Origin of the sequence: Paenarthrobacter nitroguajacolicus (assembly GCF_029952445.1) — a bacterium.
Lineage (GTDB): Bacteria > Actinomycetota > Actinomycetes > Actinomycetales > Micrococcaceae > Arthrobacter > Arthrobacter nitroguajacolicus_B.
This window is the reverse complement of record NZ_JAQPPK010000002.1, coordinates 115344-173014: the sequence shown is the minus strand read 5'-3', so window position 1 is coordinate 173014 and position 57671 is coordinate 115344. Positions and strand designations below refer to the sequence as shown.

47 protein-coding genes (1 of these 47 only partly in view) are annotated in these 57671 nt (G+C 63.8%); 15 read left to right on the top strand and 32 right to left on the bottom strand.

Annotation, left to right across the window (positions count from 1 at the left end):
- The 5 genes from PJL15_RS02135 to PJL15_RS02115 form a co-directional block, all read right to left on the bottom strand.
- Nucleotides 1-590: the 5' portion of a response regulator transcription factor gene (locus PJL15_RS02135; protein WP_281449560.1), read on the bottom strand. Its footprint begins 73 nt before the window's first position; the window shows 590 of its 663 coding nt (coding positions 1-590); it begins with the start codon at nt 588-590; its stop codon lies off the left edge, out of view.
- A gap of 153 nt (nt 591-743) precedes the next feature.
- Nucleotides 744-2165 carry an MFS transporter gene (locus tag PJL15_RS02130; protein WP_281449559.1) on the bottom strand — a complete coding sequence of 474 codons (1422 nt, stop codon included), beginning with the start codon at nt 2163-2165 and terminating at the stop codon, nt 744-746.
- 386 nt (nt 2166-2551) lie between these two features.
- Nucleotides 2552-3019: a hypothetical protein gene (locus tag PJL15_RS02125; RefSeq protein ID WP_281449558.1), complete on the bottom strand. Its 468-nt coding sequence runs from the start codon at nt 3017-3019 to the stop codon at nt 2552-2554.
- A 73-nt stretch (nt 3020-3092) separates the two neighbouring features.
- Nucleotides 3093-4013 (bottom strand): TIGR01777 family oxidoreductase, encoded by a 921-nt coding sequence (locus tag PJL15_RS02120; protein WP_281449557.1) that lies wholly within the window; start codon nt 4011-4013, stop codon nt 3093-3095.
- Complete coding sequence (locus PJL15_RS02115; RefSeq protein WP_281449556.1) at nt 4010-4672, bottom strand: TetR/AcrR family transcriptional regulator; 663 nt, start codon at nt 4670-4672, stop codon at nt 4010-4012. Before PJL15_RS02115 ends, PJL15_RS02120 begins: the two co-directional genes overlap by 4 nt.
- A gap of 321 nt (nt 4673-4993) precedes the next feature.
- On the opposite strand from PJL15_RS02115, the gene PJL15_RS02110 reads away from it, so the two are divergent.
- Nucleotides 4994-5704, top strand: coding sequence for a queuosine precursor transporter (locus tag PJL15_RS02110; protein ID WP_281449555.1), 711 nt, complete (start codon nt 4994-4996; stop codon nt 5702-5704).
- Nucleotides 5705-5788: 84 nt separating this feature from the next.
- Here PJL15_RS02110 and tgt read toward each other — a convergent pair whose 3' ends face one another.
- From tgt to PJL15_RS02085, 5 genes are all read right to left on the bottom strand, one after another.
- Complete coding sequence (gene tgt / locus PJL15_RS02105) at nt 5789-7099, bottom strand: tRNA guanosine(34) transglycosylase Tgt (protein ID WP_281449554.1); 1311 nt, start codon at nt 7097-7099, stop codon at nt 5789-5791.
- Nucleotides 7100-7146: 47 nt separating this feature from the next.
- Nucleotides 7147-7857: an SRPBCC family protein gene (locus PJL15_RS02100; protein ID WP_281449553.1), complete on the bottom strand. Its 711-nt coding sequence runs from the start codon at nt 7855-7857 to the stop codon at nt 7147-7149.
- Nucleotides 7858-7929: 72 nt separating this feature from the next.
- Nucleotides 7930-8955 (bottom strand): DUF6707 family protein, encoded by a 1026-nt coding sequence (locus tag PJL15_RS02095; RefSeq protein WP_281449552.1) that lies wholly within the window; start codon nt 8953-8955, stop codon nt 7930-7932.
- A 73-nt stretch (nt 8956-9028) separates the two neighbouring features.
- On the bottom strand, nt 9029-9568 hold the full coding sequence (locus tag PJL15_RS02090; RefSeq protein WP_281449551.1) for an NUDIX hydrolase family protein: 540 nt from the start codon (nt 9566-9568) through the stop codon (nt 9029-9031).
- A gap of 78 nt (nt 9569-9646) precedes the next feature.
- The gene (locus tag PJL15_RS02085; RefSeq protein ID WP_281449550.1) at nt 9647-10369 is read right to left on the bottom strand and encodes a hypothetical protein; all 723 of its coding nucleotides are present in this window, start codon (nt 10367-10369) and stop codon (nt 9647-9649) included.
- A 116-nt stretch (nt 10370-10485) separates the two neighbouring features.
- Between PJL15_RS02085 and PJL15_RS02080 the strand changes: the two genes are divergently transcribed.
- Nucleotides 10486-11106, top strand: coding sequence for a YdeI/OmpD-associated family protein (locus tag PJL15_RS02080; protein ID WP_281449549.1), 621 nt, complete (start codon nt 10486-10488; stop codon nt 11104-11106).
- Here the strand turns inward: PJL15_RS02080 and PJL15_RS02075 are convergent.
- Nucleotides 11103-12263 carry a glycoside hydrolase family 76 protein gene (locus PJL15_RS02075; protein WP_281449548.1) on the bottom strand — a complete coding sequence of 387 codons (1161 nt, stop codon included), beginning with the start codon at nt 12261-12263 and terminating at the stop codon, nt 11103-11105. The two genes, PJL15_RS02080 and PJL15_RS02075, sit on opposite strands and share 4 nt — an antisense overlap.
- A gap of 92 nt (nt 12264-12355) precedes the next feature.
- Here PJL15_RS02075 and PJL15_RS02070 point away from each other — a divergent pair, with 92 nt between their 5' ends.
- Both PJL15_RS02070 and PJL15_RS02065 read left to right on the top strand, forming a co-directional pair.
- Nucleotides 12356-13147, top strand: coding sequence for an SDR family NAD(P)-dependent oxidoreductase (locus PJL15_RS02070; RefSeq protein ID WP_281449547.1), 792 nt, complete (start codon nt 12356-12358; stop codon nt 13145-13147).
- The gene (locus tag PJL15_RS02065; protein WP_281449632.1) at nt 13147-14418 is read left to right on the top strand and encodes an acyl-CoA dehydrogenase family protein; all 1272 of its coding nucleotides are present in this window, start codon (nt 13147-13149) and stop codon (nt 14416-14418) included. Before PJL15_RS02070 ends, PJL15_RS02065 begins: the two co-directional genes overlap by 1 nt.
- On the opposite strand, the gene PJL15_RS02060 is transcribed toward PJL15_RS02065, so the two are convergent.
- Together PJL15_RS02060 and PJL15_RS02055 are read right to left on the bottom strand one after the other, a co-directional pair.
- On the bottom strand, nt 14415-15239 hold the full coding sequence (locus PJL15_RS02060) for a DUF1684 domain-containing protein (RefSeq protein WP_281449546.1): 825 nt from the start codon (nt 15237-15239) through the stop codon (nt 14415-14417). The two genes, PJL15_RS02065 and PJL15_RS02060, sit on opposite strands and share 4 nt — an antisense overlap.
- A gap of 273 nt (nt 15240-15512) precedes the next feature.
- Nucleotides 15513-16229: a hypothetical protein gene (locus tag PJL15_RS02055; protein ID WP_281449545.1), complete on the bottom strand. Its 717-nt coding sequence runs from the start codon at nt 16227-16229 to the stop codon at nt 15513-15515.
- Nucleotides 16230-16435: 206 nt separating this feature from the next.
- Between PJL15_RS02055 and PJL15_RS02050 the strand changes: the two genes are divergently transcribed.
- The 3 genes from PJL15_RS02050 to PJL15_RS02040 all read left to right on the top strand — a co-directional run bounded on the left by PJL15_RS02050 (nt 16436) and on the right by PJL15_RS02040 (nt 21398).
- Nucleotides 16436-18004, top strand: a complete 1569-nt coding sequence (locus tag PJL15_RS02050; RefSeq protein ID WP_281449544.1) for a sigma-70 family RNA polymerase sigma factor — start codon at nt 16436-16438, stop codon at nt 18002-18004.
- Nucleotides 18005-18188: 184 nt separating this feature from the next.
- Nucleotides 18189-20987 (top strand): phosphoenolpyruvate carboxylase, encoded by a 2799-nt coding sequence (gene ppc, locus PJL15_RS02045; RefSeq protein ID WP_281449543.1) that lies wholly within the window; start codon nt 18189-18191, stop codon nt 20985-20987.
- Nucleotides 20988-21092: 105 nt separating this feature from the next.
- Entirely contained in the window at nt 21093-21398 is a 306-nt protein-coding gene (locus PJL15_RS02040) for a hypothetical protein (protein WP_281449542.1), read from the top strand.
- Nucleotides 21399-21400: 2 nt separating this feature from the next.
- Here PJL15_RS02040 and PJL15_RS02035 read toward each other — a convergent pair whose 3' ends face one another.
- Nucleotides 21401-22042, bottom strand: coding sequence for a DedA family protein (locus PJL15_RS02035; protein ID WP_281449541.1), 642 nt, complete (start codon nt 22040-22042; stop codon nt 21401-21403).
- A 54-nt stretch (nt 22043-22096) separates the two neighbouring features.
- Between PJL15_RS02035 and PJL15_RS02030 the strand changes: the two genes are divergently transcribed.
- On the top strand, nt 22097-22636 hold the full coding sequence (locus PJL15_RS02030) for an O-acetyl-ADP-ribose deacetylase (RefSeq protein ID WP_281449540.1): 540 nt from the start codon (nt 22097-22099) through the stop codon (nt 22634-22636).
- A 67-nt stretch (nt 22637-22703) separates the two neighbouring features.
- On the opposite strand, the gene PJL15_RS02025 is transcribed toward PJL15_RS02030, so the two are convergent.
- Nucleotides 22704-23636: an RluA family pseudouridine synthase gene (locus tag PJL15_RS02025; protein WP_281449631.1), complete on the bottom strand. Its 933-nt coding sequence runs from the start codon at nt 23634-23636 to the stop codon at nt 22704-22706.
- 153 nt (nt 23637-23789) lie between these two features.
- On the opposite strand from PJL15_RS02025, the gene PJL15_RS02020 reads away from it, so the two are divergent.
- Together PJL15_RS02020 and PJL15_RS02015 are read left to right on the top strand one after the other, a co-directional pair.
- Entirely contained in the window at nt 23790-24440 is a 651-nt protein-coding gene (locus PJL15_RS02020) for a winged helix-turn-helix domain-containing protein (RefSeq protein WP_281449539.1), read from the top strand.
- Nucleotides 24433-25125 (top strand): SRPBCC family protein, encoded by a 693-nt coding sequence (locus PJL15_RS02015; RefSeq protein ID WP_281449538.1) that lies wholly within the window; start codon nt 24433-24435, stop codon nt 25123-25125. Before PJL15_RS02020 ends, PJL15_RS02015 begins: the two co-directional genes overlap by 8 nt.
- 1 nt (nt 25126) lies before the next feature.
- Here the strand turns inward: PJL15_RS02015 and PJL15_RS02010 are convergent, their stop codons facing one another.
- Nucleotides 25127-25714: a TetR-like C-terminal domain-containing protein gene (locus PJL15_RS02010; RefSeq protein WP_281449537.1), complete on the bottom strand. Its 588-nt coding sequence runs from the start codon at nt 25712-25714 to the stop codon at nt 25127-25129.
- 61 nt (nt 25715-25775) lie between these two features.
- Here PJL15_RS02010 and PJL15_RS02005 point away from each other — a divergent pair, with 61 nt between their 5' ends.
- The gene (locus tag PJL15_RS02005; protein WP_281449536.1) at nt 25776-26276 is read left to right on the top strand and encodes a DUF4188 domain-containing protein; all 501 of its coding nucleotides are present in this window, start codon (nt 25776-25778) and stop codon (nt 26274-26276) included.
- A gap of 67 nt (nt 26277-26343) precedes the next feature.
- On the opposite strand, the gene PJL15_RS02000 is transcribed toward PJL15_RS02005, so the two are convergent.
- Nucleotides 26344-27792, bottom strand: coding sequence for a PLP-dependent aminotransferase family protein (locus tag PJL15_RS02000; protein WP_281449535.1), 1449 nt, complete (start codon nt 27790-27792; stop codon nt 26344-26346).
- Nucleotides 27793-27853: 61 nt separating this feature from the next.
- On the opposite strand from PJL15_RS02000, the gene PJL15_RS01995 reads away from it, so the two are divergent.
- Entirely contained in the window at nt 27854-28483 is a 630-nt protein-coding gene (locus tag PJL15_RS01995) for a YczE/YyaS/YitT family protein (protein WP_281449534.1), read from the top strand.
- Between the two features lie 21 nt (nt 28484-28504).
- On the opposite strand, the gene PJL15_RS01990 is transcribed toward PJL15_RS01995, so the two are convergent.
- From PJL15_RS01990 to PJL15_RS01980, 3 genes are read right to left on the bottom strand one after another with little or no spacing between them, the layout of a single operon-like run.
- The gene (locus tag PJL15_RS01990) at nt 28505-29764 is read right to left on the bottom strand and encodes a glycoside hydrolase family 26 protein (protein WP_281449533.1); all 1260 of its coding nucleotides are present in this window, start codon (nt 29762-29764) and stop codon (nt 28505-28507) included.
- Between the two features lies 1 nt (nt 29765).
- A complete protein-coding gene (locus tag PJL15_RS01985) occupies nt 29766-30203 on the bottom strand; it encodes an STAS domain-containing protein (RefSeq protein ID WP_281449532.1) in 438 nt (145 codons plus the stop codon).
- A gap of 55 nt (nt 30204-30258) precedes the next feature.
- Nucleotides 30259-32154 (bottom strand): glycosyltransferase family 2 protein, encoded by a 1896-nt coding sequence (locus tag PJL15_RS01980; RefSeq protein ID WP_281449531.1) that lies wholly within the window; start codon nt 32152-32154, stop codon nt 30259-30261.
- Nucleotides 32155-32459: 305 nt separating this feature from the next.
- On the opposite strand from PJL15_RS01980, the gene PJL15_RS01975 reads away from it, so the two are divergent.
- Nucleotides 32460-33722 (top strand): ricin-type beta-trefoil lectin domain protein, encoded by a 1263-nt coding sequence (locus PJL15_RS01975; RefSeq protein WP_281449530.1) that lies wholly within the window; start codon nt 32460-32462, stop codon nt 33720-33722.
- A gap of 244 nt (nt 33723-33966) precedes the next feature.
- On the opposite strand, the gene PJL15_RS01970 is transcribed toward PJL15_RS01975, so the two are convergent.
- From PJL15_RS01970 to PJL15_RS01935, 8 genes are all read right to left on the bottom strand, one after another.
- Entirely contained in the window at nt 33967-34797 is an 831-nt protein-coding gene (locus tag PJL15_RS01970; protein ID WP_281449529.1) for a DNA-formamidopyrimidine glycosylase family protein, read from the bottom strand.
- Nucleotides 34790-39757 (bottom strand): Lhr family ATP-dependent helicase, encoded by a 4968-nt coding sequence (locus PJL15_RS01965; RefSeq protein WP_281449528.1) that lies wholly within the window; start codon nt 39755-39757, stop codon nt 34790-34792. Before PJL15_RS01965 ends, PJL15_RS01970 begins: the two co-directional genes overlap by 8 nt.
- A gap of 55 nt (nt 39758-39812) precedes the next feature.
- The gene (locus PJL15_RS01960; protein ID WP_281449630.1) at nt 39813-40460 is read right to left on the bottom strand and encodes a DUF4232 domain-containing protein; all 648 of its coding nucleotides are present in this window, start codon (nt 40458-40460) and stop codon (nt 39813-39815) included.
- Between the two features lie 113 nt (nt 40461-40573).
- Nucleotides 40574-41311 carry a YcnI family copper-binding membrane protein gene (locus PJL15_RS01955; protein ID WP_281449527.1) on the bottom strand — a complete coding sequence of 246 codons (738 nt, stop codon included), beginning with the start codon at nt 41309-41311 and terminating at the stop codon, nt 40574-40576.
- Nucleotides 41312-41450: 139 nt separating this feature from the next.
- Nucleotides 41451-42065, bottom strand: coding sequence for a hypothetical protein (locus PJL15_RS01950; RefSeq protein ID WP_281449526.1), 615 nt, complete (start codon nt 42063-42065; stop codon nt 41451-41453).
- Nucleotides 42066-42109: 44 nt separating this feature from the next.
- The gene (locus PJL15_RS01945; protein WP_281449525.1) at nt 42110-43282 is read right to left on the bottom strand and encodes a cation:proton antiporter; all 1173 of its coding nucleotides are present in this window, start codon (nt 43280-43282) and stop codon (nt 42110-42112) included.
- Nucleotides 43279-43845 carry an SRPBCC family protein gene (locus PJL15_RS01940; protein WP_281449524.1) on the bottom strand — a complete coding sequence of 189 codons (567 nt, stop codon included), beginning with the start codon at nt 43843-43845 and terminating at the stop codon, nt 43279-43281. The genes PJL15_RS01945 and PJL15_RS01940 overlap by 4 nt, the downstream gene beginning before the upstream one ends.
- 117 nt (nt 43846-43962) lie before the next feature.
- Nucleotides 43963-44517: an NAD(P)H-dependent oxidoreductase gene (locus PJL15_RS01935; RefSeq protein ID WP_281449523.1), complete on the bottom strand. Its 555-nt coding sequence runs from the start codon at nt 44515-44517 to the stop codon at nt 43963-43965.
- 345 nt (nt 44518-44862) lie between these two features.
- Between PJL15_RS01935 and PJL15_RS01930 the strand changes: the two genes are divergently transcribed.
- Nucleotides 44863-45972, top strand: a complete 1110-nt coding sequence (locus tag PJL15_RS01930) for an Lrp/AsnC family transcriptional regulator (RefSeq protein ID WP_281449522.1) — start codon at nt 44863-44865, stop codon at nt 45970-45972.
- Nucleotides 45973-45983: 11 nt separating this feature from the next.
- Nucleotides 45984-46622 carry a hypothetical protein gene (locus PJL15_RS01925; protein ID WP_281449521.1) on the top strand — a complete coding sequence of 213 codons (639 nt, stop codon included), beginning with the start codon at nt 45984-45986 and terminating at the stop codon, nt 46620-46622.
- A gap of 247 nt (nt 46623-46869) precedes the next feature.
- On the opposite strand, the gene PJL15_RS01920 is transcribed toward PJL15_RS01925, so the two are convergent.
- From PJL15_RS01920 to PJL15_RS01905, 4 genes are all read right to left on the bottom strand, one after another.
- Nucleotides 46870-48858, bottom strand: coding sequence for a serine/threonine-protein kinase (locus PJL15_RS01920; RefSeq protein ID WP_281449520.1), 1989 nt, complete (start codon nt 48856-48858; stop codon nt 46870-46872).
- Between the two features lie 73 nt (nt 48859-48931).
- Nucleotides 48932-53221: an FtsK/SpoIIIE domain-containing protein gene (locus PJL15_RS01915; protein WP_281449519.1), complete on the bottom strand. Its 4290-nt coding sequence runs from the start codon at nt 53219-53221 to the stop codon at nt 48932-48934.
- Nucleotides 53222-53281: 60 nt separating this feature from the next.
- Nucleotides 53282-54625, bottom strand: a complete 1344-nt coding sequence (locus PJL15_RS01910) for a hypothetical protein (protein ID WP_281449518.1) — start codon at nt 54623-54625, stop codon at nt 53282-53284.
- Nucleotides 54622-57474, bottom strand: a complete 2853-nt coding sequence (locus PJL15_RS01905; protein WP_281449517.1) for a hypothetical protein — start codon at nt 57472-57474, stop codon at nt 54622-54624. Before PJL15_RS01905 ends, PJL15_RS01910 begins: the two co-directional genes overlap by 4 nt.
- Between the last annotated feature and the right edge of the window lie 197 nt (nt 57475-57671).

The window sequence follows — 57671 nt, the reverse complement described above, 5'->3', positions numbered from 1 at the left end:
AGTCCTGTGAGGTGCACGTCCAGGGAACGGGAGTGCGCCAGGAATGCGTCGCCCCAGAGTGCGTCCAGGATCTGTTCACGGGTGACGACCGAGCCTGCATTCCTGACCAGGAGGCCCAGAAGGTCGAATTCTGTTGCCGTCAGCGCCAGCTCTTTGTTGTTGACGGAGGCGACGCGACGATCGAGATCTACTTCCAGACCACCCAGGACGACGGTGTGTGGTGCTTCGGGGCCGGAGCGGTTGGTCCGCCTGGTGACGGCCTCGATGCGGGCCAGTAGCTCCACCAGTTTTACAGGTTTCACCAGGTAGTCATCTGCTCCTGAGCGAAGGCCGAGGACCACGCTGCGTTCATCGTCGCGGGCCGTCAGGATCAAGATGGGGATCTGCGTGACTTGGCGGAGCTTCCTGAGGACATCCAGGCCATCCAGGTCCGGCAGGCCCAGGTCGAGCAGGATGACCTCGTGCTGCCGGTGGGCCAGGAGCGCGTCCTCACCCCGGGAAACCCGGGTGTGTTTGTGCCCGGCGGAGGCGACGGCGGCACTCAAGGCTGAGGCCATGGCGTCGTCATCCTCGACGATGAGCACGTGCACGGTGGGGATCCTTCGGTTTGCTGGGGTGGGTTGGGTTGCTTGGCGGGGTTGGGTTGGGTTCGGGGTTGCTACTAGAGCTTAACGTTGTGAGGCCCGCTCTGCGCCCCTCGGAGTGTCCAAGGTGCGCAGAACGGGCCTCACAAGGCACCAAAGTCAGGCGTTGACGCGGTCCTTCTTGTCGCCGTCGCCCGTTTCTCCGGCGGTGCCGGTTTCTCCGGCGGCGCCTTTCGCGGCGAACGCGTTGCCCTGCTCCGCATCAAGGTGCGTGGACTTCTTGTTCTTGAGGGCGAAGATGTACACCAGCAGCGAGACGAAGATCGCGGCGGTGACGTAGGTGAAGAACAGGTCCACCTGGCCCGACTTCTGCAGCGCCGCCCCGATCAGCGGAACCGTGCCGCCGAACAGCGAGTTGGCGATCGCGTAGCCCAGCCCAACGCCAAGCGCACGGATCGAGGCCGGGAAGAGCTCAGCCTTCACCAGTGCGTTGATGGACGTGTAACCGCCAACCATCAGCAGGCCACCGAACATCAGCAGGAAGGCCACGAACGGATCCTTGGTCCCAGCCAGCGTGGAAAGCAAGGGCCAGGTGAACAGGACACCGGTTACGCCGAACCAGATCAACAGGGGCTTCCGGCCGATCTTGTCCGAAAGCATGCCGTAAACAGGCTGGAGCAGCATGAAGATGAACAGCGCCCAGAAGTTGATCACCGAGGTGTCGGTCTTGGCGATGCCGGAAGTATCGTTCATGAACTTCAGGATGAAGTTGGTGTACGTGTAGAAGGCGACGGTGCCGCCGAGCGTGATGCCGATGCAGATCAGCAGCGGCTTCCAGTGCTTTGTGAACAGGAGCTTCATGGTGCCCGGCTGGGCTTCGCCGGCGACCTTGACGTGTGCCGCACGGAGTTGGTCGGCAGAGAGGGTTTCCTCCATGGAGCGGCGAAGCCAGAGCACGACGAGTGCAGCAACACCACCGATGGCGAACGGAATCCGCCAGCCCCACGCGGTCAGGTCTTCCTTGCTCATGGTGTTCTGCAGGACCACGAGCACCAGGAGCGCCAGCATCTGGCCGCCGATCAGGGTCACGTACTGGAAGCTGGAGAAGAATCCGCGGCGTTTCGCCGTGGCAGCCTCGGACATATAGGTGGCGCTCGTACCGTATTCGCCACCCACCGAGAAGCCTTGGACCATGCGGATGAACACCAGCAGGATCATGGCCCAAAGACCGATGACATCCTGCGTCGGCATGATGGCGATGGCGAACGATCCCGCCGACATCATGGTCACGCTCAGCGTCAGCGCAGCCTTGCGGCCCTTGCGGTCGGCATAGCGTCCGAAGAACCAGCTGCCGATCGGCCGCATGAGGAACGACGTCGAGAAGACGGCCATTGCTTCAAGGCCGGCTTGGAGGTCGTCCGAGGAGTTGAAGAAGTGCGACTGGAAATACGCCGCAAAAGCGGTGTAAACGTAGACGTCGAACCACTCCACGAGGTTGCCCGCGGAGCCCTTGAGGATGTTGCTCACTGCCTTGCGTGTCTGTGCGGCTTCGCTCAGAGGTGCAGCTTGTTGGGTGCTCATCAATGAACCTTCCTGGACGGCAGCGTTTTGCGGCGGCCGTGTCTTGCATGAGTTCGTTCTGTCCATGAAGCTCGTGCTCATGGCGTCCTTGCGCATGGCTCTTCGTTGACTAAGAAAGGCCCTCTTGGGGTGAAGAGGACATGTTCCAAACTATGGGTGATGCACGGCACAACCAACGTTGGAGCGGATTTCCTAACACTTCCTTAGGTTTCGGGTGGCGTCCGGTAACTGTCCGACAGCGGCCCGGTCGAATACTCGACGGCGGCGCCTTGCCTTAGGCCTCGGGCGGCACCTTCCGCCGGCCCCACCCCCTCAAGCTCTCTCACGAAATCCCCCTTTCGCGCGGATCCTCTCTCACATCCCGACGGCTTCCCGCCGTCGCTCTCTCACTTGCCATCCCTGCTGGGTCCGGCTGGGCCGTAAATGCGAACGATCTTCCAGATCGAGAGCCGGCCGACACCTGCCGCAAATGCGATAGACAGCGAGAACAGAATCGGACCATTTCCGGATAACCCGCCAAATGGTGCACATATAAGCACCGGCCCCGCGAAAAAAGCGGCAACATGAATCCACTGGTTGGGGATACGCCGCAGCGCCAGGCCCAGAAGAGATCCCACGGCAGCACCGACGGCCCAGACGGGTAGAAAGCTGTAAATAAAGAAGACGATTGTCCCAGCACCGTGTGATTGCACAGTCAGCAAAAGGCAAAAGGCCAGGTGGGCAACCGTTATGCCAACCGCAAGTCCCTTTCCACCAATCACCACGCGGTCTTTCGACCCATATCGCCACGAGTTGCGCGTCTCCGGGGTCATCAGCCCGTACTCCGACTCGTCTATCCAGCTGTCATCGTTCATGGTCACCTTGGGCTAGTGAGGGATGGGTGGGAAGGGGTGGTTACGTGAGTGAGGGATGGGTGGGAAGGGGCGGTTACGTGAGTGAGGGATGGGTGGGCTTTCCCTTGGCGAGCCCGTTGAGCGCGCCGGCGAGTGAGGGGTATTCAAACGTAAATCCCGCATCGATCAACTTCCGTGGTTCAACCCAACGGCTCTTCAACACCAGCTCCGTCTGGGTTCGAATCAGAACAGCTCCCGCCTCGAGAAGCCACGCCGGCGTCGGGATGCCGAAGGGGACACCCATGCTTTGGCGGACCAGTGACATCAGTTCGCGATTGTCCACGGCGTAGGGAGAGGCCGCGTTTACCGGACCTGTCAGTGACTGCTGCGCGCTGATAAACACCACCGAACGGAACAAGTCCTCCACGTGGATCCAGCTGAACTTTTGCGTCCCGGGACCCATATGGCCACCCAGTCCCAGGCGGGCAAGGTTCCGGAAGGGATTCATGACGCCGCCGTCCTGCCCCAGCACTATCGCAATACGAAGAGGAACTTTCCGCGTATTTGGAGCCACGGCCGCCGCCAACTCGTCCTCCCACGCGCGGGCAACGTCCACGGAGAAACCGCTGCCCAATTCGCCGGAAATCTCGGACTGCGGACCGTCTTCCGCGTGTCGGTAGATGGTGCCGGTGCTCGCGTTGATCCATGTGCGGGGTGGTTCAGCGCACGCCGCCACGGCCCGACCCAAGGCACGGGTCGTGAGAACCCGGGAGTCCAGAATTTCCCGTCGGTGCTTTTCGTTATACCGGCAATTCACGGAACGTCCGGCGAGGTTCACCAGGAGTTCGGCGCCGTTCAGCACTTTGGTGATGCCGCCGTCGTCGTTCCATTGCGCGTCTGCCGGAGCGGCCCGCCCAATCGTCCGCACCTGCCAGCCCTCTTCAAGAAACCGCCGCTGGAAGTAGCTGCCGATGAAGCCGGTAGCCCCAGCGATAACCACCACCCGCCGGCTCATGCGTCCTCCTTGACCGTGCGGACGAGTCCCAGGACGTCGTCGAACACCTTGCTCACGCCCGGAATTTTGGCCAGCGACAGACCGCGCGCTACCAGCGGAGCAGCGCCGTCGATCAGCTTGCGTGTGCGGCGCTGGCCCTCGGACTTGTCATAAACCCAGAACAGCGCCACGCCCATATACGCAAGCCAAAGCAGCTCCGGCAGATCGGCACGCAGTTTCTTCGCGACGGCGGGAGAGGCGCCGTCGACGGCGGATCGAAAGATTGCGAGCGAAGCGTCCCTGGCGGCGGTGGACGCCTCGCCGAACGGATTGACGGGCGACGTCGGCCGGATCGCCGTTGAGATGAAGTCGGAACCGAACTGATGGTACGGGGTCATAACGTCTATGCCCGTGTGGAGGACAGTTTTGAGTCGGCCGGCAAGATCCTGGACACCTTCGAGGGCCTTCGTCGCTGCCACCGCGTGCTCGTCCTGCACCTGGATGTAGAGCTCCTGGACCAGCTCATCCTTGGATGCGAAGTAGTAGTAGGCGTTGCCAACGGAGACGCCGGCCTCTTGGGCAATGGCGCGCATGGTGGTCTTCTCGAAGCCGATCTCGCGGAACATCTTGAGGGCAACGTCGGCCACCAATTGTCTGGTCTGTTCACTTTTCGCGGCCATGCGGTGCTCCTCGCGTTGCACTTTTGAACGTGTTCAAGAATGAGTATGCCACAAGTTTGAACGCGTTCAAAAGCGGCTTGAGGGGTGGGATGTGAGTGAGGGTTGGCCGGAAGGGGGGATGTGAGTGAGGGTTGGTGGGAAGGGGGTGGGAGGTGAGTGAGGGTTGGTGGGAAGGGGGTGGGATGTGAGTGAGCGATGGGTGGGAAGGGGTGGGAGAATGGAACCGGTGCCGGGCGAACGCCCCACCACCCACAGTGCTAATACAGCGGGGCTCCCCTCGGAACCGGGTGCCTGCGCGAACCACTACGAAATGGATGACCCATGCCCTCGCCCTCCGGCTCCAGCACGCTCAGCAAGCCTGCACCCCGCTTCGCCTCGATCGGATCCCCGTATTTCGGCATCATGTTGGCCGTGATGGCCGTGGTGCTGATCCTGTCCAACATTGGCGCCTCAAAGGGCGTGGTGCTGGGCCCCATCATCACTGACGGCGGATTCTTCCTCTTCCCGCTGGCCTACATCCTGGGCGACGTCATGAGTGAGGTGTACGGCTTCAAGGTGGCGCGCAAGGCCATCATCACCTCCTTCGCGCTCTCGGTGTTCGCATCGCTGTGCTACTGGGTGATCATCATCCTTCCCGGTTTCAACGACGACTACGGGACTGCCAAACAAGCAGCCATCGAGGGCGCACTCGGACCCGTACCGCAGATCGTCCTGGCATCGCTCCTCGCCTTCCTGGCAGGCCAGACCATCAACTCCTGGATCCTGGTGAAGATGAAGGCGCGAACGGGCGAAAAGAGCCTGTGGGCGCGCCTCATGGGCTCCTCAGTGGTGGGCGAATTCGTGGACACACTGATCTTCTGCAGCATCGCGGCGTCGGTCATCGGCATCACGGACTTCGGTATGTTCGCGAACTACGTCTTGGTGGGCTTCGTGTACAAGACCGGGGTCGAGTTCATCTTTGTCCCGATCACCGTGCTGGTTGTCGGCTGGATCAAGAAGCGCGAGCCAAGCTATGGAGTAGTCGCAGCCTAGCCTCTCGCCGAGGTCGCTGGAACGGTGCCGGACCGCCCCAAGGTTCCGGACGCCGTCGAACGTTTCCCGCGAACTCGGCGATCCCTACGAGTAGTACCGCCCCAGCGTCTCCGCCTTGAACTCGAAAAAGTCCCCGGATTCGATGGCCAGCCGGGCGTCGTCCACCATTTTCACCACGAAGCGCTCGTTGTGGATGGAGATAAGCGTGGCCGAGACCATTTCCTTGGCCTTGAACAGGTGGTGGATGTAGGCACGCGAGTAATTCACGCACGTGTAGCAGTCGCAGCCCTCCTGCAGGGGCCCAAAGTCGGTCTTGTACTTCGCCCCGGACAAGTTGAAGCGTCCGAACGGTGTGTAGAACGCTGAGTTCCTGGCAACCCGCGTGGGGGAGACGCAGTCGAACGTGTCGGCACCGTTTTCGATCGCGGTGAAGATGTCATCCGGCTCGGAGATGCCCAGCAGGTGCCGGGGCTTGTCCTCGGGCAGTTCTTCGTTGCACCAGCGCACAATCGTGCCCAGGTTTTCCTTCTCCAAGGCTCCGCCGATCCCGTACCCGTCAAAGGGCATGGCCCCAAGGTCGCGGCAGGCCTTGCGGCGAAGGTCCTCGTACTGGGCGCCTTGGATGACTCCGAACAAGGCCTGGTACGGCTTGTCTACGCGCGAGGAAGTCAACGCAGCATGCTCCTCCAGGCACCGCAACGCCCACAACCGTGTCCGCTCCAGCGACTCTTCCTGGTAGGCCCGGGAGTTCTGCAGCGTGGTGAGCTCATCGAAGGCGAACATGATGTCCGCGCCGATCTGGTGCTGGACCTGCATGGAGATTTCGGGGGAGAAGCGGTGCCGGTCACCGTTCAGGTGCGACTTGAACCAAACACCGTCATCGTCAATGTGCGCCAGCCGTTCCTTGCCGGGTGCGACGGCATCATCGGGTCCGGACGAATCCACGTTCTTCATGTCGATGACCTTCTTGAACCCGGAGCCCAGGCTCATCACCTGGAATCCGCCGGAGTCCGTGAAAGTGGGTCCGGACCAGTTCATGAACGCACCCAGCCCACCTGCGGCGTCGAGGATCTCCGGCCCCGGCTGAAGGTAGAGGTGGTAGGCATTGGCCAGGACGGCCTGCGCGCCGAGGTCCGCAATGGACTCGGGCAGCACGGCCTTGACTGTGGCTTTGGTTCCGACGGCGATGAACGCGGGCGTCTGGATGGTTCCGTGCGGGGTGGTGATGGTTCCGGTGCGGCCCAGGAACTCCCCGCCGTTGGCCTCCACCAAAGCGTCCGACGGCGGGCACGTTTCAGTCAGGCGCTTGCCCACCGAGAACGAGAACTCGGATTGCCGATCAGACAAACCGGGCAGGGCAGGGGAGGATGCAGGAACGGAAGAGGAAGCTGGCACGCTATCAAGTGTGCCAGCTTTACCGTGGGTAACCTGCGGAGGGAGCCCTACGACCCGTAGTTTTCAGCTTTCCAGTTGTCCCACGAGGACCGGATGTCCGCCAAGGTGTGGGCGCCCAGATCGTAAGTGGAGGCAATTACCATGGACCCGCCGTCGGGCCTTTTCTCCGGAATCGGCAACTGTTCGGCGACGATCAGCAGGCCGTCCCCGTGCTCGGCGTAGCTGTGGACCGTGAGGCCCACCTGATGCCTGCTCTTGAACCAGACCTTGCCGGAGATCTTCTCACCCGTAGCGAGCGTGAGCGAGTATTCCTCCCCAACGGGAGGCAGATCCCCGAGCCCGAGCTTTTCAATCGCGGGACCGCCCTTGCCCGGGAGGGAGACGAAATGGGTCCGTCGATGCCCGTGCGGGTGCCGTTCCAACGCGAAACGCAGCTGGTGCAGGAACGTGAGCCAGCCCTGGGTGATGTCCTCGTCCCAGTCCGCCCACTCGGAATCGTGGTCCAGGGCAACCCTGGTGATCCTCACTTCAGTGCCACCGGAGACAGGGTGGAGCTCGAACACATCCCCGCCGTTGACGGTCAGGCTCGTATGCTCGGGTCCTTCCACGACGTCCGTGTTGAAGTAGATCTGTTTGATTTCGTCGGTGAGATCGTCGGCTTCCCAGCCATGCCATTGAGCAACCAGCGACGGTTCGCGCAGCATTGTCCAAACCTGCTGCGCGTCGGCATTAATAACAACGCTCAGATTGTTCGTCATGGCCCCGAATCTACCGCCGTTCGCGTCCACATAACAGGGCTTGAAATTCCCCGTTTCAGGGAGCCGGAAAAGCTAGGCGCGCACGGATTCCAGTTCGTTGCCGATCCGCCTGGCCAACTCTTCCTCGTTGATGGTTTTCGAGCCGCCGTGGGCGCGGAGGAACATCAGCGCTTCAAGGCGCAGGAACCGCCATTCGCGCTCGGCCTCGTGGTTGCCGTTGTCGATGGCGCGGAAGATTTCCTTGTCGTACAGATTGGGTTCGTTCAGCGAGCGCTGCCGCACCCGGGCGTTGATCCGGGCCTTGAACGGGTCCTCTTCCTGGGATTCGGGGGCGCGCAGCAGTTTCTCGTACACCGCGGCACGTTCGGACTGCCCCGCTTCGCGGCAGATGAAACTGGACAGTGCCAGGGCCCGTTCGATCGATGCCCACCGGTCCAGGTTTCCGTCGAACGGCAGCACGTTCAGCAGGTCCGCCACGGCCAGGGCATTGTCAGGATCGCGCAGCACGATGCAAAGATCGAACGCCAGGTTGCTGAGGTCCCGGAGGCAGCTTCCGGACTTGGTGTTGATGCCTTTCGCCAGCCGGTCCGCAAGCACCTGGACACCGTTTTTGCCCTTGTGGTTGGCCACCGCGGCACGAACCACGGCTTCCGGCGTTCCGTCGGGCTCCGGGATCAGCGCGAGTTCCTCCGCGCTGGGGCCCGTGTAGGTGGGCGGCGTGTCGGGGCGTGGAGGCACGACGACGGCGGGTGCGGCCGGAGCGTCGATGTCGCCTTCCGCCGGGCTGCTGGAGTCGGGGTTGCTGGAGCCGGCGGGAGCAGGCTCACTGGTTGCCGGCGCGTCATCGGCAACATGGTCGGAAACCTGATCCGGAACCCCGTCGCCCACGGGAACGCTGGACCCAACCGCGATCCGCACCGTACCGCCGTCGTCCATGGTTACGCGCAGCAAAGCGGCGACGCCGTAGTCATCGTTTTCTGCGTCAATGCTGACGATTTCCCGGGCGGGCCCGTCGCCGGGTGGGAACACAAAATCCCCGGGCCGCAGGTCCCCAGCCTGCTTTTCCCTGTACTGCTGTGTGGCTGGGCTGTGAGTCATCGGAAGTCCTTTGGTTCTCTTGGGGTCCGCCGTCCAGTCTACAAAGACCAGCTGATAGAGGGGCCGGGACCCGCTAGAGAACGATGCCCGAGAAAGCCAGCGCCTGCCGCACGAGATTTCCGCGTCCGCCGTCGAATTCCTGCTGGACGTTCTCGCTGAGCACCTCCTGCGGCGTCATCCACGTCAGTTCAAGGGCGTCCTGGCGGGGTTCGCATTCACCGGTGACCGGGATGACGTAGGCCAGTGACACGGCGTGTTGGCGGTCGTCCGTGAAGCCCGTCTGCGAGGGCGCCGGGAAATATTCGGCCACCGTGAAGGGGACAGGGCTGATGGGCAGCTGCGGGAAAGCCAGGGGGCCGAGGTCCTTTTCCATGTGCCGCAGGAGCGCCGCGCGGATGGTCTCGCGGTACAGGACGCGGCCGGAGACGAGGTAGCGCACCATGTTGCCGTCGGCGTCGCCCTGCAGCAGGGTACCGACCTCGTTGACATACCCGAGCGGATCCAACCTGACCGGAACAGCCTCCACGTAGACCATGGGGAGACGGCCGCGGGCTTCGAAGAGGTCTTCATCGGAAAGCCAGCCTGGAAACGGGTCGGGTGTACGTACGCTCATGGTTAAGTTCTACCGCATCCCCGGCCGAAGTTCCGTGGAGGCGTCCCGCATGCCACGGCCGTTACGCTCTCGGCGGCATTAGGGCGCAGGGGTGGTTACAGGGCGCGGTGTCTCCACTACGATCGATGCCGACGTCGAACCGCCCACGGCATCGGGGTTGGCTACGTAGAGGACGTCTTCGCTGATCCGCGCCTCGATGTCCGCCGCCTTCAGCCTTCCCAGCAGAGGCTCCAGGCCGCCGTCGTACTCGAACGCGAGGTCGCCGTTGGTGCTGTCCGCACCGTGGACAACCCGCAGGATTCCGCCGTTCTTAGTGGTGAACGTGGTCGATTCGTCGTCCCCCGTGCGGGGTCGCGCGCCGATGTTCCGGAGATCATTTGCCGCGATGCCCACCAATGGACTGATCCAGGTTGCCACGACTGTGAGGGCAGGATCGGCGTCGGTCGACGTGGCCCAGGTGCCGTCGGCTGCGCGCTGCGCGGGGAAGGCGAAGAACTCGAAACCGTCATCGGCCGAAATCCGCACCGTGTTCCCGTCCGGTGTCTGGTGGACTTCCGCCTGGGTGCCGTCATCCTCGGTACGCCTGGCGAACTCCTCCAGGTTCCCCACTTCGACGCTGAAGATGGTGGAGCCGTCCAAGGGATGTCCGTGATCCACGCGGCCCACCGCGAGGCGACCCGAACCGGCGTCGAACTCCTGCCAGTCACGGTCCTCAACGGTCACCACCAAACCCAGCGCCTGCAGCAGGGCGGACCACTGTTCCGGTCGGGAGGTGTAGTGGATGGGGCGGGCTCGCAACATTGGTCCTCCAGGTTCTGGGCTTCACTTCACAGCCTATTCCGCGTGGCCGTGTCCGGACCCGTCCGCTTCCATGCCGTCCGCTTCCATGCCGTCCGCTTCCACAGCAGAATGGGACCATGCCCCTGGAGCTCGAGGAATTGATCGTCACAGACGGATCCGCTTGGCGCGCGTGGCTGGCCGATCATGCTGCGGACAGCCCGGGCGTGTGGCTCGTCCTGCACAAAAAGGGCGGAAACGTGACCGAGCTGGACTACGACGCCGCACTGGACGAGGCACTCTGCTTTGGCTGGATCGACGGCCAGTCCAGGAGCCGCGACGCCGAAAGCTACTTCCAGCGCATGACCCCGCGCGGCCGCCGCAGCATCTGGTCCGCGCGAAACGTAGGGCATATTGCCCGGCTTGAAGCCGAAGGCAAGATGACCGACGCCGGTCATGCCGCCGTCGAGGCCGCCAAAGCCGACGGCCGTTGGGAAGCGGCCTACGCCGGCCCCGCTGACTCCGTTGTTCCGGACGACCTCGCCGCTGCCATCGCTGAAGTTCCCGAAGCGCAGGCCATGTTCGATGTCCTCACGTCCCAGAACCGCTTCGCCTTGATCCACCGGACCAATCTGGTCAAGCGCGCGGACACCCGCGCCCGCAAAATCGCCGGCTTCGTGGAGATGCTGGCCCGCCACGAGACCCCTTATCCGCAAAAGAAACAGCCGGCCACGGCTCCGAAACCAGCAGGCTCCAGCTAGAGCGTTGCAGCGGCCTCGAGGGTCATCCACGCCTGCAGCTGGGTGGAAAGTTCGACGCCGGCACCCGCCGGATACGTTTCGCCCGCCGGCCGCAGGGGGCTGGGGGAGAAGATGAGCGGAGGGGTTCCCGTGCCGCGAGCCAGATCCGGTGCTTCACGGCGGCTCGCCCAAAAGGCCTCGGCCGTTGAGAAGACCATCTTCCTGGCCGTGTTGCGCGCGTCCAGCGGAAGCCGGTGGTCCCGTCCGGCCAACGCGAGGTAACGGACCAGGATGCCGGTGAAGAGGCCGCCGTCGCCGGTTCCATCTCCACGAATCACGCGCGTGCCGGGAACCGTCAACTCACGGGCAACGGCCTCGAGCAAATGCGCGGCCCGGTCCAGGTTCTCCTGGCCGCCAAGTTCCAGCAAAGCGCCAAGAACGGGTCCCTGGTTGTAGGTGTACACGGCGTCCTCCAGCACAGGTTCGCCGTTCCTGATTCGGATCCCGTCCTGGTAAACGCCGCGTTCGGGGTGAAGGAGCCTGGAGTTGAGCCAATTCACCAGTGACTGCGCCCGTTCACGGCGGCCCGTCCTCGCGAAATAGAGGGCTACGGGAGCGGTGGCAGGGGTGTTCTTGAAGTCCCTCTTGGTGCTCCAGAACGTGCCACCGCCCAGATCGTCAGTGGAGGCTGAATCGAACTGCAGGGTTAGCCGTTTCCGGATGTACGCGTTGCGCCGGCGGCCAGGTTTCCTGGTTTCTTCCGCAAGCCTTTCGAGCCTGAGGGTTGAGAGGGCCAGCCAGGCCATGTCGTCGTAGTAGTGGTTCTCGAACCGGAGCAGGTTCCGGAGCCGGATGGTGGTGACCAGCCGGGAAGCGAGCCTTCCCGCGCTCGGGCGGGAGTCGCCGTCGAACCTTGTTTTGGTGGCGAGTTCCCGGCGGCCGGCGTCCACCAGGCAGTCCACGTAGTGAGCCTGCCACCAGTAGTGCCACGGACCCACCAGACTGCGGACGGTGTTGCCGGGGATCCTGATGGCACCGATGTGAGTGCCTGGAAGGAACAGCAGACGCCTGCCGAAGCTGCGGGTCACGGAACGGGCGGCCTGGTTGGCGCGGCCGGCCCAATCGGCGGCATCAGGAGTGGGCGACGATTCATGGTGGAGGGCATCGTGCACAGGCATGGGAACAGCCTAGCGGGGGAGCCGGGGTGCGCTGGCTCACAATTCCAGTTAACATGCATTAACGGATTTGGGTTCTGCATCAAGGAGGATGGATGGACATCAACGGCACGGTGGCACTGGTCACTGGCGGCGCTTCAGGTTTGGGGGCCGCCACGGCCAAGCGACTTTTCGACGCCGGGGCCTCGGTGGTGCTGGTCGACTTGCCACAGTCCGCGGGCGAGGCCTACGCGGCGGAACTCAACGCAGGGAGCAGCGGAAGCAAGGCGGTCTTTGCCCCTGCCGATGTCACCAACGAAGCGCAGATCCAAGCAGCTGTGGATACAGCATCCTCGCTGGGACCACTGAGAATCGTGGTCAACTGCGCCGGTATCGCAACACCGGGAAAGGTTCTTGGCCGTGACGGCGTCCTGCCGCTGGAAACCTTCAACAGGGTCATCCAGATCAACCTCATTGGCACCTTCAACGTGATCCGCCTGGCTGCCGCGGCCATGGTGGAAACCGAACCAGTGACTACTGAACTTGGCGGACCCGAACGCGGGGTCATCATCAACACCGCCTCCGTGGCTGCCTTCGAGGGCCAGATCGGCCAGCCCGCCTACGCCGCGTCCAAAGGCGCGGTTGCCGCCATGACGCTTCCGCTGGCGCGCGAGCTCGCGCGGTCGCTGATCCGGGTGGCCACCATCGCCCCGGGCATCTTCGAAACACCCATGATGGCCGGACTTCCGCAGGCAGCCCAGGATTCGCTGGGGCAGCAGGTCCCGCACCCGGCGCGCCTGGGCCGGGCCGCGGAATACGCCAACCTGGCCGCCCACATTGTGGAAAATGCCATGTTGAACGGTGAGACCATCCGGCTGGATGGCGCCATCCGGATGGGAATCAAATGATGGGCGATTACAGCGGTGCGCCCGTAACGACGGGCTCGTCCGGTCCCGTCCCGGGTTCAGTGGCGGACCTTCCGAGCGCGGATTTCTTCGACTTCGAATCCCTGCTGAGCGTCCAGGAACAGCGAAAACTCAACGAACTCCGGGCATTTCTCGCCTCCGAGATCGCGCCCTACGCCGGGCAATGGTGGGAGAAGGCCGAATTTCCGGAGCATATCCTGCCCAAACTCGCCGCACTCCGGCTCAGTGCTCCGGCGCAACGCGGGTACACGCATCTTTTCGCCGGACTGGTCATTGCCGAGATGACGCGCGTCGACACTTCGATCGCCACCTTCTTCATGGTCCACCACGACCTCTTCGTGGAGTCACTCTACGACTTTGGCAGTGACTCCCAACAGGACCGCTACCTCGACGACGCCTCGAACCTCCGCACCACCGGCGCCTTCGCGCTCACCGAACCCGAGCACGGTTCCGACGTCGCAGGCGGGATGGAAACCACCGCGCGCAGGGTGGAGAGGCCAGCGTCCGACGGCGGCGACTACTGGGTCATCAACGGTGCCAAACGCTGGATCGGCAACGGGACGTTCTGCGATTACATGCTGGTGTGGGCCAAGGACGAAGCCGACGGGGCCGTACGGGCGTTCATCGTGGACGCTTCGTTGCCGGGCGTCACCCGGAGCCGGATCGAGAACAAGATCGCCCTGCGGACAGTGCAGAATGCCGACATCGTCTTCCAGGACGTGGAAGTCGCAGAAGCCGACCGGTTCACAGGCATCAGCAGTTTCGCCGACACCAACCATCTACTGCGCGGATCCCGCATCATGGTGGCCTGGCAGGCTGTAGGCCAGCAACTGGCCGCGTTCGACGTCGCCCGGCAGTACGCCGTCGAACGCTTGCAGTTCGGAAGGCCGCTGGCCAGGTTCCAGCTCATCCAGCAGCACCTGGTGGAAATGCTCGGAAACGCCGTGGCCAGCATGGGGATGATGGTCCGGATCGCCCAGCTGCAGGAAGACATCTTTACCGACGCCAAAGGTGTCCGGCACGGCGGCGCGGACATGGCCCAGGTGGCGCTCGCAAAGGCCTACTGCACCGCCAGGATGCGAGAAACCGTGGCCCGTGGACGATCAATCCTTGGCGGGAACGGGATCGTCACCGATTACCGGATGGCCAAGATTTTCGCCGATGCCGAAGCCATCTACACCTATGAAGGCTCCTATGAGATCAACTCGCTGATCGTCGGCAGGGCAGTGACGGGCGTTTCCGCCATCGCCTAGCCGGGGATCTTCTCCCCGGCTTCCACCCGCACATCGATCGAATTGCCGCGGACAGGCATGGGGCAGGTGCCATAGGGGGTAAAGGCGCTGGGGTAGTTGATGGCGCGGTTGAAATCGATCACCACGGAGCCATCGGGCCGGGGCCGTGGAATGAAGACCTTGCGCCACTCATCCGTTGTGTCGCCATTGGTTTCATCGTGGAACGTGACATTGAGTGCGCCCAGCTTTTCCGCCTCGGCATGGAGCCGGATCTCGTGCCCGATGCCCGGGACGCGGAACACGACCTCGCCCACGGAACGATGAACCCCGTCAACCAGGGGGTTGGCCGTGCCGATGGGGACGTCCTGGGGTTCGGCGTACGGCTCGAAGAGGCCGTTGATCACCCAATCCGGGTTGTAGTCATAGGTCGGCACTGCCGTGAACTCCGTGAGGACCGGAGATGCGTCATCTCGGGTGCGGATTGCGTACTTGTCGGCACGCATGGCCAGTTCCACCACTACCTGCTTGCCGTCCGCACCGCCGTACTGGACCCACATGAGGGACTCTTCGTCCTCCAGAACCGCGCTGATGGTTCCATCCACGGCCTCTCCGCTGCCCACCACAGTGATGCCGTCTGCGGGGCCGGCCGTCAGGAAAGCCGTTGTCCCGTCCGTGGACCAGAGGCCCGGTGCCAGCTCAAGGTGGGACGGTTCCGGGCCAAGCCACTGAAACGAAGTCAGCGTCAACCAGCCGTGCTCGGTGGCGAGCGCTGAATTCCGGCCCTCACGGAACCGCTCCCATCGGGCGATCCGGGGGTCGGTTGCTGTGGTAGGCGAACTCATGGGTCTCCTTGGCTGAGGGTCGCGCGCTGTTTGCACTCCTGTCAACCATGCACCGTGCTGCTGAATTCCCTGAATTCGTGGTGTTGCCTGTGTTGCCTGCGCCGCCTGTGCCGCCCGACGTGCGGTGGGCAGTGTGGGACGGCTCGCGCTGGCCCCCAACCCATGCCAGCGCGAGCCGCGTGTGATGGTTCGTCCCCGGAGAGCCCCGGGATTATCCATCAGAGAATGAGTGTCGGAAAGTCCCAATATATGACGGGATGGGCTGGGATCCCTTTAGTTCGAATCGCAGGAAGAGTCCAGCCTGGTTCGGGCCGTAGTAGCCGCCGATAAGGCCGTGGCAGCGGAGGCCAGCGGGTAGAACTTGATGCGGGCCGGCCTGAGGGCGCCGTCCCCCACGGCTTCAATGGCCGCTTTGCACTGCACCATCCTGGACAGGTTGCCCTCGCTGATGGGAAACAGGATGTGGACGGCGGAGTCCTGATACATGGCAGTAGCTCCGGTTCCGCCCAGTTGTCCTTTGACGGCGTCACCCAACTGGGCGAGCAGCGTCCAGCAATGGCTGCGGCTCTCCTGGGGACCAGGCACCGAGATGACCGCCAGCGCATGTGCACCCTGGTATCCTGCAGCGAACCCGGATACTTCGTGGATCCGGCGTTGGAAATGAGCTTGGGTGGCCAGACCTGTGTAAACATCCGTGCACGAGATCGGCGGGGCGGTCTCGGCCACCTCGGCCCAGCCCTCAGCCAATGATTGAAGGGCGTCGACGTCCAGGGATTGTTTTGCGGCGATGAAGAGGGCCCGGAAATCCGTCATGGTCTCGCTGATGCTGACACCGTTTCTTGCGCGGGCAGCGCCCAGGGATTTGGCGGTGATTGCCGGAACCACGGCGCTCCTGGCCAGGGATGTCACCACTGTCCGGACCTCGGGTTGGAACCAATCCGAGTGGAACCGCCACCCGGCTTGATAGCTGGTGGTCTGCCATCTACGCAACAGAAGATGTCGCGAAAAGGTGCATTCTGCGAGTGATTTTGTCCGGAACGATGTCATATCCGAACAGTGCGCGGAAGGGCCGTTTCGTGACGAAGCGGCCCTGACAAACGTTGGTAAAGACTCTGTACAAAGTGGCGTCACGACTGGCCGGTTGCCCCCACTCCATATATATGGGCAGGGTTCAGTACGTTTTGGGGGCGCCGTAGATGGCGCGGCGGTCACGCTCGGGCAACAAATCCGACGTCAAGGTCGACGATGATGGGCACCTCATTGCGTTGGTCCGCAGCGGAGACATGTCCGCGTTCGACCATCTGTACCAGCGCCACCTTTCCATCGCCTCCACTGTCGCCAGACGGAACGTAGATAACCCCAGTGACGCTGAAGACGTAGTAGCCGAAGCCTTTCAATCGGTACTGCAGAGCCTGGTTGCAGGCAAAGGGCCGGACATGTTCTTCCGTGCATATCTGTTGTCCACGGTGACCCGGTTGTCCCACCAACAGAATCGAAAGAGCGGCAAAGTATTGCCCAGCGGCGACGAAGCCGTACTGGACCAAACGGTTGCCGAGCCCGACGCTGCCGTCAGTGCTTTCGAGTCGAGCACAGTGGCCCAGGCGTTCCGGGCCTTGCCGGAAAGGTGGCAGGCCGTCCTGTGGTACCTGGACGTTGAACGGATGAAACCGGCGGTCGTCGCACCCATCTTGGGCCTCTCCGCCAATGCCGTTTCGGCACTGGCTGTCCGCGCCCGGGAGGGATTGAGGAGGCAATACCTCCAGTTCCACCTTTCCGAAAGCGCGGCTGACGCCTGCACGGAGTTCGCCTCGAAACTCGGCTATTTCATCCGGGGCGGGCTCTCCAGTGCAGCTGAGCTCCGGGTCCGTCGGCATCTTGAAGGCTGTGCCAAGTGCACGGCGGCGTTGGCAGAGCTCAAAGACGTCCAAGGGACCATGCGGACCGTGCTTCTCCCCTTGGTGACGGGTATCCCACTGGCGGTATGGGTTGGAAAAAGTGCCGGACTTGGCGTACTGGGCGGCATTCTGCCGGTGAAGGGATTCCTTGCCCTACCCGTCCTGGCAAAGCCTGCGGTCATGGCCATCAGCATGGCCGCCGCTGTTGGGCTGGCATTGGGGGCGTTAGGAATCGTGGATCTCATTTCCCCCGATTCTTCCTCGGAGCCCAGGGCCCTTGAAACCGGCGCTGTGCATGAGCAGCCCAATCCAACGCCTCCTGCGCCGCCGCCCACCAGTGAGCCCGCCGCTGTGCCTGTCCCGGCGGTGCCGTTTCCCGCGGAACAACAGCCACTGAGCGCAGCTCCTCCGGAGCCTGAGCCCGTTACCGTCCCCACGCCCGCACCGTCACCGTCCAAAGCTCCACCGCCCCAAGCTCCAGCGCCAAGGCCCGCTACTGTCTTGGCCGCCGTCGGCGGTTCAGCGAAATGGGTCACTACGACGGACCGTAACGGTACACAGACTTCCAGCGTTTCTCGCTGGGATATCGCTTTCACCGCGTCAGGAACCGAACCATTGGGAAACGGCAAAGTTGTCATAGCGCTGGAAGATAATGACGTCATCCAAGCCAGCTCTGTTACGGCGCCTGCTGGCTGGTCGTGTTCCGCGGCAAGTTCGAATGCCTTGTCCTGCGTAACAAATTCGATCCAGAGGAGCGACCTCCACTTCCACCTGGAATCTGCCCCCAAGGTGCCCAAGTCCGGCGGAGTGCTCAGGTACTCCCTCAGCGGACCGGGGCTCACCACCGCCAACTTTGCCTGCAACTACTAAACGTGGGCCACTGGACCAGGCCTTTAGGGCGTTACGGCCGGGAGGCAAAACGCGCGCCAAATTCTGAGACGCATTCTTGGCTGGGGTTGGGTCCGGGTAAGATCCCGTAGGAAACAACAGTAATCCGGCTCACAGTATCCAGCGCAGTGTACGGGCCAAACCCTGACCCCGAAGGTATGTATCCATGGTTCACACTGCCCATCAAGACACCGATCTCGCTGCAGAACTGCGGGCCGACGTACGCCGCGTTTCCACCCTCCTGGGGGAGTCGCTGGTCCGGCAGCACGGTCCGGAACTGCTGCAGCTTGTGGAGCAGGTTCGCTTGCTGACCAAGGAATCAAAGGAGGCCGCGCGGGGCGGCGCCGATGCCACAGGCCCATGGAGCGCGCACGACGTCGTAGCCCAGGTGCGCGAGCTGCTCGCCTCCCTGCCGCTGGACCAGGCGACCGATCTTGTCCGCGCCTTTGCGTTCTACTTCCACCTCAGCAACGCAGCTGAGCAGGTGCACCGCGTGCGTGGACTCCGTACCCGCCAGGAAAAGGATGGCTGGCTGGCCAAGGCCGTATCCGAGATCGCCGGTCAGGCCGGACCCCAGGTTCTGCAGGACGTGATCAACGAACTCGACGTGCGTCCCATCTTCACGGCCCACCCCACCGAGGCTTCGCGTCGTTCCGTGCTGGACAAGGTCCGGAAGCTCTCCGATGTCCTGGCCGAGCCCACGGCCGAAGGCACCTCGGCCAGGCGCCGCCAGGACCGCCAGCTTGCCGAAATCATCGACCAGATGTGGCAGACGGATGAGCTCCGGCAGGTTCGCCCGACTCCGGTGGACGAAGCCCGTAACGCGATCTACTACTTGAACAGCATCCTCACCGACGCCATGCCGGAGATGCTGACTGACCTCTCCGAGCTCCTGGAGGAGCACGGCGTCAAGCTGCCCGCAGCAGCTGCCCCGCTGCGTTTTGGTTCGTGGATCGGTGGGGACCGCGACGGCAACCCGAATGTCACTGCAGCCGTGACACGCGAGATCCTGCAGCTGCAGAACCAGAATGCCGTCCGGATCAGCATTGCCTTGATCGATGAACTCATTTCTGTCCTTTCCAATTCCACGGCCCTCTTCGGTGCCGACCAGGAGCTGCTGGATTCCATCACGGAGGACTTGAAGAACCTGCCCGGCCTGGACAAGCGCATCCTCGAACTGAACGCCCAGGAGCCCTACCGTCTCAAGCTGACCTGTATCAAGGCGAAGCTGATCAACACTGGCCGCCGCGTGTCCGGTTCCACCCATCACCAACCCGGCCGCGATTACGCCACTACCTCTGAGCTGCTCGCAGAGTTCGGCCTGCTGGAGGACTCCCTGCGGAACCATTCTGCCGCGCTGGTGGCTGATGGTGCCCTGGCACGTGTACGCCGGGCCATCGCCGCTTTCGGCCTGCATCTGGCCACCCTGGACATCCGTGAGCATGCCGACTACCACCATGACGCCGTCGGACAGCTTGTGGACCGGCTCGGCACCGAAAAGCCGTACGGCGAACTGACCCGGGAGGAGCGGTTCGAGTTCCTCGGCGCTGAGCTCGCATCGCGCAGGCCGCTCTCCGGCCACCCGATCAAACTCGAGGGCACGGCAGATGGCACCTATGACGTCTTCCGCAGCATCCGGCAGGCCCTGCACACCTACGGCCCGGACGTGGTGGAGACCTACATCATTTCCATGACCCGCGGTGCTGACGACGTCCTTGCCGCGGCAGTGCTTGCCCGCGAGGCCGGTTTGATCGACCTCTTCGGTGCCAAGCCCCACGCCAAGATCGGCTTTGCTCCGCTGCTGGAAACCGTGGAAGAACTGCGTGCCTCGGCGGAGATCGTGGACCAGTTGCTCTCCGATCCGTCCTACCGGGAACTTGTCCGTCTCCGTGGAGACATCCAGGAAGTCATGCTCGGCTACTCAGATTCCAACAAGGAATCCGGCGTGATGACCAGCCAGTGGGAGATCCACAAGACGCAGCGCAAGCTGCGTGACATTGCGGCCAAGCATGGCGTGCGGGTGCGCTTGTTCCATGGCCGCGGTGGTTCCGTTGGCCGTGGTGGCGGACCCACGTACGACGCCATCATGGCCCAGCCGAACGGTGTCCTCGAAGGGGAAATCAAGTTCACTGAGCAGGGCGAAGTCATCTCCGACAAATACTCCCTCCCTGAGCTGGCCCGCGAGAATCTGGAACTGTCCTTGGCCGCCGTCATGCAGGGTTCGGCCCTCCACCGCACGCCGCGTACCTCCGAAGACGAGCGCGAACGCTACGCCAACGTCATGGAGACCATTTCCGACGCCGCCTTCGCCCGGTACCGCAAGCTCATTGACGATCCCGACCTTCCCGCCTACTTCCTGGCCTCCACGCCTGTGGAGCAACTGGGTTCCCTGAACATCGGATCGCGGCCATCCAAGCGCCCGGACTCCGGAGCAGGACTTGGCGGACTCCGTGCCATTCCATGGGTCTTCGGGTGGACTCAGTCCCGGCAGATCGTCCCCGGCTGGTTCGGCGTGGGCTCGGGCCTGAAGGCCGCCCGTGAAGCCGGCAACACAGGGCAACTGGTTGAAATGATGGACCGCTGGCACTTCTTCCGCTCGGTCATCTCCAACGTGGAAATGACCCTGGCCAAAACCGACATGGAGATCGCGGGACACTATGTTTCGTCGTTGGTCCCCGGGGAACTGCACCGCTTGTTCCACATGATCCGTGACGAGTATGAGCTCACTGTGGCCGAGGTGGAACGGCTCACCGGGGAGATCGAGCTGCTGGACGCCCAGCCAACCCTGAAGCGCTCACTGGAAATCCGCGACCAGTACCTGGACCCCATCAGCTACCTGCAGGTGGAACTCCTCCGCCGTGTCCGCGAGGAGTCGGTCTCCGGTGCGGAGATCGACGAGCGGCTCCAGCGCGCCATGCTCATCACGGTCAATGGCGTGGCCGCCGGCCTGCGCAACACCGGATAACAAACCCTCTCCCACATCCCACCCCCTTAAACGGATCCCTCCATCACCAGTGAGGGAGGGATCCGGTGAAGGGGGTGGGATGTGCAGGAGCGTTAGGGTGGTGGGATGCCATCGTTCCAGACCAAGTTGAAGATCACCGGCCTCAAACCGGGCAATGCTCCGGAGTCGGTCATGGCCGCAGCGATCGAGGCCTTGGAAACCCGTCACCACGTTGAAGCCAACCAGCTGGACATCGTGGGCGGCGTACCGCAAATCAGTCTCCGCTTCACAGTGGGCGACCGTGATTACTCAGGCGAGAACGACGAAGCCCGGACGTCGGCTGCCATGATGCGGGACGCCGTCGAACGTGTTGCCGTCACCGGGAGCCTTTATGTGCTGCGCCGCAGCCGCGGACGTTGGTCGCCCGTTTAGGGCTACACGCCCTCTTCGGGCTGGGGTGCGTCGCCGTCGAACGGCTCGTCCACGGGGGAGCGGGTGCCGCGCCGACGCGTGACGATCAGGCCCACCACCACGCCGATGACCAACCCAACGCCCACCCCGATGATTGAGCTGGCCCAAAAGGGCAGCTTGGTGGTGGACCCGGTGAAGTAGCCGAGTCCTACCTGCCACACCGCCCACAGGATGCCGCCCAGGCTGGCGCAGAAACCGAACCCACGGACGGAAACGTTGGCGATCCCGGCTGCAGCGGATGTCGCGAGCCGGCCGCCCGGGATGAAGCGCGCGCCGATGATCGCGCCGTATGCTGAGGACCGGCCGGCCTTCGCGATGGCTTCGTGGATGCCGCGGTGGACGCGGCGGCCCCACGACCAGCGGTCCAGGACGTGGCTGATCCGGCGTCTGAACAGCATGAAGACCGCCATGTCACCGAGCCAGGAAGCGAACGCGGCCAGGAACAGGATCAGCCAGAAGTTGGCGTGTCCGTCGGCTGCGAGCGCTCCGCCGGTGATGACCACCATTTCGGAGGGAATCGGCGGAAAAACGGCATCACCAAGCACCATAGGGACGATCCACAGGTAAATTGCGGATCCCCATGTCTCCGGGGCGGTGATGTCCATGCGCACAAGGTATCGCACTTGCCGCTTCCGCCGCTCGGGCGCCAGACTGTGGGCATGCGCATCGAGATCCTGCAGGGGGACATCACAACCCGCTCCGTGGATGCAATCGTCAATGCAGCCAATTCCTCGCTGCTCGGTGGAGGGGGAGTGGACGGTGCCATCCACAGGGCCGCCGGGCCGGAGCTCCTAGAGGCGTGCCGTGGGTTGAGGCGGGCTGGGTTGCCGGCCGGGCTTCCGGTCGGAGCCGCCGTGGCGACACCCGGCTTCAAGCTCCCGGCGCGCTGGGTGATCCATACGGTGGGGCCGAACCGGCATGCCGGCGAGACCGACCCGGAGTTGCTCGGGTCCTGTTTCCGGGAGAGTTTGACCGTGGCTGATGGCCTGGGTGCCCGGTCCGTGGCTTTCCCGGCGGTCAGTGCCGGTATTTACGGCTGGGATGCCCGGCAGGTTGCGGAAATAGCGTTCGACGCCGTCGACCGGTTCGCGTCGTCGCCCGCCGCGGGCAGGGCGTCGGACAGCCCGCTGGAGTTGGTGGAGTTCGTGCTGTTTTCGGAAGATACGACGGCTGTCTTCCGCTCCGTGTTTGGCGCCTGAAGCAACGCGGGGTCACTAATGGCCCATGTTTGGGGCGAACATGGGCCATAAGTGACCCCGCGTTGCATTAAGAGGGGTGGGCTTCGCTGAGCTCCAGGCGGCTCCGGTATTCCACGGGCTGCTTGGTGATGGGGTCCACGAACGTGATGCCGCGGGCCAGGAGTTGGAGCGGTTTGGCGTAGTCGTCCGGTGCCTTGTCCAGCAGTTCCGGGTAGAAGGCGTCGTTGACGATTCCCAGTCCCAGCGAAGCCATGTGCACCCGGAGCTGGTGCGTCTTGCCGGTGTGGGGCTCCAGGCGGTACAGCGCGCGCTGGTGAGTGCCGGCGTCGAACGTTCTTACTTGCTCGATGCGCGTTTCCGCGTTCGGTTCGCCGTCGATGACCTCTGCGAGCAGGTAGCTGCGCGATTTCGTCATGCGATTGCGGACTGTGGCGGGAAATTCGACGGCGGGATAACCTGCGGCGGGCGTCGCGGCGGACACGCACTCGTATTCTTTCTGGACCTGACGCTTTTCGAAGAGCACCTGATACTTGCCGCGTGTTTCCGGGTTGGTGGAGAGCAGCAGCAGTCCGGCCGTCATCCGGTCAAGGCGGTGCATGGGGATGAGGTCGGGAAGGTCAAGCAGGTTCCGGAGCCTTACCAGCGCGGATTCCTGGATGTAGGTGCCGCCCGGGGTGGTGGGGAGGAAGTGCGGCTTGTCCACCACGAGGATGTGTTCGTCCTGGTGAAGGATGTTGATTTCCACGGGAAGGCGGGTTTCCGGTGGCAGCGTGCGGTAGTACCAGATGAAGGTGTGGTCCTCCAGTTTGGTGCTCCGCGTCAGGGGTACGCCGCCCTCACCCACGATCTCTCCGGCGTCGAACCGGTCCTCGATGCCTTGGGGGTCGATATGTCCCCATCGATGCATCATGTAGTCCATCGCAGTGACCCAAGGGCCCTCGCCCGGGAGGCGGAGGCGGGTGGCGTTCACGCCGTCGCGTACGGGGAGGGGGGATTGCATCACCGGACAATTCTACTTTGCTGGCGTTGCGAGGCCTGCTCTACGCCCTATTCAAGGCTCGGAGGGCGCAGAGCGGGCCTCACAACGGGAGCAACTCTCCCGAACATAAAATAGTTCTTGACAATAAAAGTTGTCGGTGGCCATACTGGAGGCATGTTGGACATCGAAGTGATCGAGGACCCTGCGGCAGCGGAAGCTTCGCTGGACCCAATCCGGACGCGGATCCTCCAGGAACTCGTCGAGCCGGCGTCGGCCACACAGCTGGCCGCCAAGGTCGGCCTGCCTCGCCAAAAAGTGAACTACCACCTCAAGGCCTTGGAGCGTCACGGCCTGGTGGAGCTGGTGGAGGAGCGGCGCAAGGGCAACGTCACCGAACGTGTCCTGCGTGCGACGGCGGCGTCCTACTTGATCTCGCCGGTAGCACTGGCCTCCGTTGCGCCGGATCCGCGGCGTTTCTCCGACCGTTTCTCAGCGTTCTGGCTGCTCGCGCTCGCCTCGCGCACCGTGCAGGAAATGGGCAAGCTCATCTCCGGCGCAGCGGTGGCGAAGAAGAAGCTGGCCAGTTTCGCGATCGATGGCGAGATCACGTTCCGCACGGCCGCCGATCGCGCGGCGTTCGCTGAAGAGCTCGGGGTAGCGGTGACGCGCCTCGTGGATAAGTACCACGACGGCGGTCCTGCCGCCGAGGCGGGGGGCGGACGCAAGCATCGGCTCGTCGTCGTCCTCCATCCAGCACTGAAGACCCCATCACAACCCGCTTCCGCTACGGAAAAAACATCAGATAAGGACCAAAGCAATGACTGACAACCGGAACTTTGAGATCGTGGCTGACACCGAACTGCCCGGCACGCCGGAACGCGTGTGGAACGCCGTCACCGCCGACACTGCCGCTTGGATGTTCCCCACGGACCAGTGGCCCGCGGTGAAAACGGTGGAGGAATACCCCACCCATCTGGTGTCCCGGATGGAGGGCCCCGAAGGCTGGTTCAACCAGTTGGAGCACGTCCTCGAGCCGCTGGAAGGTGGACGGGCGAAGCTCCACTACGTCCACAGCGGCATCTTCGCCGACAACTGGGATGAGCAGTACGACGGCGCCAGCAAGCACACCCGCTTCTACCTTCACACCCTGGGCCAGTACCTGGAGTTCTTCGATGGCCGGCCGGTGGTTTTCACGGATATCCAGGCGCCTGCTTCGTCGCAGACGCCGGACGGTTTCGTGCAGCTGAAGAGGGCCTTGGGGGTTGAGGGCGCCGCTGCCGGGACTGCTGTTGATGTGGAGCTCGAAGGCGTCGGGCGGCTGAGTGGCGAGGTGGACTTCGCCGACGGGAACTTCCTCGGGCTGCGGACCGCTGACGCCATGTACCGCTTCTTCGGCCGGAACGCTTTTGGCGCTCCGGTGGGGATGACCGTGCACGACTTCAGCGGATCCGGGGACGCCGAGCTGACGGCGAAATCCTGGGGTAGCTTCCTGGAAAAGGTTTACGCGTAGCTCACTGTTTGGGATCGGGGGCCCAAGCCCGGGCCACCGATTCCAGTGCCGCCTCATAGATTCCGGCCCAATCCGTGCCGGGCTCGTTCATCCGGGCGAGTTCCAGTCCCACCAGTCCGTGGACCTGGCCCCAGATGGCCATCGCAACCACTGACGGATCTTCGGCCCGAAGCCTTCCGGCGGCTTGTGCCGAGGTGACCGCCTCCACCAGGGGGAGCATCGAGTCGGAGGCGACGTCCGGCGTCGGGCTGCATTCAATGTAGGTGGCCAGCGCGCCGCCGAACATGAGCCGGTACAGGGCGGGATGTTCCAGGGCCCAGGTGCGGTAGGCCCGGCCGAGCTCCCGGAGGCCTCCCGTTGCTGCCTGGCGCTGGGATTCGCCAAAGGAGCGGAAGCCCTCGTCGATGGCAGCCGTCAGCAGTTGGGCCTTTCCGCCGAAGAGTGAGTAGATGGCCGACGTCGAGGTTTCTGCTGCTGCGGCGACATCGCGCAGGGTGACCCGGGAGGGTCCTTCCCGATCCACGAGGTCGGCGGTGACTGCCAGGAGCTTTTGCTGGACCAGGTGGTCGTGGACTACGGGTCTTGCCATGCCTTCCATTGTTCCATAACATTGTTTCATAACGCTGTTATGAAACAACCGAAGGAAAGTCATGGCACAGAAGATCTTCCCGGGCCGCTTCACTGCGGACGTCGGGCGCAGCGAAGTGACCGTCTTCCTCATCGGCATGCGGGCCAACAGATGGTGGAAGATGGGCCGCGTCGCCAAGGTGGCCTCGGCGATGCCCACCATGATGCAGCACCTCGCCACCCACCCGGAGGCCGGACTGCTTGGCAGCGAGCAGTGGTTCGGGCGGACCACCATTCTCCTCAGCTACTGGGAAAGCCCGGAGCATCTCAGGCGCTTCGCGGCGGACAGGGATTCACCCCACCTTGGGCCCTGGCGGAAATTCATGAAGGAGATCGCGGGCAGCGGGGACGTGGGCGTGTGGCACGAGACGTACCAGGTGCCGGCGTCGGGGATTGAAGTTGTTTACAGCGGCATGCCCTTGTTCGGCCTCGCGAAGGCAACATCGCACGTTCCCGTCGGTCCGGGCACCAACACCGCGAAGCAGCGGATGGCCTCATCGGCCGCTTCGCACCCAAGTAGGTAACAGCAAACGTCGCTACGGAGCCTCATTGGAGCAAGAGCTGTCACTTAGTTGGGCGGCTTGCAGCGGATTAGGCGACGGCGGCGGGCCGCTCCGGCTTGAGGGTCCGGCGCAGTTGCGGGGAACCATCGAGCTTGTCCTGCGCGGCACGCAAGGCCCGGACTGCGACTTCCAGTTGCTCCGGGGGCAGCGTGAACGGGACGCGCAGGTAGTGCTCAAAAGCCCCGCCCACGCCGAATCGCGGACCGGCCGCCAACCGCACACCGAAATCGGGCGCCAACACTGTGAATGCTGTGCTGCAGGGGCTCGGGAGCCGGCACCATACTGTCAACCCGCCCTTGGGAATCTCCACTTCCCACTCGGGCAGGTACTTCTCCAAGAGGCGCAACAAGGATTCCCGGTTGTGGCGAAGCTCCTCAAGGCGTGCGTCCAACGGTGCGGAGAAAGACCTGATCAAACGCGCTGCCGCCAGCTGTTCCACCACCGGGCCACCCAGGTCCATCACCGTCCTCGTTGCGATGAACCTGGGTATCAGGGCCTCGTCGGCGCGGATCCATCCGGTCCTGAGGCCCGCCCAATGGGACTTGCTCAGTGACCCGACTGAAACCACAGCGGGACTGAACGCCGACATCGGTGCGGTGCGTACGCCGTCGAGATTCAAGCCGCGCAGTGTCTCATCCACTACCAGCACCGTCCCTGCGGACGCGGCCGCGCGGGCCAACCGCCGCCGTTGGAGATCGGACATGATGCGCCCCGTCGGGTTATGGAAATCCGGTACGAGGTAGGCCATCGCAGGCTGTTGCTGGCTCATTGCTGCCACCATCGCGTCGATGTCCCAGGCGGGAGAGGTGTCCGCCGGCAAGGCTACCGGAAGGATCCTGCACCCCGCTGCGCGGATGGCGTCCAGCGCGTTGGGATAGGTGGGGTGCTCCACCATGACCCGGTCCTGCTTGCCCGCCAGGGTGCGCAGCACGATGTTGAGGGCATGCTGCGCCCCGGACGTGATGAGGATCTGGCTGGCAGTGGTGGGCACACCCTCGGCCGTGTATTTGTCCGCGATCGCTTCGCGCAGGGCAGTCACGCCCATGGCGTCGTAACCGAAGCCCGGCAGAAGGGCGGGCAGCTCGGTCAGTGCCTCGGCGAACGCCCGGTGAACGGCTTCTCCAGCCGCGGGCAGGGAGGCATAAGCCAAATCGAGGAGTCCTTCCGGTGCCGCAAGTCCGGGCATGCTTGCGGGCACCGACCGGTGCGGGATGCACGTCCGTCCCCGACTGCCTTGGCCGGCGGTGAGGAAACCTTGCTCGCGGAGGCCGGCGTAGGCGGCCGTCACTGTTGTGCGGCTAACGCCCAGCGTCTGGGCGAGCGCGCGCTCGCTGGGCAGCGCGACGTCCAGCGGGATGCGGCCGTCCATCACCAGCAAACGCACGACGTCGGCAAGCTCGCGGTAGGCGGGCAGGGCGCCGGTGTTCCACTGCCCCAGGAGGCGAAGGAGGGCGGTGGGATTCAGGGAAGGGGCCATAAGACCAGTATTCCAAACTGGCTATGGAATACAAGGCCAGTTCTCTTGGATCATGTATTTCATGATGACCCGCAGAATCACGCAACTCCTGATCGGCCTGGCAATGTACGGCATTTCCCTGGCCATGTTCATCCGGGCCGGACTCGGCTTGGACCCCTGGGACGTTTTCCACCAGGGCCTCGCCGTGAAGACCGGCTTCAGCATTGGCGTCGTGGTCATCGCTGTCAGCTTCCTGGTCCTCCTGCTCTGGATCCCGCTCCGGCAGATGCCCGGGGTGGGAACCATCGCCAATGCCGTCCTGGTGGGTCTCTTTGCGGACCTTGGCCTGTGGCTCATTCCGGAGTTTTCGCACCTCGGCGGACAGATCGCCATGCTTGCCGGAGCCGTGATCCTCAACGGCATCGCGTCAGCCTGCTACATCGGAGCCCGGCTAGGCCCCGGAGCCCGTGATGGCCTCATGACGGGTTTGGTACGGCGCACCGGATGGTCCGTGCGACTGGTCCGCACCGGGATCGAAGTGGTTGTCCTGGCCGTCGGCATCCTCTTGGGCGGCTCCGTCGGAGTTGCCACCGTGGTCTACGCCTTGGCGATCGGCCCGATTGTCCAGGTGCTGTTGCCAAAGTTCATGGTGCCCGAGCGGGCAAAGGCAACGGCCCCCACGGAAACCGTGGAGGCCGCAACCGCTGCATGACTGCAGATGACCGCCGACTGCCTAGCGGCACGCCTCCAAATCCTCGCCGTACCGCAACCAATCCGGCAGGTCCTGAGCCAGCGCGTCCCGGATGGTGGGCGATCCAGCGCTCCGCCAGTCGACGTCGTCGTTAATCTCGATCTCGTACTTCTTCCACTCGAACCAATTGATCATTTTTAGCTGCGGGTACTTTTGGTGGGTTTCGGCGGAGAAGACCTGGCGCCACCAGGCACGCTTGACGTCCAGCTCCGAGGCCCCGCCGCGCGCAGGCGTGAAGATCGCGGCGGTTTCCGGGATGGCGACCGGACGGTTATGGTCCACGCCGTACACCTGGTAGAAATCAGGCACTGAACTGTCGTCGCCTGCGGTGCCGCTGTATGTGCCCGTGAGCATCGCCAGGAACTTGCCGGGCTCGGCAATGTCGTTGTTGCCCCAAGGGCGCTGGTTGCCCCAGTGGTAGAGCGAGACGCCCACCCAATCCACGGCGTCATCCCCGGGATAGTAAGGCGCATAGGTGTCATCAGCCATAGTGAGGGTGCCGTCGTGGTCGGTATCCAGCGCGGCAAAATCCGGAGTGCCCGGTCGGGCCGCGTACTGCCCGCCCGTGAACGGATAGCCGCCCCCGTAGTTCGGCGCCCACATCATGGACGTTCCCGGCGCCCGGGTATGCACCGCCGCCGCCACTTTGCGGAACACCTCAACGTAGCGGATCGGCTGTTGGCCCCAGGCATACCAGGAACCATTCATCTCATGGGCAAAACGTACGACGACGGGCGTCCCCTGATCGTTGATGGCGCGTAAGTCGGTGGCCAACTTGTCGATCACTTCATCGCTCATGGTCACCAGGCCGCCGTGCGGCTCGAGCGTCAGGAGCAGCACCCCGCCGCTCGCCCGGACCTGCGTGACGGCATTGGTGGTGTGGGACCACGTTTCGTCGTCGTAGGGAATGTCGGAGAACTGCACCACTACCGCCGGATTGTGCCCCAGATTGGCCGTGTGCTCGGCCAGGGTCTCGGAGTCCCAGTCCAGGTTGACCCCCAGGAGTACGCCGTCTTTGGGGATGATCGATGCCGCATCACCGGCCTTGCACAGCGATAGTGCCTGGACGATCGGGACTACTTCCTTGGAGGCGAAGCCCAGCCCGGTGGCCGCCAGGGCTGTCACGAGCAAGGGGACCAGCAGGCTCGCGCGTCGGCGTTTGCGGTTGGGATGGCCGGCGAAGGTGGGGGGAGTTGGCTTATTCCGGGGTGGGCGCGACACCGCCGTGCTTGTGCGGGCCATGTCAGCCCCATCCAAAGGTGCGATGCCGTGGTCCGAAGAGGCCACGCCAACCGGGCTTGGACGTGAGGCGACGGCCGTGCACGCGCGTCCGACCGCCGTCGACCGCTTCCTCCCGGGTTTCGTAGATACGGGCGACTTGCCCCAAATGGGCCTGCAGGCGCGTGGTTTCCAGTGCCGTGGAGCTGCCGAACAAGCGCAAATCTCCGCCCCTGGATCGTAGGACGTGCAGCACCTCCATGAGCCCGACGACGCCGGAAGCACCAACGGTGGTCACAGCGGCCACATCCAGGAAGACCAAGATGGGCCCATCGGATGCGGCCTTGGCGGACTCTTGCCGGATGGCGAGGACGGTTGCTGCGTTCAACGCGCCGACAACGGACAGATCGACGGAGGTCAGTGACGAGGGTGTGGTGTTTGAAACATGGGAGAGCATGGACATGATGGGTCGCTCCTTGCTGGGGGATGGAACGGCGTTTTATATGGGATGTCTCTGGTCAGCGCCCGGTTGGAGGCGGGACGAGCGAATCTGTATCAACGATGGCGGTGAGTTCGCCGGGCGTGGGAATGGGATCGATTTGTTCATCGCCTGGTCCCCGGTATCGGGCGGCACCGATGACCACGCTAAGCAGGGCCAGGTCCAGGCCCACCCAAGCGAGGGTGATGAGCGTGGGGTACAGCGGTGCCGCACCAGTAACCGCACGGTCTATGCCGATGCCCGAGGAGACAACCAGGACGGCCATCGCCACCACTTGGGTCCGGACGTGATGGAAGCCGCGTCCTGCCGCCTGCTTGCTCTTGGCCGTGACGGAGAACGTCAGGTGCTTGCCCAGGAAGACCGCCGCAGCACCGGAACAGGTGGCCGCGATCCACGTAGGAAAGAGCGCAAAAGACCATTGCTGGCCGCGCCACAGACCGCGTGATCCGTTGCCGGCTACCTGGAACAGCAGCTGGCAGGAGATGAAGAATGGCAGGAACAGGCAGAAGAACACCACAGGACTGGCTGTCAGGGGATACGTGCCGGCTACAAGAAACACCACGGGCGCCGCGATGTAGCTCAGGGCGGCGAACCCGTTGAGGTAGCTGGTCATGGTGCCCAAATACATTAGGCGTTGTGCCAGGGCAAGCCCACGCAGGAACAACGGGTTGTCGTTGAAAAACACCTGCATGGTGCCGGCTGCCCAACGATGCCGTTGCGACAACATGGTGGACACGTCCTCCGGGGCCAGCCCGTGGACAAGGACTTCGTGGTGGTAAACGCTGCCCCAACCCATGGCGTGGAGGTGCATGGCCGTGGCCATGTCCTCGGTGATGGTGGTGGTGTCCATCGGGTGGATCGCCAATGCCTGGTCGGTATGGGCAACATCCACCGATTCGAGGACAGCGTCGAGCTCCGGCACCACATCGTCCATGGCATCCGGAACAGCCAACGCAGCCGCATGGAATGAGACCCGTAGCTCAAACGTGATCTCCGCCAGTACATCGCCCCGGCGAAGCTGCTGCTCCGCGCGGGTGATCGCTGCCAGTGCCTGTTCCACCACCGGCATGGCGGCTGGATGTCGGCGGCCAAGTTCGCCGAGAAGGTCCTGCAACCGGGAACGGCCCCTGCGCAGGGCACTCCAGGTGTGCTCTGTGGCGGTCCGGGTGTAGCGGGTCAGGCCCAGAGCCATGAGGGCTTCCCTGCGCAGGACGGCATTCGAGCCGCAAAAGAACGCCGCATCCCAACCATCCTTGCCCTGCTGGATAGGTCCGTAGAAGAGTTCGGCCTGGCTGCCCAGGGGGTCGCGGTCCGGAACATTCCAGAAATGCTGCGGAGTCTGGACGAAGGCCACCTCAGCGGCATCAAAGTAGCCAAGGACCCGGTCCAGGAAACGCGGCTCCGGGACTTGGTCCGCATCCAGGATGGCCACGAACTCACCCGTGGTCATGGATAGGGCGTTGTTGACGTTGCCCGCCTTGGCGAACCGCTGCCGGCCGTCCCATTCGGGGCCCCGCGTAATGTATCCGACGCCGATCTGCCGGGCTGCGCTCGCGAACACACTGCGGTTCCCGTCATCCAGGATCCAGGTTTCGTGTGGGTAGTCCATGTCCCTGGCCGCGATGGCCGTCTTGAGGACAAGCTCAAGCGGCTCGTTGTAGGTGGCAATGAAAACGTCTACGGTCCGCCCCGGCAGGGCAGGCGGAGGCGGCGGCCGCCGTCGTGCGTTCCACATGGTGATGGCGTACAGCGCCGACTCGCCCAGGCTGTAGGTCTCCGCGGCTACGAGCGGCAGCGAAATCCACCACGCGTCCCACGCAACGGTTCCTGACCAGCGCCAACTGATGTAGATCAACCCGAAAGAAACTACGAGGACCGCGAGGATCCTCACCAGAATCTGCTTGTGAATGCCCATATTTAGCCTCCGGTAACTGCTGGGGAAAAGGCAAAGGCGCGGCAGGCTGTCCAGACGCCCGGAGGGCGAAACTTGGAAGGACACGGCTGACGCGCCTGGAGCATGCATCGTCGATGCTCAGAGGAAGGAAATCAGTTGCGATAAGGAAGTTTCCTGTTCCTTATCCCACTTTCTCCCGCTTGCATTTCGTCGCCGTTACGGGATTGATAAGTACTTTCGCGTTGATTATTTCCTTCCAGTGACGTTTTGCGTGTCCCGTCAAAAAGCCTTGCGCGCTGGATGAAAAGGCCGTCAGAGTTGCGTTCATGAAGCGAAGACTCATGCCTTTGGTGATGGTCATCGTCGGATTCACCCTCACGGCGACACTCATCGCTCCCGAGCCTCCGGCGCTGGCGGCCACCGGCATGCCGGCTCCTGGTGCGCTGGTGTGGAGCGATGAATTCAGCGGGCCTGCGGGAACCGCCCCGGACAGCAGCAAGTGGGTTCCGGACACAGGAGGGTCAGGTTGGGGCAACGGCGAGTTGCAGTACTACACCAGCAGTCCCCGGAACGCCGCCATGGACGGGCAGGGAAATCTGGCCATCACGGCGCGTCGGGAAAATCCCGAGGGCTACTCCTGCCACTACGGACCGTGCCAATACACCTCCGCGCGACTCATGACCGCAGGGAAGTTCAGCCGGACACAAGGCCGCTTCGAAGCCCGTCTCAAGCTGCCCAAAGGACAAGGAATGTGGCCCGCCTTCTGGATGCTGGGCAACAACGTCTTCACCGATGGCTGGCCCACCAGCGGCGAGATCGACGTCATGGAAAACGTCGGCAAGGAACCCGGCACGGTCTGGGGCAGCATCCACGGCCCAGGCTATTCCGGAGCCAACTCGGCCAATGGCAGCTACACCCTTCCCAACAGAAAGGCCCTGGGCGACGCATTCCACACCTTCACCGTGGACTGGGGACCGGACTCGATCACGTGGTACATCGACGGCATTGCCTATTCAAGAAAGAGCGCGGCCAGCGTTTCGGGGGCGTGGGTTTTCGACCATAATTTCTTCATACTGCTTAACCTCGCCGTCGGCGGCAATTGGCCGGGCGCACCGGATTCGGGGACCGTTTTCCCGCAATCCCTGTTGGTGGACTATGTCCGCGTTTACGAACTCGCGGACGCACCGTCGCCACCGGCTGTGGCGGCAGGGGTTCGGATCCAGGGCTACGCGGGCAAATGCATCGACGTCGCCGGACGCCAGGCCGTGGACGGCGCCCAGCTTCAATTGTGGGATTGCGATACGGCTGCCTCCGAGCAATGGTCTTTTGCCAGCAACGGCACCATCCGATCGTTGGGTAAATGCATGGATGTGGCCTGGGGATCCACTGCCAACGGCGCGCGTGTGCAGCTCGCTTCCTGCAACGGAAGCGCGGCGCAACAATTCGTGCTGAACTCCGCCGGAGATTTGGTGAATCCGCAGGCCAACAAATGCGTGGACGTGGCGGATTGGGCGTCTGTGAATGGTTCCCGTCTGCAATTATGGGATTGCGCCGGTTCCGCCAACCAGAAATGGTGGCGGATGGCGTAGAAAAGCGTCCGACGGCGGCGCGCGGCAAACGCGGGTCCGGCGACTGTTGCTGGGGCGGCTGGGGAGCTTCCTGGAGTAGTCGGCGGGACCTTGCATTGGGCGCGCTGCCGTCGCGGCGGTTGCCGTTGTGCCCGGCCGGACGAAGATCCAGTTCCCGGCCGGGCCGCGGTTTCGAACGGAGTGTTAGGCCGGTACGGGTGAGCCGGGCAGCGGTTTGGAACTGGCCGGCTCCTGGGACATGAAGCTAGGGGGCCGGCTGGCAGCGGGGGCAAAAGTATATGTCGCGTTCCTCGGTTCCGTCAGGTGCGGCCAGGACGTCGTGTTGGACCGGTGTTCCGCATCGGCGGCAGGGTTGGCGCGTCCTGCCGTAAACCCAATAGCCGGGACGCATGGCGCGCGGACCCAACGTGCTGCGCCGTCCCGGACCCAGGTTCTCGCCAAGGAGCCGCTTGGCGTCCCTGACGATCTTCGCGAGATCAGGAACCTGGCCGACGGGGAGGGCAGGGTGGACGCCGGATAAGAAGCAAGAGTCGCAGCGGTAGATGTTGCCGATTCCGGCGAGCTTCCGTTGGTCCAGCAGGGCGTACCCCACGGGGACGTCGGGCTCTGCCAGGAGCCTCCGCAGTGCTTCCTCTTCATCCCAGTCCGGTCCCAGGAGGTCAGGACCAAGATGTCCCACGATCTTTTCTTCCTCCGCCGTGGGCACCACTTCGAGGATGCCGAGCGAGAAACCCACGGCATCGGCAACCGCCGTGCGCAGTATGCAGCGTGCTGTGTGGCCGGGCTTGGTCCAACGACCCCCCGGTTGATAGATCATCCAGTTTCCCTCCATCTTGAGGTGGGAATGGATGGTCAGTGCCCGGGGCTTCCTGCTGGCGCCGGGCTCTTCGTCAACGGGACCGACCAAGCGCATGAGCAGGTGCTTGCCCCTCGGAACCACCTCCGTCATGGTCCAACCCGCCAGGTTGAGGGTGGCGAAGCGGGGCACACGGAAGTCCGAAGCTGTGATGACCTGGCCGGCCAAGGCCTCGTTCAGCCGGGCGGCGGCCCGGAATATGGAATCGCCTTCAGGCACGGATCCGGAGTCCCTTCGGAGTTGAGTAGGCGCCTGCGGCCGCAAGGGCAACGGCAATGGGGGTTTCCAGGAGGTCGTGGCCGTTGACCTTCTCCATGAAGAGCTTGTCCACCGCTCCGCGCCGCACCACGTCCACCAACGCCTGGGCGGCAACGGCCAACACGGCCTCGTCCTGGTTGAAGGTGAGTAGAGTCTTGCCGCCGCGTTCGACGTAAAGGACAAGGGCGCCGTCGACCATCACCACCAGCGCTCCCGCTTTCCGTCCCGGACGGTGGCCCGATCCGGCGTCGACCGAGAGTGCCGGCCACGGCAGTGCGGCGCCGTAAGGATTGGCCGGATCGGTCGCGGCGAGAGCAAGTGCGACGGGTTCAGCCTTGGAGATCCGGGCATCCTCCGTGAAGGACCTCAGCCGGTCCACCGTCGCGGGCACCGCGAACTGGGCCGCGCCAAGATGTTCGATGAAATAGCCGCGCCGGCATCGGCCGGCTTCCTCGAGCCGGGCAAGCACTTTATACATAAGTCCGAAGCCGCCGATGATGTTCTCGGCCATGACCGAACCGCGGGTCACCACACCGTATCTGTCCAACAGCAGTTCGGCGGTGCCCCGGGCGTGGATGGTGGGGTCCAGTTCCGGCGCCGGCAAGGCGGACCAACGGCCCACGGCTGAAGGCGGTGCGGGAGCTATGCCGCCTGACACCGAACCGTACCGTCCGCCGGTAAGACCGGGCGAGCCCAGCAACCCCGTTCCATGCGAGCGGCCAAGCCTGCTCATCCGCGGGGTTCTTGCCCGCGGAGCTTTGGCGACTTGCCGGTGCGCTGTCTTTCCGCCCGAGATCATGGCCCGCACGGGAGCGAAGGTATCCCCGGTGACTCGTCCGGCCCACACCAAGTCCCACAGCGCGGTGACAACGGCGTCGTCACTGAGGACCGCATCCATGCCACCGGCCACTTCAGTCAGTTGCCGGAAGAAGTAGCCGCCTCCAGCACTGAAGTGTTCCAAGAGCCGCTGCTGCGCGTCGCCGGGTTCGAAGTCGGGTGCGGGATTGAGGGTCAGCTCGGCGGAATCGGCAACGTGGAGGCTGATCCACCCATCGTTGCCGGGCAGGGATCCGGCCCCCGACCACAGGAGTTCACCGGCGGCCATGAGTTCGTCGAGCATCGCCGGCTTGTAGTCAGCCACGCGGCTTGCCAACACCAGGGGTTCCCAGGCCGACGCCGGGATGGGTACTCCGGAGAGTTGATCCACGGCCGTGATGATGCCATCGAGTCCCCGCAGCGCCTGGCTTCTGGACTTGCCCGGTGCAGTCACGTTCTGCCACGCGGGGAGGAACCGGCCGTATGCTGCGGTGTCTACGGGTTCCACCTCGGCCCGCAGCGCTGCAAGGGAACGACGCCGGAGCTTCCTCAGGACCTCGGCATCGCACCATTCGCTGGACGGCGGGGCGTCCACGGTCATCAGTTCCGGTTCAATAGCCTCAGTGGGTTGCTCTGCGACAGCGTGCGGGCGGAACTCGCCTTCCACCACGCGGCCGTCTCCGGCCAGGCGCTTCAGGGCCGTGTTGACGACGGCGACGCCCAGCCCCAGCCTCGTTGCAGCCTCCGCCGCAGTGAATGGCCCGTGGGTACGGGCATAGCGGGAAACGAGGTCGCCCAGGGGATCGTTGACTGGCTCAATGAAGGCGAGCGGAACGCCCATGGGCAGCGGAACACCGATGGCATCGCGGAGCCGCGCCGCGTCCTCCACCGCGGCAAAGCGCTCGACGCCGCCGATCGTTACCTTGAGTGCGCGGTTGGCTTTCTGCAGGGCAACCAGGTGGGATCCGGCGTCGGACGCAGTGCCGTGCGGCACAGCGGGCGGGGCTTCTTCGACGTGGTCGGGATCGTCCATTGACTGGTCCAGGGTGAAGGGCTCCGGCGCGGGTTCGGCCTGCTCCGTTCCTTGCAGCCGTTCCGCGACTTCTTCGATGCTGAGCGGACCCAGAAGCCGCAGGAGGTCAGCGACGCCTTCCATGCCACGGACGCGACGGTCAGGTGCGAGCCGCTGCAACTCCATTTCGGTGGAGTCGATAACTGCCGCATCCAGGAGTTCCCGCAGTTCCACGCGACCCAGAAGTTCGTTGAGCAGCGTGGAGTCCAGGGCCAAAGCGGCAGCCCGGCGTTCGGCCAGGGGGGAGTCACCCTCATAGAGGAACTGTGCCACGTAGCCGAACAGCAGGGACTTCGCGAAGGGGGAAGGCTGCTGGGTGGTGGTCTCAACGATCCTGAGCTCACGGCGCTCCACTGATGCCGCAATGTCTTTCAACGCCGGGAGATCGTAAACATCCTGCAGGCATTCGCGCACCGTTTCGAGCACGATGGGGAAAGAAGGGTACTTCCGGGCGACATCCAGCAACTGGGCCGAGCGTTGGCGTTGTTGCCACAAGGGTTGCCGTTTTGCAGGATTCTGCCGGGGGAGGAGCAGGGCCCTGGCGGCGCATTCCCGGAACCTGGAGGCGAACAGGGCGCTCCCGCCGACTTCCGCCGTGACGATTTGTTCGAGTTCCTCGGGGTCGAAGAGGAAGAGCTCGGCTCCAGGTGGCTCATCCTCCATCATGGGCACCCGCAGGACAATGCCGTCGTCAGCGGCCATGGCCGAACCGTCCAGGCCATAGCGCTGCTGCAGCCGTTGCCCGACGGCCAGTGCCCACGGTGCGTGGACGGGCATGCCGAAGGGGCTATGGAGGACCACCCGCCAATCGCCAAGTTCGTCGTGGAAACGCTCCACCACCAGGGTGCGGTCACTGGGGACGATCTCCGTGGCTTCCTTTTGCTCCCTGAGGTATTGCAGCAGGTTGCTGGCTGCGAAGGCGTCCAGGCCACTGGCTTGGCAGCGTTCCATCGCAGGCGCTTCGTCTGCGGCAGAAAGTTCACGGATGAAAGCGCCCAGAGCCTTGCCCAAATCGACAGGGCGGCCCAGGGAATCACCCTTCCAGAAAGGGAGTTTTCCGGGCTGGCCAAACGCGGGGGACACCAAAACGCGATCGTGGGTGATGTCCTCGATCTTCCAGCTGGTGGCGCCGAGGGCGAAGACGTCACCCACCCGGGATTCGTACACCATCTCTTCGTCGAGCTCGCCAACGCGGCGTCCACCCTTCGCGGCGCGTGCAGAGGCTGTTGGTTCACTGCCATCCGCGTTGGCCGGAGACGATGAGCCTTCAACTTCGGTGCCGATGATGTAGACACCGAACAAACCGCGGTCCGGGATGGTGCCGCCGGAGGTGACTGCGAGGCGTTGGGCGCCGGGCCGGCCCTCAATGGTTCCTGCGTGCCGGTCCCAGATGATCCGTGGACGGAGTTCAGCGAATTCGTCCGAGGGGTAACGTCCGGCCAACAGATCCAGGGTTGCCTCGAACGCTGAGCGCGGAAGGCTCGCGAAAGGAGCTGAACGACGCACGGTACTGAACCAGTCCTCGACGTCGATACTGCCCAAAGCCGTGGCCGCCACCGTCTGCTGGGCCAGGATGTCCAGGGGATTGGTGGGGATGCTCAACCGCTCAATCTGGCCACTGAGCATCCTCTCCACGGTGACGCTGGTGTGCAGAAGGTCTGCCCGGTGCTTCGGGAACAGTACGCCCTCGGAGATCTCGCCCACCTGGTGTCCGGCACGTCCCACGCGCTGCAGGCCGCTGGCCACCGAAGGCGGCGACTCCACCTGGATCACAAGGTCCACGGCACCCATATCGATGCCGAGTTCCAGCGATGACGTGGCGACCACGCAGCGCAGCCTGCCGGACTTGAGGTCGTCCTCGATCATGGCGCGCTGGTCTTTGGAAACTGAGCCGTGGTGCGCGCGGGCCAGGACTGGATCCGCCCCCGTGGTACTCCCGGCCTGCGCCATCATGTGTGCCGGGGTTGCGGTGGAGGCCGGAACAGCCGGATTGGCATCAGAGGCTGCCCATTCGCTGCCACCCACGGCCATTAGCTGGCGTTCGGCGTAGATTTCGTTGAGCCGGGCCGTCAACCGCTCGGAGAGCCGGCGCGAGTTGGCAAAAACAATGGTGGATTGCTTGGACAAGACCAAGTCCACGATCTGTTCCTCCACATGCGGCCAGATCGACGCCTGCGGCTGCAGCCCGGATGCCGGGCCGGAGTCGAAGGCCCCTGCCGCCCCCTGCAGGTCGGACATGTCCTCCACAGGCACAGTGACTGTGAGGTTCCAGTTCTTCTTGGACGGTGGAGCGACGATCTCCACGGGAGCCTGGCCGGCCAGGAACTGGGCCACTAACTCGCGGGGCTGAACCGTCGCCGAGAGCCCGATTCGCTGGGCGGGCTTGGACAGCAGGGCGTCCAGCCGTTCCAACGAAACCGCCAAGTGTGCACCGCGCTTGGTCCCGGCAACTGCGTGGACTTCGTCGATGATGATGGTGTCGACTTCGCTGAGCGTTTCCCGGGCGCGGGAGGTCAGCATCAGGAAGAGGGATTCCGGGGTGGTGATGAGGATATCGGGCGGGTTGGTCAACAGCGTTCGGCGATCTGCCGCCGTCGTATCTCCCGAACGGACACCTACACTTACCAGCGGTGCCGGCAGCCCCAGGCGTTTGGCCGTTTGCGTGATGCCGATGAGTGGGGCGCGGAGGTTGCGCTCGACGTCGACGCCCAGCGCCTTGAGCGGTGAGATATAGAGGACGCGTGTTTTGGTTTTGGGGCGCTTGGCCCGCCCTTTGCCGTTCGCGGGCACGGTCTCCAGCCCCGGAAGCGTGTCAGTGGGAGCGGAGTGCAGTCTGTCCAGTGCCCACAGGAAGGCCGCGAGGGTTTTACCGGAGCCTGTCGGCGCAACTACCAAGGCGTGGGAACCCGATGAGATCGCGTTCCAGGCGCCGTCCTGCGCGGGAGTGGGCTCGGAAAAAGCGCCGAGGAACCATTCCCTGGTTGCCTGGCTGAAACGGCTGATGGCGCCAACGGACGTCTGCGGCTCCTGCATTTATCCATCATGCCCCACGGCTCCGACAGAATAAGCCGGAACCGTGGGGAGGTGGTCAAACAGCCTGGAAGGCAGTGATGGTCAGCAGCTTGATGCCGGCATTGCTGCACGCATCGTGCTGCTCGGCGACGAACAGCGAGGCCGTGTCATTCGGCGGGTAGATGCGAAGCCCGGCCGCAGGAACCTTGGTGCAGTCACCGTAGTTGCCGGCTTGTGTGTACCGGATTTCGGCCCAGGCCGACTTGCCCGGGGCAAGCTCGATCTTGGTGACAGGGGTGGTGGTTTCGCGGATTGCCGGTTCACCGATCGGGTCCCCGTTGGCGTCTGCCGTCAGGGATACGCCGGCGAAACCTTCAACAATGCATGGGGCCGTTCCGGAGTTCGTGAGGATCAGCTTCTCGTAGATACTGCCCGCTGCTCCGCCACCGGTCGCGTCCGTCGCCGCTGTCAGCGTCGCTGCCTTGCACGCTCCAACCGCTGCCGGTGGGGCCGGGGTGGTCGTTTCCGAAGGGGACTGCGATGGTGTCGTCGTTGCCGTCGCAGAAGGTGAGCTCGACATCGAGGACGCGGACGGGGTGGAAGAGGTTGGCGGGGCACTGCTCGAGTCCGCAGGGCTGGGGCTTGGCCCACAAGCCGCCAGGAGCAGCAGCGAGGCGGCCGCCGTCGTCGTCACAAGACCGGTTTTGATGCGCTGAGTCCACATGGGCACCAGCCTTGCTTCGGCGGTGGCGCTAGTCAATTCAGCCACGGGTTACAGAGCGGATTGGCGCCCGGATCGTGATCTTCCGGGCGCCACCCGCGCTGGTTACTGGCGACTTACTTGGCGTCGACCTTCACAGCGGCAGGCTTGGCCGAACGGCTGCGGAAGAACGCTGCGCCACCAAGTCCCAGGCCTGCAATGCCTGCGATCAGGCCGGCCCAGCTCCGGGCCTGCGAGCCGTCGTCCGTGACGGCTGCTGCCTGCTCCGTGGAAACCGTGGATGCCGAGTGGTGGTCCCCTGCTGCGTCGGCCGGAGTGATGGCGATCGCCGGTGCCGGCGACTTCAGGTCGTCCTCGCTCTGGCCGTCCTTGGGGATCTCGATCCAGTCCGTCTTGCCCGTTTCGCAGGTCTGGTACGTGGGGAAATAGATGGTCTTGCCAGCTGCGTCCGGCAGTTTGACCGAGAGGACCAGGGCGTCGCGCATGTGCGGATCCAGCGGGGCCTTTGCCGTGTAGACGATCTGGCTGGTCCGCTTGGTGATGGACGTGCCGTCGTCCAGCTTCTTGGGCTCGGCGAGGTTTTCCGTCACCTTCTCCACGGTCCAGTTCGGGTTCACGGTTGGGGTAGCGTCCGTCAGTTCCTCGGGAAGGTTGATGGCCACCTTTGTGGTGCCCGACGTGCCGCAACCATGCGGAACGCTGAAGGTCAGCAGCGCGTAGGAGTTCGCTGCCGTCTTGTTCGGATCAACGGAAACGTGCGCGGATGCGCCGGCGATTCCGGCCATCATCAGGGCGGCGGTTCCACCGGCAACGGCGGTGGCTGAGAGGGTACGGCGGAGGGCGGACTTGTTCATGGGAATTGCCTTTCGGGTGCGCCTGGAGGCGGCGCTGGGGTACGGGTCTGGGAGCCCGTCACCGTGCAAAGGCTCTTGCTCGCTTTAAAGCGCTGGTGCTTTGCGGCTTGGCGCTTTGCAGCTTTGGTGCCGGGCGGAACTAGGAAGTTACGACGACGGCGGGCGGGCCGCGGCGGCTGTCTTGCCTAAGGTTCCGCCAAGGGCGGGGGATAAAAACGTCAGGTGCGCCAACGGCGACAGGCGACGCGCCGGCGTCGGGCCTGAACAGCAGCGTGGGCAGGGAAACCAGCGGGCGCAGCCACGCGGCCAGCTGCCACAGCGCGTCCTCGCCCTTGGCCAGGACGATGGCGGATCCGACCGTGGCCGCGATGTGCGCGATGAGCATGAGGACGCCCAACGTGGTGCCCAGTTCATGGAGGTGCGCTGCCGGATCCAAGGAAGGCAGCGGCACGGTCTCCAGGTGGTGCGTGCCGTTGGGAGCCGCGCCACCAACCGGCGCCAAAGCGGTAAATGCCTCGTGGAGCAGCACCTGGCTGGATCCCAGAAGAGCGGCCATCGCCACGAAAGAGAGTTTGAAACGGGTTGCCAAGGTGGAGGCCAAGGCCGTCAATGCAAGCAGTGCCAGGAGCACGGGCGCTGTTGGCAGCAATCCACCGCCGACGACGTGGGCACCGGCTGCAAGGGCCACAATGACCAAGGCGATGGCGCCGGACCGCAAGGCGTGGAAGGGTGCCCGGGGCTGTGAAGTGCGCACGGGTCCTCCCTTATCTCTTGCGTTGGCTGTTAACGGCTTCGATTCTATCGGGAGTTCGTTGCAGGGTTGGCCCCGGATGGGTTGGCTGCCGCCTCTTGTGTGGCCGCGGCCGACCGCCCTGCCATCGCGCTGGCTGCAATGGTGATGAGCGCGCCCAAAACCATCGCTGCGCCTTCCCCCGGTTGAAGAAGGTGCAACTGCGAGCCGATGGTCACCGCTGCCACGGGAACGCCCAGTTGGGACGCCGAGAGAATGGCCAACGGCAATGGCTGGCCGAGGACACGCATGGCGGCATGGACCAAGAGGGTGCCCGCGCCAAGGCAAAGGCCCAGAAGGATCATCTGGGGGTTCGATGCGAGGTCGTTCAGGTTCAAGGAAGCGCCGAGCCATACAAAGAAGACGGGTCCAAGAAAACCGTCGCTCACCGCGAACAACTGATGGGCAAGCCGCCGTGGTTCACCCACTGCTGCAACGACAAGGCCAAAGGAGAAACCAGCCAGCATCACTGAAACGTGCCCCAGGACGGCCAAGCCTGCCAAGGCAAACAACAAAGTCAACTGGATCCGTAGCTCCAGGGCAAACTTCCGGTCCTCGGAAACGTCGTGCAGGCGGCCGCGTGTGCCGCTGCGTTCCAAAGCGCGGAGGACGAAGAACAAGACCACGGCACACAGGGCCACGACGGCGGCGCCCAAGGCTGCGCGTCCGGCATTGGGCGGGTCGACGGCCAGGGGGAGTGCTACGATGCAGGCGATGTCGGCTATGGCCACCTGGGCAGTCATGGTCAGGACCTTGGGGCCGCCGAGGTTCAGGGAGTCCACGATCGGCAGCACCAAAGCAGCCGAGGACGAGGCCAGCAACACGATGTACAGCGGCGCATGGCCCGTTCCGAAAATGGCTCCTATTCCAAAGCCCGTGGCGACGGCCAGCAACGCCGCAGCCCCGGCCTTGGCCGCGCCGCCGCCCAAGGCTTCCCGGATCGACTTGTCCCGCACAGGCACGTGCGTGCCGGCAACGAACATGATCAACGCGAAGCCAACATCGGCCATTAAGTTAAACGCCGGGTCCGCTGGGTCCACCAAGTGGAGGCCCGTCCGGCCGATCAGGATGCCCGCCAGCAGCTGGCCCAGGACCACGGGCAAATGCCATTTCCGGGGCAACGCCAGCAGCGGCCCCAGGAGGGCTACCGCCGAGATCAGGGCGAGCTGGAGGAACGTCACCTGTTTGGTTCACGGTGGCGCGTAAAGGTGGGGGCCGGCGGGGGAGGAACGTGCGCCGCGCCGGTAGTTGATCGACGACGGCGGAGCTCAAGTTTCAGGCTTTCCTCACCTCGGGCCATGGCCCAGTGATGGTTCGCCGAGAACGCCGGTTTGAGGAGCCAACTGAGCCTGCGGAGGAGGGGCTTGGCTGTACTGACGCGCCAGTCGTACGTGATGACTGTCTCGGGCCCGTCCGTTTCGAAGGTCCAGCGTCCCGTGCCGTTGAGATCACCCTTTGCCGTGAGCGCGAAGCCGTCCAGGGTCACCGGTTCCGTGACAGTGAGCCGCCATTTGAGTGTGTAGGGGAGCCAGCCCTTCGTGAAGAGGTCGAAGGAGCTTCCGGTGCCGTCGGAGTTGCCTTGGCTTACGGGTTTCACGTCGAGATACACCGACGGCCACCACTGTTTCAGGGTCCGGGCATCCCCGAGGACGTCCACCACTTCCTCACGCGTCCCCGGAACGCGCCAGACGGTAACGAATTCGTAGTCGGTGCTTTTGCCTGTCTTGCTGGTTGACCCGGCCATTGTTGCCTCCACCGTAGCTGCGGTTCCGAGGGTGTCTTTGTGGCATCCGTGATTAATGTACCGCCGGGTGGCGCGAGGGGTTAGGCCTCGACCCTTTGGACTTCTGCGGGCGCCGGGTTAGCCAACAGGCGTCCCATTGCTCGCCACAAGCCTGCCGTATTCCTTGGCGTCCAAAATGAGTTCATCCTCAGAGGGGTTGAGCATCATGCCATAAACAGCGTGGACACCTTGATAGTCGAATTGGCAGAATTCCAGTGTCTGGCGGACGGGAGCGAGGTACTCGTCAAGGCTTCGTCGGGCAACGCCTTCTGTGGTGTAAGTGTCCAGGCTACTGCCGACCGAGACGGCCAGCCAGGCTTTCTTGCCGCGTAGCTCAGAGGCCGAGCCGTCCAAGGTGAAGGCGAAACCATAATTCAGCACAACATCGAACCATGACTTCACTAAAGGGGTCACGCTGTACCAGCACAGTGGGAACTGGAGAATGACGGTATCGTGCTCGCGCAGCAATTGCTGCTCTCGCGCTACATCGATGCCAAAATCAGGGTAGTTCTGATAGAGGTCGTGCACGGTGACATTGCCCAAGTTTTCGATTTCGGCGATCCGGGCGGCATTGGCACGTGAGTCCGCAAGATTAGGGTGGCCAACAATGATGAGGGTGCGATCGGTAGTCATTAAGAATTCCATTTCTGATGTAGGACGCCAACATGTGCGCGTCCTTGCTGTCAACAATTACAAGTAGTTTGCTGCCGTAACCCGCAGCTACGTCTCCAGTTAAGTCAGGCGCCGACCTGTGGGGCGGTCGCAGCGCAGAATTGACCGGCTTATTCCACCGACAACGCTTCCGGTGGGGGATATTCACGCCGATGGCCGGTCCGGGTGTTCAATGACATGCGGGAGCCAAGGGTCCAGGACGCCCCGTCAAGCCCTGTTAGAGTGCTGAAGACTCAGCAAGCATTTTCTATTCGCGGGAACACTCACGCCCCTGAGGCGCTCCCACCTTAAGATCCAGGAAACCGGGTGTTCCATACTTTGCTGAGCGTCCCTGGCCGCAAGCGGCCTGCCGCCGTAGTTCCGGAGGCTGTCGTCTCCAAAATCGATGAGTTGGACCATTGCATTGTCCATGCGCTACGTATTGACGGTCGGGTGCCATTCAGCCGGATTGCTGAAGTTCTGGACGTTTCCACACAGACCGTGTCGCGTCGATTCCGGCGGCTGACAGGCGAGGTGTCGCTTCGCGTTGTTGGGGTGGTGAATCCACAGCGATCTTCACGGGAGAAATGGATCCTGCGACTCTCCACCCGCCCTAACACCGCACAGAGTGTGGCGGAGAGCCTTGCTCGGCGTGAAGACACCACATGGGTGCGCCGCGTGTCCGGGGGACACGAAATCTGCCTTGTCACGGTCACGAACTCCGTCGCCCACCACTCGCTGCTGTTCGGAGATATCCCTAGAGCAGCCAGCATTACCGACGTGTCTGCGCACCGCTTGCTTCATACCTATCTGGGCGGTCCCACTGCATGGCAGGGTCATACTACCGCTCTTACGAACAAGCAGCGCGAGCAACTCCACCAGGTATTCGACCCGCCACATGGCACGGACGAACAGGAAACCCTAACGTCCCTAACGCCGACAGACTGGGACATGCTGTCCAGCTTGCAGCGTAACGGGCGCATCAGCAGCGCCGACCTCGCCGACGAAACCGGCCTGTCGCCGTCGACCGTTGCGCGCCGGCTCGCTGCCCTGCGGGCCGGCGGTGTACTGACTTTCGACGTCGAGATTGATGCGGAAGCGTACGGCATCACAACGCAGGCCCTGCTGTGGATGTCAGTGGCACCCGCCCAGCTGAACCGGGTAGCCAGTACATTGATTCAACACAAGGAAGTGGCCTATGTGGGCTCGACCACTGGCCCGACCAACTTGTTGGCCCTGGTCCTGTGCAGGACCCCCGCTGAACTGCACGAATATCTGGCGAATGGTCTCAGTTCACTCGAATCCATCCAGACGCTCGAGACGAGTCCGGTCCAGAAAACCCTGAAAAGGGGTAGTCCGCTCCTTCGCGTCATCCCGGATGGTGGTGTCGCTCCACATAGGGGTGGCCCTCGACGTCCAGTGTCCCGTCAACAGTAGGTTTGGCAATCGTGTATATAGGTCATTACGCCGCGGCAGCGGTCATTCTGGCGGTCGCCCCTGAGGCGCCTGTCCTTCCCATCGCCGTTGCAGTCGCATGGCCGGATATCGTTTGGCCCGCGCTGGTCTTCGCAGGCAAGGAGTCGGTGCACGTGGACCGTGATGACCCGTTGCAATCCCGGGTTAAGTTCACTTCTTACCCGTACTCTCATTCATTGGTCCTCGGGAGTGTAATAAGTCTCGTGCCGGCATTGTTGGCTGGCGCGATCTACCAGAGCGTCTTTGTCGGAGCACTCTTCTGGATCGGTGTGTTGTCCCACTGGCTTTTGGACGCTGTGGTTCATCTCCGCGACCTCCCTGTCCTTGGCTGGGGGAGCGATGATCGCCGTGTTGGGCTCGGTTTGTGGGCAAGGCCGCGTCTGGCGTTTGCCCTGGAATATACGTTCTTTGCAGTGACCGTTCTATTGGTGGCGCCTCAAACGATGTTCGTCGGGCTGCTGGGCGGTGGACTGTTGCTTCACCTGTTCAATATCAATTCTTTCTTCGGCTTTACCAAGAAGAACCCAGTCGGAACACCGAAGCGGTTCGCCACACTGGCCTTGGTGGGCTACATCTTCGCGATCATCTGGTTCATGATGTCTTGGCGATAGCAGAATTGATTTTGTTATGCGCCCGTCCACCCGTACGGAGGCCATTGTCTGCCGATCCATCTCCTGCCACGACTTTCCTCGGCTCAAGTGTGATTGCTGCTGGCGCCGAGGGGTTAGATCTCGGCCCTTTCCCTTCGCGAAAGCGATGAGATCTAACCCCTCGACGCCAGCAGATGCTTATCAAACCTGTCATCTGCCTATCGCAGGGCGTGCTGAAATCTTCGGAGCGGCGATGCGACCGTCGAGCTTACCCGCCGGAGTTCTCCCGCGATGTGATGCCGAAGGGCGGAGACTGGAGCTCAGTGAAGTTTCCGACGCTTGCCCGCACCGTGCACTGTGGCGTGATCTGAAGGGCCGTCACGGTGAGTCCTGAGCTGTCCACTGCCAGAGAACCGCCGCAGCCGTCGGCGAACCGCACCCCCTTCTCGCCGCCGGTTACAGCGGAGAGCATTTGCGATGGTTTGCCCGATGCAGGACTGACGTAGAGCGGATTGAGTTCATCGGCTCCGCCGGCCCACACCGGAACCAGAGTAATTTTCAGGGGGCTGGGCGTCACCACCCGGGCAGGGGTCCGCACTTCTACGCCCTTCAGGCGTTGGACGGGGTACGCGGTACCTTTGACAGCAGGATCCTGAGTGGCTGCCGTTGTTGCCCCGGACGCGGCGCGCAGCCAAGCGTCCATTGCCTTCTGGTCTGCGGGTGCCACCGGCACCTTGGCGGTCAGCTGCACTGATCCTCCAGCGGGAATCTCTACCCCGGAAAGCTTCCAGCCGCAGGCAACATCCACACCGGTGATCGAGGCCTGGTTACGGCTCACGGTGCCACCATTCCACGTCACAGCCGGGCATGATTCTCCATCAGAAAGCCCCGGGATGACCTCCAGGAACTCACCGGCCAGCGGCGCTTTCTGTGCCGCGTAGGACACCGTCAAACGGACCTGTCCGGACGACGGCTCGTACGCAGCACTACGGGAAATGGTGAGTCCTGTCGGTAGGGCCGGGTCTTGCAACTGCGCTGACAATTGCTGTCCGGGAGGCGTGGGTGCGGCCTGCTGGGTGGCGGGGGACAGGAGAACGAAGCCCACCACCATCGCCACGATCAGTAAGACGGCGCCACCGGCAAGGAGCAGCGCTTTGCGGGTCCGCCAAAAGGGAGTCGCAGTCGCATCCTTCTCCTGGGGCCGCTCCTCTGCAGGCCGCCGCATTTCGCGGCGTGGCATAGGGCGGGCAATGGTGGCGCTGCCGGCCTGGCCGAGGTCCGGAAGCACCGCGTCGACGCCGGGAGGTGGGGCCGCCGCAAAGGCTGCGAGTTCGTCATCGGTAAAGGCGCCACGAACCACAGTGGCGGGGCGTTCTACGTCGTCGAAATCTTCCGGGGCTTCGGCCCGGGCGATCGGGCGGCTGCCGGCAAGATTGGGTGCCAGCCGCCGGAGCGTCGAGGCAGCCTCAGGCGCAGTTGGGCGGGAAGCCGGATCCTTGGACAACAGTTGGTCGAGGATGTCCCACAGTGTGTCGTCTACTGGAATCCGTGGCGGACGTGCGGAAACATGGCGGTAGGCGATGCTGAAGTCCGTGCCAGGACCAGCGAATGGAGTCCGTCCGGCAAGGAGCTCGTACAGCAGGACGCCGGCGGAGTAGATGTCGCCGGAAGGTCCGGATCGGCCTTGGCTGATGAGCTCGGGCGGCATGTACTGCGGTGTGCCGATGAGGCCGGTGGTCTGGCGGATTTTCTCACCCACGACGTCGGAAATTCCGAAGTCGGAGACCCTGACGTCCCCGGTTTCACGCTCGGACCAGGGACGGGCGAGAAGCACATTGTCCGGCTTGATATCCCGGTGGGTTACACCTCGCGAATGGGCGAACGCGAGGGCGTCGAAGATTTCAGCGGCAACTTTTACGGCATCTTCGGGCGCCAGCGGTCCGGCCTCCTTGACCATGTCACGCAACGAGCCGCCGGCGACGTAGTCCATGACGATGGCGAGCCGTTCACCCTCAACCACCATGTCCCGTACGGTGACGATGTGGGAGTCCTGCAACGCCAACAGCACGGATCGCTCGCGGACGAACCTCTCCACCAAGGACGGATCATCGGCATGCTCCGGACGCAGCACTTTGGCCGCCAACGTCCGGCCGTCCGTCGACGTGACGGTCCAGACCTCGCCGACAGCGCCGGAACCCACACGTTCGCCGAATCGGTAAGACGCCCCCAGCGCCTGCCCCGTCTGTGCCAATTGCATGTCCGTATTCTCCAAAGCTATTGATCTGATTCCCGCGAGGCCATCCAAGGCAGGGCTTCCACTGCCCGTCCGCTCAGCTTCCGGGCCTTACCGACTGGATGAGGGACATTTGCCCGCCCACCCCTAGGTACCCGCGTGCGGTGGTCAGAGTCACGGGTGCCTTCCGCGGAAGTGTGGCACCCAGCAGGTCGCCGTCGTAATTCACATCCGGCTGGAGCAGAACGCCCAGGCGCGATTTACGGACAGACTTGGTCCAGTGGCTGTACAGCCCGCGCAGATCGGTCGCTCGGCCTGCCGCGATGATGCACAGCCCCGGCGGCCCGGACGCCACGATCCCCGCGATGGACTGGTCAGTGTCCTCGAAGCGCTCGGCGTCGTCGATCAGCAGGAACACCGGGCCGCGCTCGATCCGCAGGGAGGCGAGCAACGCCGGCACCTCGTCCGCGCCAACAGCCACCCTATCCAGGCCGGCCGTGGACAAAGGCGAGCGCCGGTCGCATATGCCCCAAACCTGGGCCCGACCCCGCGAGGTCGCCACACCCCTAACGGCCTCCGCCAAAGCCAGCAGCAAGGTGGACTTACCCGAACGGGCCGGCCCGGCGATCAGGACGTGTTCGCCTTCATAGATTTCCAGGAACGCCGGCGCGAGGTCCGTTTCACGGATTCCCACGGGAATGTGCCACGGTTCGGTTTCCAACTGTGGCTTTACGCCCAGATCCGCCATTGTGACGTCAGTGGGCAGGCTGCGGATCGCGGTGGTCTTCGCAGGGGAATCGACCCAGCTCTGCCGTACGCGGTCCACGGCCGCCTCCAACCCGATTCCGGGCGTGGCAACGTGCATTTGCAGGGAAGTGCGCGGGTCCACGCAGCGCCCGGGAAGGGCGGCGGGAACGTGCTTGGCCCGGACGCCCAGCGAGGAGTAGTCGTAGTTATCGGCGAGCCGGAAGAGCCACTTCTGGAGCGTTACTTCATTCATGACCGAAGGAACCGCTTTGGCGCGGGTGGTGGTCACGGCGAAGGACAATCCAAGCGCCGGGCCGTCGGCGTATGCGCGGTAGAGAAGGCCCAGAAGTTGCTGCCCTTCAAAGTCCTGGAATTCATCCCGGAGGGATGCCAAGCCGTCCAGCAGGACCACCATGCGGCGATGCGTACCCGGTGCCGCGCGGCGGCTCTCCAGCTCAGTGCTCAGGTGGCGTAGGAAACGGGCTTGCTGCTCCTTGGCGCCGGCACCCGTTCCTACGTATGCCATGGTGTGCGGCAGACGTCTCAGCATCTCCAGATCCCCGGAGCCCATATCCAGAATCATCAGGTCCAGCTCGGCTGGATCTGCCTCCCTGGCAAGCGCCAAAGCGATAGACGCAAGTGTGGTGCTTGTGCCGGAGCCTGCCACTCCCATCAGCATCAGGTTGCCCGCGGACATGTCCCATCCGGCTGCGGACTGACGCTGCAGTTCGGGTTCGTCCAGCAGGGTCACCAGGACGGTTGACCCACGGACGCGCCCCACTGTCGGACGCCCTGGGGCAGTGGTGTGTACCGGAGAAGGTTCCGCCACAAATCCGTCCAGCTCCACACGCTCACCCAGCGACTCCGGCCAGACCTGCCGCGGAGGCGCGTAGCCGGCCTCGGCATTGGCATCGACGACGGCGTCGATGAGGATGTCCAAGTCGTTCTCGTCAACCGCTGCGGATCGCGGCATTGCCGGTGCCGGCACGGGGACGCCGAACTGGCGGATGTCGCGAACATCGACGGCGGGACCGCCGGCGAGCTGTGCCCGACCGGTGACCAGCGCGGTCTGAACCGGCGTGATGTCGTCCTGGCCAAGTTTCACAAAGGCCCGGCCCATTTGCGCCCTGCCGATGGCAGAAGCGGCGGGTACGCCAATGACGTTGTTGGAGTCATCACGGCTCTGGACGCGCAACGCCACACGCAGGTTGGTGTTTGCGAGGATGTCGTCGCTCACCACACCAGCCGGCCGTTGCGTAGCCAGGACCATATGGACTCCCAGGGTGCGGCCCACAGCGCCGATGCTGACGAGGGCGGTGAGTACGTCCGGGAAATCCTTGGCCAGCATGGCGAATTCATCCACCACCAGCAGCAGGCGCGGCATTGGTTCGGCCGGATTCGTTGCCAAATAGGCATTGAGGTTGTCGATGCCCTCGCCTGCCTCCGCGAAAACCCGCTGGCGACGCTCCATCTCCGCTTCCAATGCGATCAAGGCGCGGTCTGCCAACTGTTCGTCAAGGTTGGAGATGGTTCCGATGGTGTGCGGCAGGCGTTCGCAGGCCTTGAAGGCGGCGCCACCCTTGAAGTCAACCAGGATGAAGTTGAGACGGGTCGGATCGTTGCGGGCAGCGAGACCGGCCACGAGCGAGCGCAGGAACTCGGACTTTCCGGATCCGGTGGTGCCGCCCACAAGGCCGTGCGGGCCGTCCTTGACGAGATCCAGGGTCAATGGCCCGTTTTCGCCGGTGCCGATGGGAGTGGAGACCCCGGTGGGTGCCTGCCACAGGCGGCCGATCGCCGCCGCGTCGGGGCGCTCGAAGCCCAGCAGGCCGGGCAGTCGGACCAGTGACGGCAGGGACGCCCCGGGGACGCTGAGCTCCGGGTCGTCGAAATGCGCCAAGCGCATGGCACAGCGCAGAGCCTCTTCTTGGTCGAGGCCTGCCAGGATGACGTCCTCGACGCGTGTCAGGTCTTCCGGCTGGTCCACAGTGGCCGCAGCATCCGTCCCCACCCTGATGATGGTGGTGCAGGACGCAGGCAATTGCTCCTCGGACGTGGCGATGACGATGCCCGCCACCCGGGGTGGGCGCTGCTGCGGGTTGATGCGGCCTCCCGGGACGGAACGGCCCATGCCGAGCAGTGCTCGTGCCGGGGCGTCCCTGCCCTCAGTGAGGACGTCGGAATCGAGGACCACCATAAGAGCCGACGTGGGCAGTTCTTCCACAGAGTCCTTGAGGGCGCGCAGCATGGCCAAACTCGTCTCGCGATGTGCAGACATCCACCGCTCGCCCATGCTGCTGCCCGTCTGGCGGGTATGGGGGAGCCACGAGGCCCATTCCCACTCATCGGCCCGGCCGGCGTCACAGAAAACACCGACTGTCAGATCCGCAGGACCAACGTGCACCGCGGCCTGGGCTACAAGGGAGCGGGCCAAGGCCAAGGCGCCGTCCCGAGAGCCAACGATGCCCACCACGCCAGCGTCTGTCAGGTCCACCAGCACGGGTGCGGCCAAGAGACGGGCTGCGGCGAGGGATTCCTTGACCCTCACGTCCGGACGCGAGCCCGCAGCCCGGTCTACGTCAGGCTTCCACGGCACATCACCGGTGCCGGCATGCAGGGCCAGGAAGTCGTCCGAGTCCGCACGGCGCTGCCACAGTGAGGTAGCCGGGAGCGCAGGACGACGTACAACCGTGGCGGGATCGGGGACCATCCGGTGCCTCCGGGCGGTTTCCACCTCAGCGGCCGTCCGGATTTGCTGTTCAAACTCCTTGAGGGCTCCGTCAAAGCGCTCCGCCTCTTCCTTGAGGCCGCGGGCGTGGCGGCGTTTCTGCTCGAACCACATGCCCACCGCCATCACAGGGCTGAGCATGGCGAACATGGCGAAGCGCATGTCCCTCAGGATCATCACCATCGCAACCGCCATGACCAGCGGCGCCAGTACCGTGATGTAACTGAACTTGTTGGCCGGCGGTACGTCCTTGCGGTTCGGGGGAACCAACGGATCGCCAGCCGGGGCGCGGCCAGGACGCGGTGGTCTGTTGAAGGGAGCGGTGGAAGCAGGAGTCAGGTTGTGCAGGCTCCCCGGGGCGGGGGCGGGTGTCTCCTCCAAGGTTGGACGGAGGAGAAGGACCGTGCCACCTGCCGTTATGGTGGCTGTCTGAGTGACCAGGGCTCCGTCCTCGCCTACGGGTTCCCCATTGACCAAGGTGCCGTTGGTGGAGCCTCCATCCAGCACCCGCAGTCCGTCCTCTTCGCGCCGAAGGCGGAGATGATCCCACGACGCACTTTCGGTGGGCAGGCTGAGGTCAGCATGTGGAGACCTCCCAATGAGCATGTCGCGCCCCTGCGGAACCTCCACCACAGCGCCTGTACGTTGACCGCCGGCCAGCGTCAGGCTCCAATCACGTACGCGGTCCGGAACAGGCCAGGGGGCGCGCGAGATGCGACTTCCTTCCAGCAGAATCAGTTCGGAAAGTGGCGTGGCACCCCGGACTTCTGTCTCATTGACGAACACCGGCTCGTCAGGCGAAACCCTGGGGCCGCCGGCGGCTTCGACTAAGTCGGACAGCGTGGTGGCGGGCGCAGCATGGGCAACCTCGCACTCAAAACGACGATCGTCCAAGTCGATCAGCACTCGCACCGGGGCGCTCCTCCTGTAGTGGATCTGTTCCCTTCAGACGCGGGGGGACAGAAAGGTTGGTTAGGGGCCGGCTGGCGCCGGGACCCAGACAAGCCGTGGGGCGTTCTCATCCGCCGGACGGAGACCGAGGTCCTGAGGGGATGCGTAAACCGGGGTTGCTTCAGCGGTGAGCGCCTGGGATTGCGAGAAGTCCAGCGTCGGTCCGGCGACGCCTTCTCCGGGACCGAAGGACATGGTGCGAAGAGACGCTGCCACCTTCGACGGATCGTTGCTCCCGGCCAGAGCGCCTGCGCGGACCAAGGCCACCACAGCGTCATGGCTGCGTGCGTCCGCCGCCCAGGCGTCCGCCGAGAACGGGGTTTCGTCCGTCAGGTTCTTGATCTCCGGATTCCCGGTAGCCAGTCTGATGCCGGCGAGGAATGCGGACATTCCCCGCCCTTGGGCGTCCTGCTGGAGCGCGACAGCGTCGCCGGTTGCCGGCGCAATGCTGACCAGTTGTCCTGAAGCAGTGCCATCCAACTCCGAAAGCGAGGACGCGAACGCGGGGGTGGTGGCGCCGTCGGAAAGTACCAGCGGTACTGACACATCGCGTGACTGGAGGGCTTGGACAAGTCGCGCCAAGCGCTGCGGAGTGGCCGCCGACACCACAACAGCGTCTGCCGGGTTGGCAGTCCGCGTGCCCTCAGTGTCAACCGGCGCATCCTTGGACGGCGGACGAAGCTGGTCGCCTGTACGGATGGCGGCCTCCTGGGCCAGAGCGGACACGTCGGAGAAGCCATCCAACACCAGTGTGTCAGTGGGAGTAACGGATGCGGGGACCTCGCCGCCGTCGCTGACCAGCAGCACCCGGCTCTTGCCGGCCAGTGCGGTCCTCAGACCGGCCTGGACAGAGGCTGCCGTTGGTCCGGTGGTCCAGGTGGTTTGAGCCGGTTCCAAAGCCTCTGTGTAGGGCAGGATTACCGGGAGACTGAGCTCCTCGGCCGCCTTTGCAGCTGCACGGGCTTGCGGTCCGGTACTCGCCACGACAACACCGGACACGCCGTGCTCGGCGAGTGAGGCGACGGCGGCACGGGCGCCGTCTTCGGTCCCCCGGTCGTTTTGGGTGGGGAGGGCGACTGCCGCCCCGCCTTGGGCGAAGCGCTGAGCGGCAACGATGGCACCCTGGGCTGCCCGGTTGTATTCGGAGCCAGGTTCGCCGGACTGGCCGAACGTCATGACGACGCCGATCGAAAAGTCCGCCGGAAGGCCGTCAGCCTTCAGGCCTACAGGAACTGTTGCGGCCACAGGATCGGGACGGGGAGCTTTCGTGGGGCGGTTCAGCGTCATAGTCAGGACCACGGCAGCAGCAATCACGACGGCGGCTCCCGCAGCGATCAGGGCGAAGAGACGGTTCCGGGGGTTCACGAATTGCCGCCGATCTTCAGTGTGTAGAGCGTCTGTGACGCCGCACCTGCAGGGACCTTGAGTTGGAACGGCGGCAGTTCATCCACCGCGGTGAGCGAGGCCTTGAACTGGGCCTGGCGCAGCAGGAGTCCAGCCACATCGCGGGAGCGGATGTTGGCGTAACCCTCAGCATTCTGGGAGGCCAGGGCCAACTGGAAATCCGCGGTGTCCGCTTTGGCCGCGCTGGTGGCCATGGAGCCGAGCAAGCCCGAACCGTTGACTGAGCGGTCACCAAGGTCCAGCATCACCTTGTTGAGGCTGGAGGCGAGAAGGGCGCTGGCACCTTCGACGTCGCGGGTGGAGCCGGACGTGCTGGCCGCGATGTTGTCCAACGAGGACTGCGTGCTCTTGGACAGGGCGGCTGTCAAGTCACCGCTCTGCCCCAACAGCTCGTCCCGCTGTTTGTTGACCGTGCCTTCGGCATCCTTCACAACGTCGTCCGAAGTGGACTTCAGCCCGGAAATGGACCGGTTGAAGGCCGTGGTCACTGCTTCAGAGCTGGCATCGCCGATTTCGGCTACCTGGCGCACTTGTTCGTCCACGGTTTTGTAAACCTCGGCAGCAGTTTCAGCGGAAACGTCGCGGAGGGATTCCTTGATCTTTTCGCCAAGTCCGTCCTGCTGCTCCTTCAACTTCGCGAGTGCGGCGGTCACTGTGCCGGAAGAGTCAATCGCATCTGCGAGTGCAGAATCGAGCGCCTCAAGTCCCCGTTTGGTGCCGTTGACGTTTCCTGTTGCGGCGCCGTCGAGCGTATTGACGGCCGCCTTGATAGCCTCCAGTTTGGTATCGGCGTCGTCGAAGGTGGTCTCCAATGCGGAGAACGCCTGGCCGATTCCCTGGTCGGCGGCGGTGGTGTCGGTGGCTGCAAGGACTTGGTCCCAGGCAGTTGACTGACCTTCGAGCCGTATATCCAAAGGTTCTTTAAAGCCCGGGGGAGGATTCAGCGCGGGTGAGGGGTTGCCGTTCTCATCAGTCGGTTCGCACGGCACGGACGTCAAATAGGAACGCAGCTGCTCGACCTCCTTTGAGGACAGCTTGCCCTTGCCGGGGATGAGGCTGTCATCGGACAGCTTGCACAGCTCGTCCGCTACCTTCTGGTTCTGCTGCAGCATTGAGCCGTTCAGCAAGGTTCCCTGACTGAGTTCGCCCTTGGCTGCCTTGGCATTGGTGGCGATGGCAATCAGTTTCTGGCGGAGCGCGTCGACGCTGACCTGCGCCGCAGCGGCTGCTTTCCGGGTCGCGGCTGCAGAGTCGGAAGCCGATTTGATGGCCGTTCCCAGTGCAGCCAGTGCCTTGCTGTAATCCTCGGAAGTTCCGGAGCCGTCAAGCATCGCGCCGAGGTCCGTGCGCACTTTTTCAAGTGCGACGGCGGAAGCCGCCTGGTCTTTGATCGCGCCTTCGACGATCTGTGGCTGAAGACCGGAGACCAGTTCGTCGCCCTTTTCCACCAGGCCCAGAAGCGCTCCGGTAACTGTCACGGCTGAACCATAAAGAGAGCAGGTCATGGACTCTTGTTCAGCACATTCGGCAGCGGAGGGGTTCTCTGGTCCCATGGTGGCTTTAAGGGCGCCGGCAACCATGTCCCGGCAGCTTGCGCTGACTTTCGCGTAGGCATCCAGCTGGGAGGACATCGTAAGGATGCTGGAGTACACGGTGGCCGCCGGCGCTGCCTTGGCAACTTCAGCGGTGCAACCGTCACCGGTGATGGGAGCGACCGGGGGCGTGGCGGAAGTGTCGCCCAGCATCGCGTCCACAGCGGAGACCGTCAGCTTCAACTGGGACATGGTGGTGGACTGGGTGGCGGTGGTTGAAGATTCCAAGTCAGTGCCGAGAACCTTCAGCTGCTGCTTCAGGTCCGACATCGTCGCAGCAAGTGCCTGGGAATTATCGCGCAGTTCACCGGCTGTCTTGACGCCGAGGGTCTGTGACGTTGCCTGAAGGTTCCGGCGAACCTCGGTGATAGTGGACCCGGCCTTCGTCAGGACCGTGTTGACGTCCGATACCAGCGAGATCGTCCGGCGCTGCAGCTCCATTTCCGACCCTGTCCCGGACGAGAAGGCGCTGGAGAGCACTCCGTTGGCACTGAGGTCCGTATTGAGGCCGGGCTGAACAGCGACGTCGAATTCGGGAACCTGAAAGTCCTTCACGTCTGCTGCAAGACGCAGCGTGGTGCTCGCGCCGGAACGTGGAGGAGCCAGGACAGTAGCCCATTGGACAACGGTGGCGCCGTCTTCGGTGCTGCTCAGGACGCCGTTGGTACCTGTGGCGCCGTCGGCTGATCCAGCCCTGACGTCGTCTGCTCGGACACCGGAAAGCTTCGTCGACGCGGCGATGGTCAGGGGGGCTCCCACCAGTGCGGTGTCGGAGCGCGTCTGGCCTGCCGCGTCGTACTGGATGTTCTGCGGTTTGACGGTGAGGTTTTCGAGAGTCAGGTTAATCTCCACCGGTCCGGTGTGGCCTTTGAGCTCAGTGAGGTCCGAGCCCGACTTTTCTCCCGCACGGTACTGAAGGCTTACGCGCACCGGGAGTTCGCCCACTACCTTGGCGGTGTCGTACGTAGTGTTCTCCGCTGAGGAATCGCCGGACGAGGATACCGAGATAGTGGTGCCTTCGATCGTCTGGACTCCGGCGGCAGGGGACAAGCCTACGCGCACGCTCTGGAGGAGTTTGACGGGGTTGGCCACCGGTTTCGGCTCGGGGGGCTGGGTGCAGGACGTCGTGGTGATCAATCCCAAGGCGACCAGGAAGACGCCTAAAGCCCGGCCCGGACGCCATGGGTGGTGCTGAATAAAACTAGTCTGCCTGGGCATGGATCGTCCCCTCATTCGTTCACGGTGCCTTGAGTATCATACGGGGTTGCGCTGACGAATGGACTAATTCTGCTTAACAGAGATTGCGCAGGTCACAGCCGGAAACTTGTATCTACGGGATGTTTATCCGTTTGTTGGATTTATTCGATGGTGTTGGTAGTTTAGGCAACGTCTGGTCACCTGGGTTTGTTTTGGCC

Excerpts from the sequence above, each read along its gene's own strand:
- PJL15_RS02130 (WP_281449559.1), bottom strand. The coding sequence starts at position 2,165 with ATGAGCACCCAACAAGCTGCACCTCTGAGCGAAGCCGCACAGACACGC.
- PJL15_RS02125 (WP_281449558.1), bottom strand. The coding sequence starts at position 3,019 with ATGAACGATGACAGCTGGATAGACGAGTCGGAGTACGGGCTGATGACC.
- PJL15_RS02120 (WP_281449557.1), bottom strand. The coding sequence starts at position 4,013 with ATGAGCCGGCGGGTGGTGGTTATCGCTGGGGCTACCGGCTTCATCGGC.
- PJL15_RS02115 (WP_281449556.1), bottom strand. The coding sequence starts at position 4,672 with ATGGCCGCGAAAAGTGAACAGACCAGACAATTGGTGGCCGACGTTGCC.
- PJL15_RS02110 (WP_281449555.1), top strand. The coding sequence starts at position 4,994 with ATGCCCTCGCCCTCCGGCTCCAGCACGCTCAGCAAGCCTGCACCCCGC.
- PJL15_RS02100 (WP_281449553.1), bottom strand. The coding sequence starts at position 7,857 with ATGACGAACAATCTGAGCGTTGTTATTAATGCCGACGCGCAGCAGGTT.
- PJL15_RS02095 (WP_281449552.1), bottom strand. The coding sequence starts at position 8,955 with ATGACTCACAGCCCAGCCACACAGCAGTACAGGGAAAAGCAGGCTGGG.
- PJL15_RS02090 (WP_281449551.1), bottom strand. The coding sequence starts at position 9,568 with ATGAGCGTACGTACACCCGACCCGTTTCCAGGCTGGCTTTCCGATGAA.
- PJL15_RS02085 (WP_281449550.1), bottom strand. The coding sequence starts at position 10,369 with ATGTTGCGAGCCCGCCCCATCCACTACACCTCCCGACCGGAACAGTGG.
- PJL15_RS02080 (WP_281449549.1), top strand. The coding sequence starts at position 10,486 with ATGCCCCTGGAGCTCGAGGAATTGATCGTCACAGACGGATCCGCTTGG.
- PJL15_RS02075 (WP_281449548.1), bottom strand. The coding sequence starts at position 12,263 with ATGCCTGTGCACGATGCCCTCCACCATGAATCGTCGCCCACTCCTGAT.
- PJL15_RS02070 (WP_281449547.1), top strand. The coding sequence starts at position 12,356 with ATGGACATCAACGGCACGGTGGCACTGGTCACTGGCGGCGCTTCAGGT.
- PJL15_RS02065 (WP_281449632.1), top strand. The coding sequence starts at position 13,147 with ATGGGCGATTACAGCGGTGCGCCCGTAACGACGGGCTCGTCCGGTCCC.
- PJL15_RS02060 (WP_281449546.1), bottom strand. The coding sequence starts at position 15,239 with ATGAGTTCGCCTACCACAGCAACCGACCCCCGGATCGCCCGATGGGAG.
- PJL15_RS02050 (WP_281449544.1), top strand. The coding sequence starts at position 16,436 with ATGGCGCGGCGGTCACGCTCGGGCAACAAATCCGACGTCAAGGTCGAC.
- ppc (WP_281449543.1), top strand. The coding sequence starts at position 18,189 with ATGGTTCACACTGCCCATCAAGACACCGATCTCGCTGCAGAACTGCGG.
- PJL15_RS02040 (WP_281449542.1), top strand. The coding sequence starts at position 21,093 with ATGCCATCGTTCCAGACCAAGTTGAAGATCACCGGCCTCAAACCGGGC.
- PJL15_RS02035 (WP_281449541.1), bottom strand. The coding sequence starts at position 22,042 with ATGGACATCACCGCCCCGGAGACATGGGGATCCGCAATTTACCTGTGG.
- PJL15_RS02030 (WP_281449540.1), top strand. The coding sequence starts at position 22,097 with ATGCGCATCGAGATCCTGCAGGGGGACATCACAACCCGCTCCGTGGAT.
- PJL15_RS02025 (WP_281449631.1), bottom strand. The coding sequence starts at position 23,636 with ATGCAATCCCCCCTCCCCGTACGCGACGGCGTGAACGCCACCCGCCTC.
- PJL15_RS02020 (WP_281449539.1), top strand. The coding sequence starts at position 23,790 with ATGTTGGACATCGAAGTGATCGAGGACCCTGCGGCAGCGGAAGCTTCG.
- PJL15_RS02015 (WP_281449538.1), top strand. The coding sequence starts at position 24,433 with ATGACTGACAACCGGAACTTTGAGATCGTGGCTGACACCGAACTGCCC.
- PJL15_RS02010 (WP_281449537.1), bottom strand. The coding sequence starts at position 25,714 with ATGGCAAGACCCGTAGTCCACGACCACCTGGTCCAGCAAAAGCTCCTG.
- PJL15_RS02005 (WP_281449536.1), top strand. The coding sequence starts at position 25,776 with ATGGCACAGAAGATCTTCCCGGGCCGCTTCACTGCGGACGTCGGGCGC.
- PJL15_RS02000 (WP_281449535.1), bottom strand. The coding sequence starts at position 27,792 with ATGGCCCCTTCCCTGAATCCCACCGCCCTCCTTCGCCTCCTGGGGCAG.
- PJL15_RS01995 (WP_281449534.1), top strand. The coding sequence starts at position 27,854 with ATGATGACCCGCAGAATCACGCAACTCCTGATCGGCCTGGCAATGTAC.
- PJL15_RS01990 (WP_281449533.1), bottom strand. The coding sequence starts at position 29,764 with ATGGCCCGCACAAGCACGGCGGTGTCGCGCCCACCCCGGAATAAGCCA.
- PJL15_RS01985 (WP_281449532.1), bottom strand. The coding sequence starts at position 30,203 with ATGTCCATGCTCTCCCATGTTTCAAACACCACACCCTCGTCACTGACC.
- PJL15_RS01980 (WP_281449531.1), bottom strand. The coding sequence starts at position 32,154 with ATGGGCATTCACAAGCAGATTCTGGTGAGGATCCTCGCGGTCCTCGTA.
- PJL15_RS01975 (WP_281449530.1), top strand. The coding sequence starts at position 32,460 with ATGAAGCGAAGACTCATGCCTTTGGTGATGGTCATCGTCGGATTCACC.
- PJL15_RS01965 (WP_281449528.1), bottom strand. The coding sequence starts at position 39,757 with ATGCAGGAGCCGCAGACGTCCGTTGGCGCCATCAGCCGTTTCAGCCAG.
- PJL15_RS01960 (WP_281449630.1), bottom strand. The coding sequence starts at position 40,460 with ATGTGGACTCAGCGCATCAAAACCGGTCTTGTGACGACGACGGCGGCC.
- PJL15_RS01955 (WP_281449527.1), bottom strand. The coding sequence starts at position 41,311 with ATGAACAAGTCCGCCCTCCGCCGTACCCTCTCAGCCACCGCCGTTGCC.
- PJL15_RS01940 (WP_281449524.1), bottom strand. The coding sequence starts at position 43,845 with ATGGCCGGGTCAACCAGCAAGACAGGCAAAAGCACCGACTACGAATTC.
- PJL15_RS01935 (WP_281449523.1), bottom strand. The coding sequence starts at position 44,517 with ATGACTACCGATCGCACCCTCATCATTGTTGGCCACCCTAATCTTGCG.
- PJL15_RS01920 (WP_281449520.1), bottom strand. The coding sequence starts at position 48,858 with ATGCAATTGGCACAGACGGGGCAGGCGCTGGGGGCGTCTTACCGATTC.
- PJL15_RS01905 (WP_281449517.1), bottom strand. The coding sequence starts at position 57,474 with ATGCCCAGGCAGACTAGTTTTATTCAGCACCACCCATGGCGTCCGGGC.